Source organism: Maritimimonas sp. 2304DJ26-3 (assembly GCF_056591635.1).
Window position 1 is genome coordinate 288,357 of the sequence record NZ_JBWQOK010000001.1, and the last position, 57,671, is coordinate 346,027.

The 57,671-nt window shown below is 32.6% G+C and carries 53 protein-coding genes and 1 tRNA gene (2 of these 54 cut by a window edge); 33 read left to right on the forward strand and 21 right to left on the reverse strand.

Annotation, left to right across the window (positions count from 1 at the left end):
- From AC1EUV_RS01340 to AC1EUV_RS01400, 13 genes are all read left to right on the forward strand, one after another.
- On the forward strand, window positions 1–240 hold the end of the coding sequence (locus tag AC1EUV_RS01340) for a hypothetical protein (RefSeq protein WP_480196855.1). It extends 426 nt beyond the left edge of the window; 240 of the gene's 666 nt are visible here — the last part of the coding sequence; its start codon lies beyond the left edge, outside the window; the stop codon is at window positions 238–240.
- A 62-nt stretch (window positions 241–302) separates the two neighbouring features.
- On the forward strand, window positions 303–782 hold the full coding sequence (locus AC1EUV_RS01345) for a hypothetical protein (RefSeq protein ID WP_480196856.1): 480 nt from the start codon (window positions 303–305) through the stop codon (window positions 780–782).
- Between the two features lie 297 nt (window positions 783–1,079).
- Window positions 1,080–2,003, forward strand: a complete 924-nt coding sequence (queG, locus tag AC1EUV_RS01350) for a tRNA epoxyqueuosine(34) reductase QueG (RefSeq protein ID WP_480196857.1) — start codon at window positions 1,080–1,082, stop codon at window positions 2,001–2,003.
- Window positions 2,004–2,058: 55 nt separating this feature from the next.
- Complete coding sequence (locus tag AC1EUV_RS01355) at window positions 2,059–4,332, forward strand: NADP-dependent malic enzyme (RefSeq protein WP_480196858.1); 2,274 nt, start codon at window positions 2,059–2,061, stop codon at window positions 4,330–4,332.
- 107 nt (window positions 4,333–4,439) lie between these two features.
- Entirely contained in the window at window positions 4,440–5,021 is a 582-nt protein-coding gene (gene ruvA / locus AC1EUV_RS01360) for a Holliday junction branch migration protein RuvA (RefSeq protein ID WP_480196859.1), read from the forward strand.
- A 4-nt stretch (window positions 5,022–5,025) separates the two neighbouring features.
- Entirely contained in the window at window positions 5,026–12,273 is a 7,248-nt protein-coding gene (gene sov, locus AC1EUV_RS01365; RefSeq protein WP_480196860.1) for a T9SS outer membrane translocon Sov/SprA, read from the forward strand.
- 40 nt (window positions 12,274–12,313) lie between these two features.
- Window positions 12,314–12,694, forward strand: a complete 381-nt coding sequence (gene gcvH, locus AC1EUV_RS01370) for a glycine cleavage system protein GcvH (RefSeq protein ID WP_480196861.1) — start codon at window positions 12,314–12,316, stop codon at window positions 12,692–12,694.
- Window positions 12,660–13,061 carry a VanZ family protein gene (locus AC1EUV_RS01375; protein ID WP_480196862.1) on the forward strand — a complete coding sequence of 134 codons (402 nt, stop codon included), beginning with the start codon at window positions 12,660–12,662 and terminating at the stop codon, window positions 13,059–13,061. The genes gcvH and AC1EUV_RS01375 overlap by 35 nt, the downstream gene beginning before the upstream one ends.
- A gap of 54 nt (window positions 13,062–13,115) precedes the next feature.
- Window positions 13,116–13,835 carry an energy transducer TonB gene (locus AC1EUV_RS01380; protein WP_480196863.1) on the forward strand — a complete coding sequence of 240 codons (720 nt, stop codon included), beginning with the start codon at window positions 13,116–13,118 and terminating at the stop codon, window positions 13,833–13,835.
- Window positions 13,836–13,940: 105 nt separating this feature from the next.
- Window positions 13,941–14,690 (forward strand): energy transducer TonB, encoded by a 750-nt coding sequence (locus AC1EUV_RS01385; RefSeq protein WP_480196864.1) that lies wholly within the window; start codon window positions 13,941–13,943, stop codon window positions 14,688–14,690.
- A 73-nt stretch (window positions 14,691–14,763) separates the two neighbouring features.
- Window positions 14,764–15,507: a deoxyribose-phosphate aldolase gene (deoC, locus tag AC1EUV_RS01390; RefSeq protein ID WP_480196865.1), complete on the forward strand. Its 744-nt coding sequence runs from the start codon at window positions 14,764–14,766 to the stop codon at window positions 15,505–15,507.
- Window positions 15,508–15,511: 4 nt separating this feature from the next.
- Complete coding sequence (locus tag AC1EUV_RS01395; RefSeq protein WP_480196866.1) at window positions 15,512–16,087, forward strand: acyltransferase; 576 nt, start codon at window positions 15,512–15,514, stop codon at window positions 16,085–16,087.
- Between the two features lie 35 nt (window positions 16,088–16,122).
- Window positions 16,123–18,210 carry an energy transducer TonB gene (locus tag AC1EUV_RS01400; RefSeq protein ID WP_480196867.1) on the forward strand — a complete coding sequence of 696 codons (2,088 nt, stop codon included), beginning with the start codon at window positions 16,123–16,125 and terminating at the stop codon, window positions 18,208–18,210.
- On the opposite strand, the gene AC1EUV_RS01405 is transcribed toward AC1EUV_RS01400, so the two are convergent.
- Window positions 18,207–20,744, reverse strand: coding sequence for a DUF5686 and carboxypeptidase-like regulatory domain-containing protein (locus AC1EUV_RS01405; RefSeq protein WP_480196868.1), 2,538 nt, complete (start codon window positions 20,742–20,744; stop codon window positions 18,207–18,209). The two genes, AC1EUV_RS01400 and AC1EUV_RS01405, sit on opposite strands and share 4 nt — an antisense overlap.
- A gap of 41 nt (window positions 20,745–20,785) precedes the next feature.
- On the reverse strand, window positions 20,786–21,766 hold the full coding sequence (locus AC1EUV_RS01410; RefSeq protein ID WP_480196869.1) for a pyruvate dehydrogenase complex E1 component subunit beta: 981 nt from the start codon (window positions 21,764–21,766) through the stop codon (window positions 20,786–20,788).
- A 162-nt stretch (window positions 21,767–21,928) separates the two neighbouring features.
- On the opposite strand from AC1EUV_RS01410, the gene AC1EUV_RS01415 reads away from it, so the two are divergent.
- From AC1EUV_RS01415 to AC1EUV_RS01455, 9 genes are all read left to right on the forward strand, one after another.
- Window positions 21,929–22,669, forward strand: coding sequence for an electron transfer flavoprotein subunit beta/FixA family protein (locus tag AC1EUV_RS01415; protein WP_480196870.1), 741 nt, complete (start codon window positions 21,929–21,931; stop codon window positions 22,667–22,669).
- 23 nt (window positions 22,670–22,692) lie between these two features.
- Entirely contained in the window at window positions 22,693–23,655 is a 963-nt protein-coding gene (locus AC1EUV_RS01420) for an electron transfer flavoprotein subunit alpha/FixB family protein (RefSeq protein WP_480196871.1), read from the forward strand.
- 84 nt (window positions 23,656–23,739) lie between these two features.
- Window positions 23,740–24,351, forward strand: coding sequence for a bifunctional nuclease family protein (locus AC1EUV_RS01425; protein ID WP_480196872.1), 612 nt, complete (start codon window positions 23,740–23,742; stop codon window positions 24,349–24,351).
- A 10-nt stretch (window positions 24,352–24,361) separates the two neighbouring features.
- A complete protein-coding gene (locus AC1EUV_RS01430) occupies window positions 24,362–26,074 on the forward strand; it encodes a NupC/NupG family nucleoside CNT transporter (RefSeq protein WP_480196873.1) in 1,713 nt (570 codons plus the stop codon).
- A gap of 89 nt (window positions 26,075–26,163) precedes the next feature.
- Window positions 26,164–26,988 carry a thymidylate synthase gene (locus AC1EUV_RS01435; protein WP_480196874.1) on the forward strand — a complete coding sequence of 275 codons (825 nt, stop codon included), beginning with the start codon at window positions 26,164–26,166 and terminating at the stop codon, window positions 26,986–26,988.
- A gap of 1 nt (window position 26,989) precedes the next feature.
- Complete coding sequence (locus AC1EUV_RS01440; protein WP_480196875.1) at window positions 26,990–27,442, forward strand: DinB family protein; 453 nt, start codon at window positions 26,990–26,992, stop codon at window positions 27,440–27,442.
- Between the two features lie 92 nt (window positions 27,443–27,534).
- Entirely contained in the window at window positions 27,535–27,726 is a 192-nt protein-coding gene (locus AC1EUV_RS01445; RefSeq protein WP_480196876.1) for a hypothetical protein, read from the forward strand.
- 67 nt (window positions 27,727–27,793) lie between these two features.
- On the forward strand, window positions 27,794–28,180 hold the full coding sequence (locus AC1EUV_RS01450; protein WP_480196877.1) for a 2TM domain-containing protein: 387 nt from the start codon (window positions 27,794–27,796) through the stop codon (window positions 28,178–28,180).
- Window positions 28,177–28,659 carry a dihydrofolate reductase gene (locus AC1EUV_RS01455; protein ID WP_480196878.1) on the forward strand — a complete coding sequence of 161 codons (483 nt, stop codon included), beginning with the start codon at window positions 28,177–28,179 and terminating at the stop codon, window positions 28,657–28,659. The genes AC1EUV_RS01450 and AC1EUV_RS01455 overlap by 4 nt, the downstream gene beginning before the upstream one ends.
- Before the next feature lie 4 nt (window positions 28,660–28,663).
- Here AC1EUV_RS01455 and sppA read toward each other — a convergent pair whose 3' ends face one another.
- Complete coding sequence (gene sppA, locus AC1EUV_RS01460; protein ID WP_480196879.1) at window positions 28,664–30,424, reverse strand: signal peptide peptidase SppA; 1,761 nt, start codon at window positions 30,422–30,424, stop codon at window positions 28,664–28,666.
- Between the two features lie 216 nt (window positions 30,425–30,640).
- Here sppA and folK point away from each other — a divergent pair, with 216 nt between their 5' ends.
- Entirely contained in the window at window positions 30,641–31,774 is a 1,134-nt protein-coding gene (folK, locus tag AC1EUV_RS01465; protein ID WP_480196880.1) for a 2-amino-4-hydroxy-6-hydroxymethyldihydropteridine diphosphokinase, read from the forward strand.
- Here folK and AC1EUV_RS01470 read toward each other — a convergent pair.
- The 3 genes from AC1EUV_RS01470 to gldB are packed head-to-tail and all read right to left on the reverse strand — an operon-like array spanning window position 31,752 to window position 33,485.
- Window positions 31,752–32,189, reverse strand: coding sequence for a DUF3995 domain-containing protein (locus AC1EUV_RS01470; RefSeq protein ID WP_480196881.1), 438 nt, complete (start codon window positions 32,187–32,189; stop codon window positions 31,752–31,754). The genes folK and AC1EUV_RS01470 overlap by 23 nt on opposite strands.
- A gap of 1 nt (window position 32,190) precedes the next feature.
- Window positions 32,191–32,526 carry a gliding motility protein GldC gene (gene gldC, locus AC1EUV_RS01475; protein WP_480196882.1) on the reverse strand — a complete coding sequence of 112 codons (336 nt, stop codon included), beginning with the start codon at window positions 32,524–32,526 and terminating at the stop codon, window positions 32,191–32,193.
- Complete coding sequence (gene gldB / locus AC1EUV_RS01480; protein ID WP_480196883.1) at window positions 32,526–33,485, reverse strand: gliding motility lipoprotein GldB; 960 nt, start codon at window positions 33,483–33,485, stop codon at window positions 32,526–32,528. The genes gldC and gldB overlap by 1 nt, the downstream gene beginning before the upstream one ends.
- 68 nt (window positions 33,486–33,553) lie before the next feature.
- On the opposite strand from gldB, the gene nadE reads away from it, so the two are divergent.
- Window positions 33,554–34,351 carry an NAD(+) synthase gene (nadE, locus tag AC1EUV_RS01485; RefSeq protein ID WP_480196884.1) on the forward strand — a complete coding sequence of 266 codons (798 nt, stop codon included), beginning with the start codon at window positions 33,554–33,556 and terminating at the stop codon, window positions 34,349–34,351.
- Between the two features lie 33 nt (window positions 34,352–34,384).
- On the opposite strand, the gene AC1EUV_RS01490 is transcribed toward nadE, so the two are convergent.
- The 10 genes from AC1EUV_RS01490 to AC1EUV_RS01535 form a co-directional block, all read right to left on the reverse strand.
- A complete protein-coding gene (locus AC1EUV_RS01490) occupies window positions 34,385–34,687 on the reverse strand; it encodes a hypothetical protein (protein ID WP_480196885.1) in 303 nt (100 codons plus the stop codon).
- Between the two features lie 24 nt (window positions 34,688–34,711).
- Entirely contained in the window at window positions 34,712–36,409 is a 1,698-nt protein-coding gene (locus AC1EUV_RS01495) for a hypothetical protein (protein WP_480196886.1), read from the reverse strand.
- A 189-nt stretch (window positions 36,410–36,598) separates the two neighbouring features.
- Window positions 36,599–37,396 (reverse strand): hypothetical protein, encoded by a 798-nt coding sequence (locus AC1EUV_RS01500; protein ID WP_480196887.1) that lies wholly within the window; start codon window positions 37,394–37,396, stop codon window positions 36,599–36,601.
- Window positions 37,397–37,435: 39 nt separating this feature from the next.
- Window positions 37,436–39,400 carry a DNA primase gene (dnaG, locus tag AC1EUV_RS01505; protein WP_480196888.1) on the reverse strand — a complete coding sequence of 655 codons (1,965 nt, stop codon included), beginning with the start codon at window positions 39,398–39,400 and terminating at the stop codon, window positions 37,436–37,438.
- Window positions 39,401–39,407: 7 nt separating this feature from the next.
- Complete coding sequence (clpX, locus tag AC1EUV_RS01510) at window positions 39,408–40,649, reverse strand: ATP-dependent Clp protease ATP-binding subunit ClpX (protein ID WP_480196889.1); 1,242 nt, start codon at window positions 40,647–40,649, stop codon at window positions 39,408–39,410.
- A 60-nt stretch (window positions 40,650–40,709) separates the two neighbouring features.
- A complete protein-coding gene (gene clpP, locus AC1EUV_RS01515) occupies window positions 40,710–41,384 on the reverse strand; it encodes an ATP-dependent Clp endopeptidase proteolytic subunit ClpP (RefSeq protein WP_480196890.1) in 675 nt (224 codons plus the stop codon).
- A 138-nt stretch (window positions 41,385–41,522) separates the two neighbouring features.
- Window positions 41,523–42,848, reverse strand: a complete 1,326-nt coding sequence (gene tig, locus AC1EUV_RS01520) for a trigger factor (protein ID WP_480196891.1) — start codon at window positions 42,846–42,848, stop codon at window positions 41,523–41,525.
- 79 nt (window positions 42,849–42,927) lie between these two features.
- The gene (locus tag AC1EUV_RS01525) at window positions 42,928–43,284 is read right to left on the reverse strand and encodes a phage holin family protein (protein WP_480196892.1); all 357 of its coding nucleotides are present in this window, start codon (window positions 43,282–43,284) and stop codon (window positions 42,928–42,930) included.
- 46 nt (window positions 43,285–43,330) lie between these two features.
- A complete protein-coding gene (locus AC1EUV_RS01530) occupies window positions 43,331–44,098 on the reverse strand; it encodes an alpha/beta fold hydrolase (protein ID WP_480196893.1) in 768 nt (255 codons plus the stop codon).
- Window positions 44,098–44,811, reverse strand: a complete 714-nt coding sequence (locus AC1EUV_RS01535; RefSeq protein WP_480196894.1) for a pyridoxine 5'-phosphate synthase — start codon at window positions 44,809–44,811, stop codon at window positions 44,098–44,100. The genes AC1EUV_RS01530 and AC1EUV_RS01535 overlap by 1 nt, the downstream gene beginning before the upstream one ends.
- Window positions 44,812–44,889: 78 nt before the next feature.
- On the opposite strand from AC1EUV_RS01535, the gene AC1EUV_RS01540 reads away from it, so the two are divergent.
- The 8 genes from AC1EUV_RS01540 to murI all read left to right on the forward strand — a co-directional run bounded on the left by AC1EUV_RS01540 (window position 44,890) and on the right by murI (window position 53,043).
- Window positions 44,890–45,549, forward strand: a complete 660-nt coding sequence (locus tag AC1EUV_RS01540; RefSeq protein ID WP_480196895.1) for a CBS domain-containing protein — start codon at window positions 44,890–44,892, stop codon at window positions 45,547–45,549.
- Window positions 45,550–45,552: 3 nt separating this feature from the next.
- On the forward strand, window positions 45,553–46,425 hold the full coding sequence (locus tag AC1EUV_RS01545) for an NAD kinase (RefSeq protein ID WP_480196896.1): 873 nt from the start codon (window positions 45,553–45,555) through the stop codon (window positions 46,423–46,425).
- 115 nt (window positions 46,426–46,540) lie between these two features.
- On the forward strand, window positions 46,541–47,206 hold the full coding sequence (gene porG, locus AC1EUV_RS01550; RefSeq protein WP_480196897.1) for a type IX secretion system protein PorG: 666 nt from the start codon (window positions 46,541–46,543) through the stop codon (window positions 47,204–47,206).
- Window positions 47,207–47,212: 6 nt separating this feature from the next.
- Window positions 47,213–47,971, forward strand: a complete 759-nt coding sequence (locus tag AC1EUV_RS01555; RefSeq protein WP_480196898.1) for an isoprenyl transferase — start codon at window positions 47,213–47,215, stop codon at window positions 47,969–47,971.
- Window positions 47,958–50,552, forward strand: a complete 2,595-nt coding sequence (bamA, locus tag AC1EUV_RS01560) for an outer membrane protein assembly factor BamA (protein ID WP_480196899.1) — start codon at window positions 47,958–47,960, stop codon at window positions 50,550–50,552. The genes AC1EUV_RS01555 and bamA overlap by 14 nt, the downstream gene beginning before the upstream one ends.
- Before the next feature lie 61 nt (window positions 50,553–50,613).
- Entirely contained in the window at window positions 50,614–51,648 is a 1,035-nt protein-coding gene (locus tag AC1EUV_RS01565; protein WP_480196900.1) for an OmpH family outer membrane protein, read from the forward strand.
- A 24-nt stretch (window positions 51,649–51,672) separates the two neighbouring features.
- A complete protein-coding gene (locus AC1EUV_RS01570; protein WP_480196901.1) occupies window positions 51,673–52,182 on the forward strand; it encodes an OmpH/Skp family outer membrane protein in 510 nt (169 codons plus the stop codon).
- Window positions 52,183–52,251: 69 nt separating this feature from the next.
- Entirely contained in the window at window positions 52,252–53,043 is a 792-nt protein-coding gene (gene murI / locus AC1EUV_RS01575) for a glutamate racemase (protein WP_480196902.1), read from the forward strand.
- Between the two features lie 130 nt (window positions 53,044–53,173).
- On the opposite strand, the gene AC1EUV_RS01580 is transcribed toward murI, so the two are convergent.
- From AC1EUV_RS01580 to trxA, 3 genes are all read right to left on the reverse strand, one after another.
- A tRNA-Asp gene (locus AC1EUV_RS01580) sits at window positions 53,174–53,247 on the reverse strand.
- 67 nt (window positions 53,248–53,314) lie between these two features.
- Window positions 53,315–54,241: a DUF58 domain-containing protein gene (locus tag AC1EUV_RS01585; RefSeq protein WP_480196903.1), complete on the reverse strand. Its 927-nt coding sequence runs from the start codon at window positions 54,239–54,241 to the stop codon at window positions 53,315–53,317.
- 69 nt (window positions 54,242–54,310) lie between these two features.
- Window positions 54,311–54,628: a thioredoxin gene (gene trxA / locus AC1EUV_RS01590; RefSeq protein WP_480196904.1), complete on the reverse strand. Its 318-nt coding sequence runs from the start codon at window positions 54,626–54,628 to the stop codon at window positions 54,311–54,313.
- Window positions 54,629–54,918: 290 nt separating this feature from the next.
- Between trxA and metK the strand changes: the two genes are divergently transcribed.
- On the forward strand, window positions 54,919–56,172 hold the full coding sequence (gene metK, locus AC1EUV_RS01595) for a methionine adenosyltransferase (RefSeq protein ID WP_480196905.1): 1,254 nt from the start codon (window positions 54,919–54,921) through the stop codon (window positions 56,170–56,172).
- Between the two features lie 29 nt (window positions 56,173–56,201).
- On the opposite strand, the gene AC1EUV_RS01600 is transcribed toward metK, so the two are convergent.
- Both AC1EUV_RS01600 and AC1EUV_RS01605 read right to left on the reverse strand, forming a co-directional pair.
- On the reverse strand, window positions 56,202–57,278 hold the full coding sequence (locus AC1EUV_RS01600; protein WP_480196906.1) for a 2Fe-2S iron-sulfur cluster-binding protein: 1,077 nt from the start codon (window positions 57,276–57,278) through the stop codon (window positions 56,202–56,204).
- A 36-nt stretch (window positions 57,279–57,314) separates the two neighbouring features.
- On the reverse strand, window positions 57,315–57,671 hold the 3' portion of the coding sequence (locus AC1EUV_RS01605; RefSeq protein WP_480196907.1) for a cation diffusion facilitator family transporter. 561 nt of this gene lie beyond the right edge of the window; 357 of the gene's 918 nt are visible here — the last part of the coding sequence; its start codon lies beyond the right edge, outside the window — the gene reads right to left on this strand; the stop codon is at window positions 57,315–57,317.

Sequence of the window (57,671 nt, forward strand, 5' to 3'; positions counted from 1 at the left end):
GTTTTTGGTCTCCCAAGCGCTGGAGGTCTATTGAAGGGGAATACTTTTGACGCAGAAATTCATGCAGTATTACGAGACCACGGCCCTGCAATTCCAGGTATTATTAATGAACAAATCAATACTTATCTTGGTGGTTGTACACCAGGTTCACCGGCAATACCTCCTTTTAGTGGTGACTTTGAATCTGTGGGAGATTGTGTAGATTTTGAAGCTGCATTACATCGTGTTCCTTTAAGTTAGATAATTTTAATACAGAGAATTCTTCTATGGGTTCTCTGTATTATTAAAGCAAAATAAATGTTATGAAAATTCTCATATTATCCATTATACTTCTTATAGGCATCACAAGCTATGCCCAAGAACAAAATAATCTTTTTTTAAGAGTTTATGATTTTCAAGGTAAAAAAATAGCAAAAGGAAAAATAATATCTCTTTCAGACAGTATTTTAACACTTAAAAAAGGTAAAAATTTATTAGAGATTAGGGTAAACGACATAAACTATGTAAAGACTAAGCATTCAGCTGGAAACAATGTTCTTATTGGTTCAACTGTAGGAGCATCTATCGGTGTAGTTTATGGGATTGCTTTAGAAAGTTCAGGTGATGGGCTTTTTGGTGCTGCCGATGGAGAATCTACTGCTATTTTAGGAATTTTTGGTAGTACTATTGGAGCAGCCGTTGGCGGAATAAGTTCTCTCTTTAAGAAATCAAATCATTATTCTATTAATGGGGAAATTGATAGATGGAATGAATTTAGAAAAACTATCAATTATGAAAAATAGTACATATGGAATTATTTTTTACCTAATTATATGTTTTGGATGCACAAAAGACTCAGACATTCCTTGTGGAACTATAACCGACATTTCTATAAGCTACAGTCTAATTAGTACTGTAATTTCTTATCACTTAACAGTAGAGCTTAATGATGGTTCAATTAGATATGACACTATCACCAGTGATAGTTATGAAGTCGGGGATGAATATTGTAATGCTACAAGAACTATCCAATAAACAACAATAAAAACTTCTTAAAATCATTAGAGACTTAAAAAATTAAATAGTCGTAAATTTATACCGTGAATAAGAAGCAGCAACATGCAGACATTATAAAATCCGAAGCTAAACGCCTCGGATTTTTATCATGTGGTATTTCTAAAGCTGAATTTCTGGAAGAAGAAGCCCCTCGATTAGAAAAATGGTTGAACCAAAATATGCATGGCGAAATGCAGTATATGGAGAATCATTTTGATAAACGTCTTGATCCAACAAAACTAGTTGAAGGCTCAAAATCTGTAATCTCACTATTGTACAATTATTACCCCAGCGAACAACAAACTGATAATAGTTATAAACTATCTAAATATGCTTACGGCTTCGATTATCATTTTGTCATTAAAGATAAACTCAAAGAATTACTAAATAATATTCAAGAAGAAATTGGTGAAGTCCACGGCAGAGCATTTGTTGATTCTGCACCAGTTTTAGACAAAGCTTGGGCAGCAAAATCTGGTTTAGGTTGGATTGGTAAACACAGTAATCTACTCACCCAACAAGTGGGTTCTTTTTATTTTATTGCCGAGCTAATTATTGACTTAGAGTTGGAGTACGATACCCCTACCACAGATCATTGCGGCACTTGTACTGCTTGTATAGACGCTTGCCCAACACAAGCTATTGTTGAACCTTATGTAGTTGATGGTAGTAAATGTATATCCTATTTTACTATTGAATTAAAAGATGAACTTCCAACGTCATACAAAGGAAAATTTGACAATTGGATGTTCGGTTGCGATGTTTGCCAAGACGTATGCCCATGGAATCGGTTTTCAAAACCTCACAACGAACCATTATTTAATCCTCATCCTGAATTACTTTCAATGACAAAAAAAGACTGGGAAGAAATAACAGAAGATGTGTTTAAAAAAGTTTTCAAAAAATCCGCAGTAAAGCGCACTAAATTTTCTGGTTTAAAACGAAACATTCAATTTTTAAAAGAATAATTTTCACTTTAAATCAAACCTTTTACCTTTGTATTACTAACTCTAATACTTTTCAATGAGCGGCAGCAAGCAGAAACGCGAGGCTTTAGAATATCATGCAAAGCCAAAACCAGGAAAAATTCAGGTATTACCAACAAAAAAATATGCTACTCAGCGTGATCTATCTTTAGCATATTCTCCCGGAGTTGCTGAACCTTGCCTAGCAATAGCAGACAATAAAAAAGATGTATATAAATACACATCTAAAGGTAATTTAGTAGCGGTAATTTCTAACGGTACTGCGGTTTTAGGACTCGGAAATATCGGGCCTGAAGCTTCAAAACCCGTAATGGAAGGCAAGGGCTTACTTTTTAAAATTTTTGCTGATATTGATGTTTTTGATATAGAAGTTGACGCTACCGATGTTGATAAATTCGTTGAAACGGTAAAGGCGATTGCTCCTACTTTTGGTGGTATAAATTTAGAAGATATTAAAGCGCCTGAAGCCTTCGAAATTGAACGTCGTCTAAAGGAAGAATTAGACATTCCGGTAATGCATGATGATCAACATGGCACAGCCATTATTTCGGCCGCTGCCTTAAGAAATGCTTGTGAAATAGCCAAAAAAGACATTTCTAAAGTACAAATTGTAGTGAGTGGTGCAGGAGCTGCCGCTGTTTCATGCACTAAACTATATATAAAATTAGGTGCTAATCCTAAGAATATTGTGATGCTCGACAGCAAAGGAGTTATAAGGTCTGATAGAGAAAATTTAATGCCTTCTAAAGCTGAATTTGCCACAAATAAAAACGTAAGCACTTTAGAAGAAGCTATGAAAGATGCTGATGTTTTTATAGGATTATCACAAGGGAATATTGTAAGTCAAGAAATGATAAAATCTATGGGTAAAAATCCCATTGTATTCGCCATGGCAAATCCAGATCCAGAAATTGCTTATGATTTAGCTATTAAAACTCGCGATGATATTATTATGGCAACTGGCCGTTCAGATCACCCAAATCAAGTAAATAATGTCTTAGGGTTCCCATTTATATTTCGAGGAGCTTTAGATGTGCGTGCTACTGCTATTAATGAAGAAATGAAGATGGCGGCAGTTCTTGCTTTAGCTGATTTAGCAAAAACTCCTGTCCCTGAACAAGTAAATATTGTTTATGATGAAGTGAGTTTGGCGTTTGGTAAAGAATATATTATTCCCAAACCATTTGACCCAAGATTGATCTATGAAATTCCACCCGCTATTGCCAAAGCTGCTATGGATTCTGGAGTCGCAACCGAACCAATTTCAGATTGGCAGGCTTATCGTGATGAGCTGATGGAACGTCTTGGCACGGGTAGTAAAGTTGTTCGCCTATTACACAATAGAGCAAAAGCTGATCCTAAAAGAGTGGTTTTCGCTGAAGCGGATCATTTAGATGTATTAAAAGCTGCACAAATAGTGCATGATGAAGGCATTGGCAAACCAATCTTGCTTGGCGATCATGAAACAATTTTAGAGCTTAAAGATGAAATTGGTTTTACTGGTGAAGTAGAGATTATTGATCCTAAAACACCTGAAGAAAAAGATCGAAGAAATCGTTTTGCAGAAAAGTACTGGAAGTCACGTCAACGAAAAGGTATTAAATTATTAGATGCTCAAAAATGGATGCGTGAGCGTAATTATTTTGCTGCGATGATGGTTAATGAGGGAGAAGCTGACGCATTAATTACTGGATACACGCGTAATTATGCAACTGTTGTAAAACCCATTTTAGAGTTGATAGGAATGACAAAAGGTGTAAATCGTGTTGCGGCTTCGAACCTCATGTTAACAAAACGCGGCCCAATATTTTTAGCAGATACAACTATTAATATTAATCCGAATGCTAAACAACTCGCAAAAATTTCACAATTAACAGCGGCACTTGCAAAAATATTTGGAATTAAACCAAATATTGCAATGTTATCCTATTCTAACTTCGGAGCTTCTCAAACCGAAAACTCAGAAAAAATAGCAGATGCGATTAAATATATTCATCGTAATCACCCAAACGTGGTTATAGATGGTGAAATTCAAGCAGATTTTGCTTTAAATCCAGAATTACTGAAGAAAGAATTTCCTTTCTCAAAATTGGTAGATAAAAAAGCGAATGTATTGATATTTCCTAATTTAGATTCGGCGAATATCACTTACAAAATGATGAAAGAATTGTACGAAGCCGAATCTATCGGGCCGATTATGTTAGGCTTAAAAAAGCCCGCTCATATCTTGCAACTAGGCGCCAGTGTTGATGAAATGGTAAACATGACAGCAGTTGCTGTAATTGATGCTCAAGAAAAGGCTAAACTTTAATTAAAATTTGTTTTATTTGTAGTTGATAAATTACTGAACATTCATATATGGCGTAAAACTACTTTTGTAATTAACTAATTTTTTTAGTTACTAAATTTTACTGATTAATGATCACTCATTTAAGAGGAAAGCTAGTTGAAAAGAATCCTACGTACGCAATTGTTGAATGTAATGGTGTTGGATATTTTCTAAATATTTCGCTAAATACTTTTTCAAAAATTCCTGACAGTGAAGCTGTAATGCTTTATACACACTTATCTATACGCGAAGATGCACATACCTTATTTGGCTTTGCAGATAAAACTGAACGTGAAATTTTTAAACTATTAGTTTCTGTTTCTGGTGTAGGTCCAAGTACTGCAAGAACCATGTTATCTTCGATGACATCTGAGCAAATTCAACAAGCCATTGCTTCAGAAGATGTTGGTGTTATTCAATCTGTAAAAGGCATTGGTGCTAAAACTGCGCAACGTGTAATTGTTGATCTTAAAGATAAGATTTTAAAAACCTACGAAATCTCTGAAGATACTGTTAAATCTAACAATACTATTAAAGAAGAAGCGTTATCTGCTTTAGAGGTTCTTGGCTTCTCTAGAAAACAGGTAGATAAACTGGTTCAAAAGATTATCCAAGAGTCACCAAGTATAAGTCTTGAAAACATCATTAAGCAAGCACTTAAAAACTTGTAACTAATTGAAATTCAATTTATATAAAACATATTGCTCCCTTTTAGTAATTGTATTGTTTTCTATTTTAGCAATGCAAGCACAAACACCTCCAAGAGTTCCCCAAAAAACTGATTCAACTAAGGTTGTTCAACCTAAATTAGATTCCGTTAGAGCAGATACCGTAAAACCTACTTTGCGATACCCTTTTAATCCTAAACAGAATGGGAGTCTGTTTTTAAATGAACTTAAAAATTTGGAGGTTGTATATGATCCAGATAGAAAGCAATATATATTCCTTGAAAAAGTAGGTAATTATTATATAGAGCATCCTTTTTATATGACGCAAGAACAATATAAAAAGTATCGTCTACAAAAGGATATGGCTGAATATTTTAAAGAAAAATCGAGCGCATTCAGCTTACAAAAAAACAAAGATGCAGCACAAAAGAATTTACTGCCAAAATATTATGTAAAGTCTGAATTCTTTGAGAATATTTTTGGCGGAAATGAAATTGAGGTAAATCCTCAAGGATCGGTATTGGTTAAAATGGGTATTCTATATCAAAAGGTTGAAAATCCTCAACTTTCTGAACGTAATAGAGCGAACACTACTTTTGATTTTGACCAAGAAATTACTGCAAGTTTAAATGCAAAAGTCGGTAAACGTTTACGTGTTTCTGCCGCATTTGATACGCAGTCTACTTTTAACTTTCAGAATCAAATAAAATTAGAGTATACCCCTACCGAAGATGATATTATTCGAAAGATAGAAGTTGGTAATGTGAGTATGCCTGTACAAAGTTCATTGATCTCTGGAGCACAAAACCTATTTGGAGTAAAAACACAATTGCAATTTGGTAAAACTACTATAACAGGTGTTTTCTCTCAACAAAATTCTCAAACAAGATCTGTCGCCGCTCAGGGTGGTGCAACTATTAATGAATTTGATTTACGTGCTAGCAATTATGATGATAATAGACACTTCTTTTTATCACAACAATTTAGAGATGATTATAATCAAGCATTAGATCAATTACCATTAATTGCTAGTTCCAAATTTGTAACCCGCGTAGAAGTTTGGATTACAAACAGAAACTCTACTACCGAAGATGTTAGAAATATAGTTGCTTTAGCAGATTTAGGTGAAACTGATGCCGCTAAATATACGTTGGGTCCATCTGGTCTTGTAACCTCAAATGGAGGACCTGGACCTAGAAACGGAGCTAATAATTTAGCTGATCAATTAACTGATACTAGTCCTATTCGTAATATTTCTGGTGTTGACGGGTTATTAAAACCTACTTACAATTTAGATCAAGGTTCTGGATATTCTATTTTAGAAAATGCTCGTAAATTAACCTTGGGAATTGATTTTACCTTAAACCCACAATTGGGTTATATTACCTTAAATAGACGTTTGGCTGATAGTGATATTTTAGCGGTTGCTTTTGAGTATACAGACACTAATAATACAAATCCTGATAATCCTGATAATCCTTCTGTATTTAGGGTTGGTGAACTAAGTGGAGACGGTATTACTGCGCCTGATAATTTAGTCGTAAAGTTATTACGCAGTGAAATTCTAAACCCATCAATCCCCATATGGGATTTAATGATGAAAAATGTCTATGCTCTACCAGGAGCTTTTCAATTACAACAAGATGGGTTTCGACTAGAAGTATTATATCAAGACGATCAAACTGGTGTACCAATAAACTTCTTACAAAATGCAGAAACTGTTATAGGCAATGATTCAGTTAGTAAAATACCTTTATTAAATTTATTACGTCTAGATATTTTAGATGGTACTAATACCAATTTAGCAGGAGGTGATGGTTATTTTGATTTTATTGAAGGTATTACGGTAGATTCACAAAATGGATATATTATATTTCCTACAATTGAACCTTTTGGTGGAAAAGATACACCTTCAGATCCTGATCCTTTAAACTCTGGAGAGTTAGGCGAAATACTTACTAATCCATCAGATAACAGATTTGTATTTGAAGAACTATATGACAATACCAAAGCAGTTGCTCAAAATGATTTTCAAAATAAAGATAAATATTTCTTAAAAGGTTATTTCAAATCTGAATCAGCAAACGGAATTCCGTTAGGTGCTTTTAATGTTCCTAGAGGCTCAGTAACGGTTACTTCTGGTGGTAGAGAATTGTTAGAAGGTGTAGATTATGTAGTAGATTACCAAATTGGTAATGTTCAAATTATTAACCCTAATCTGTTAGCTTCTAATGTGCCAATCAATGTTTCTGTAGAAAATAATAATGGGTTTAATCAGCAACGTCGTCGTTTTATGGGTTTAGATATTCAGCACATATTTAACGAGAACTTTGCAGTTGGAGGAACGGTAGTAAACTTAAATGAGCGGCCTTTTACCCAAAAACCACAGTTTGGTGCAGAACCAGTAAATAATACCATTGTTGGGTTTAATCTAAACTACCAAACCGAAGTACCAAAATTTACCAAATGGGTTAATAAATTACCAAGTATAGATACCGATGTGGAATCGAATTTCTCAATCCGTGCAGAAGCTGCTTATTTATTTCCTGGATCGCCTAAAGGCATTAACTTAAATGGAGAAGCTGCTTCTTATATCGATGATTTCGAAGGTTCGCAAATACCATTAGATATTAGCTCACCTAGACAATGGTTTTTAGCTAGTGTGCCAAAAAATCAAATTGAGCCAGAACTTGATTTTACAAATGGAACTGTACCTAATGATATAGGGAAAGATTCAAATGAAAGAGCTCAATTAAGTATTGGTGCTGAAAGATCTCAGCTTTCATGGTATACAATAGATCGTTTATTTTACGGCTCTACTTTAAAGCCTAGCAATATTGACGACAATGAGGTGTCTAGAGCAGAAGTACGTCGTGTTGGTTTTGAAGAATTATTTCCACAATTACAATTAGACATTACGCAAAATAATATTATTAACACGTTTGATTTAGCTTATTACCCTCAAGAAAGAGGTCCTTATAATTTCAATTCTACTGCGACAACAGCTTCGAACACATATGACAATAATCCAGAAGATAAATGGGGTGGTATTATGCGTTCGTTAACTACAACCGATTTTCAACAGGCAAATATAGAATACATCCAATTTTGGTTAATGGATCCTTATGAAAACTATTCTATTACCTCTAATGAGGGCGCTAATAATGTAAGCCCAGCAGACTTTGGTGGTGAGTTGTATTTTAACTTAGGAAACATCTCAGAAGATATTTTAGATGATAATCGTAGAATGTTTGAAAATGGTCTTCCTGGTAACGGAATCAAAGATGCTAATAATACCGAAGATTTAGCGTATTCTATTATTCCTAAAAATCAATCATTAATCTATGCTTTTACCGAAGAAGACGGCGAACGTCCAAATCAAGATGTAGGTCTAGATGGTAGAAATAATACAGAAGAGGCAGATCAATTTACTGATGCTTTTGGTGATGATCCTGCTAACGATGATTATCAGTTTTTTAGAGGAGGAGCACTTGATGCTGCAAACGCAAGTATCCTAGAACGATATAAACGCTTTAATAACACTCAGGGAAATTCACCAACTATTAATAATTCAACAGAATCTTTTCCTACGTCAGCAACCTCATTTCCAGACATAGAAGACATCAATCAAGATCAAACCATGAGTGATGTAGAAAGTTACTATCAATACAAAGTTTCTATAAACCCAGTAGATTTAGTAAAAGGACAAAATAACATTGTAGATCAGAAAAATGTAACTGTAACATTAGACAACGGGCAAACTCAAGATGTAACATGGTACCAGTTTAGAATTCCTATTACAACAGGAACCCCTATTAATAATATTTCAGGTTTTAATGCGATTCGTTTTATGCGCATTTTCTTAACCAAATTTAAAGCACCTGTGGTTTTACGATTTGGTGAATTAGAATTGGTGCGAGGTGACTGGCGTCGTTACCTTTTAACCATAGACGATTCAGATACTGTTACGCCACCGCAACCTTTAACACCTGAAGAAGATCGAGATTTTGAAGTTGGTGTAGTAAATATTCAAGAGAACGAAAACAAATTACCATTTGCATATGTACTACCACCTGGTGTTAGAAGAGAGCGTTTACAAGGTAGTACTTCTGTACAAGAGCAAAACGAGCAATCTCTTTTAGTTAAAGTAAATGATTTAGAACCTGGTCAAACTAGAGCAGTTTTTAAAAATACAACTTTTGATATGCGGATGTTTAATAATATCAAAATGTTTATTCATGCGGCAAGTATACCAGCGCAACCAGTTACAAATAATGGTGAACTAACTGCAGTTTTGCGATTGGGTAGTGATACTAATGATAATTTTTATCAAATAGAATTACCATTAAACATTACGCAAACAGGAGAAACATCTGCTGATAGTATCTGGAAAAACAATTTAGACACAAGCTTAAAACAATTAGGACAATTAAAGTTAGAAAGAGATTCGAATTCTATACTTGCTAATGAGATCTATCCTACTTTATCTGGTAATCCAGCTGCTAGAATTCGTATAAAAGGAACTCCAAATCTTTCAAATATTCGAACCTTAATGATTGGTGTTAGAAATGATGCGTCAACACCAAAAACTGCAGAACTTTGGTTCAATGAATTGCGTGTGACCGATTTTGATAATGAAGGTGGATGGGCAGCAGTTGTTAATGCAGACGCAAATTTTGCAGATTTTGCAGATATTTCTATAGCCGGTAGAGCAAATTCTCAAGGATTTGGTTCTGTTGACCAGCGAGTAAATGAGCGAAGTCAAGAAGATGTGAAGCAATATGATGTTGTTACAAATGTTAATTTAGGGCAATTATTACCTAAAAAAGCTGGCATTAAAATCCCCTTAAACTATAGCTTTTCAGAAGAATTTAGAGACCCTAGATGGGATCCTCAATATCAAGATGTGTTATTTGATGATGCAACTGACTCTAATCCAAATAGTGAAAATGCAAGAGATTATACCAAAAGACGAAGCGTCAATCTTATAAATGTTAGAAAAGAAAGAACAAATCCAGAAAAGAAGCAGAAGTTCTATGATGTAGAAAACCTTTCGGTTTCATATTCTTTTAACGAAACATATCATCGCGATTATAATGTAGAAAAGTTCTTAGATCAAAATGTTCGAGCTGGCGTAACTTATAATTACAGTTTTAAACCTTTCTCTTTAGAACCCTTGAAGAATTGGAAATTTTTGAACAAGGGGCGTTACTTAAAATTTTTAAAAGATTTTAATATTAATCTATTGCCTACATCTATTTCTATTAATTCTAATATTAACAGAAGTTATAATTTTCAAAAATCGCGCTCTCTAGTTTCTACTTTACCAGATTTACCAGAACTAAGGCAACATCGATTTTTCTTTGATTGGGATTATAATCTAGCCTACAATCTCACAAAATCATTACAATTTACGTTTAGAGCATCTAACAATTATATTTATGATGATTTTACCGACGATAGAGATGAATTGTTAAACACTACTTTATATAGTAATTTTTTCAACATTGGTAGACCTAACAATTATCACCAAACTTTAGATGCAAATTATAAGATACCTCTTAATAAGATTCCTATACTTGATTTTATAGATGCAACCTACGGATACACCGCAGATTTCGATTGGCAAGCTCCATCTAAAAGCTATATTGCACAAATTGGTAATACAATACAAAATGCCAATACGCATTCTTTAAATGCTAATTTAAATATGACCAAATTCTACAGAAAAACAGGCATTTTAGACTTAGCCAAAAAGAAAAAGAAGCGAGCAAAAAATACTAAAGGGAAAAAGACAGTTCAAGTTAAAAATACTCCTTCAATTTCTAATAGTGCTGCTACTCAACGCAGAAACAAAAGGAACATGTCTACTGGTCAAAAAGTAGTACAAGGTTTGGTAGATGTGGTCACTTCAGTCAAAAATATTAGAGTCGCTTACGCGGAAAATAACGGAACTATTTTACCTGGATATATACCTGACATTGGTTTTTTAGGTAGAGATCAAACAGATGTTGGCTTGGCACCAACTTTTGGGTTTGTTTTTGGTAGTCAAAGAGATATTAGAGAATTATCTAGGCTTAATAACTGGCTAATCACTAGACGACAAGATAGTGCCAGTTTTAGTAGAACATATTCTAATACTCATTATAAAAAATTAGGAATTAATGCTGACGTAAAACCATTTAAAAATTTAACAATTGAGTTATCTGCAGACCGCGTTTTTTCAAAAAGATTTTCACAATTAGTTGATGTTATTGATGATGACAATAATGATTTAACACCTGGTGTTTTTAATAATTCGCCTATAAACGAAGCTGGTGATTTTAGCATTAGTTATTTTATGTTGCCAACTGCTTTTGATAGCAATGGTGACAGTACTTTTGAAACGTTTAAAGAAAATAGATTGATAATTGCTCAGCGTTTGGCTGGAGTTCCTATTGACCCCAATGGAAGCTTTCCGACTGGTTACGGCGCAAATAGCTCTCAGGTTTTGTTACCAGCATTCTTGTCAGCATATTCTGGTCAAAATGCTGCCAAAGTAAAAACGAGTGCCTTTAGAAATATACCCATACCAAACTGGCGTATTAACTATAAAGGATTCATGCAATTTAAATGGTTTAAAAAACATTTTAGAAGCTTTAATGTAGAGCATCGATATAGATCAACATATTCCATTATCGGTTTCACAAATAATTTACTTTACAGTAATACAAACCCATCAGCCAACCAAGATCTAAACGGAAATTTTCAACCAGAAAAATTATTTACAGGTATCAATTTAATTGAAGAATTCTCTCCATTGATCAAAGTAGATATGAAAATGCGTAACAACTTTTCATTGAGAGCTGAAATAAAAAGAGATAAAGCACTAAACCTCAATATTAATAACAATACAATTACTGAAATTAGAGGTAAAGAATATGTTTTTGGGTTGGGATATCGCTTTAAGGATGTAAAACTAAAAGTAAAAACTGGTAATACTACCACACGCTTTAAAGGTGATATTAATTTAAGAGCAGATATTGCTATAAGAGATAATTCGACAGTGATTCGTTCTATAGATATAGATAATAATCAAGTAACTGGCGGGCAACGATTGTTTTCACTAAAATTTAATGCAGATTGGGCGTTGAACAGTAATCTATTAGCTTCTTTCTTTTACGATCAAAATTCTTCAAGATTCTTAATTTCTAATACATTTCCTAGAAATTCTATTAATGCCGGAATTAGTTTGCGATATACTATTGGAAATTAATCCAAAACAATTAAATTCGCAACACTAAACAAAGTTAAAAATGAATATTCCATCAGAATTAAAATACACTAAAGATCACGAATGGATTAAAATTGATGGTGATACAGCCACAATTGGTATTACAGATTTTGCTCAAAGTGAGTTAGGCGATATTGTTTATGTAGATGTTGATACATTAGATGAAACAGTTGATAAAGATGAAGTATTTGGTTCGGTAGAAGCAGTAAAAACAGTTTCTGATCTTTTTATGCCACTTACTGGTGAAGTAATTGAATTTAATGAAAATCTTGAAGATAGCCCAGAAAGCATTAATCAAGATCCATATGGTGATGGCTGGATGATAAAAATTAGTATAAGTGATACTTCGCAAATAGATTCGCTTTTAGATGCAGCTGCCTATAAAGAACTTGTTGGAGCGTAATGCATACGTAATTGCTATTACTCTAACAGTTTTAATCGTCATTTCTAGTTTGATATCCATTTCTAGCTTGGGTATTCGCCTTATTAAGGTTGAAAATTCAGATAAATACGCACATGTAATCTCTTACTTTATACTGTCGTTGAGTTGGTTTTATGCAAGTCAACATGATTTGAAATCTACCAAACATAAGTTGATTTTGGTTGTTTTATTAGTTGCTTTCGGCATAATTATTGAGGTTTTACAAGAAGGAATGACAACCTATAGACAGGCGGACATATATGATGTATTTGCTAATACTGTAGGTATTTTGCTAGCAGCAATTTTATTTAAACCATTAAATAGTTGGTTTAATTCTATGTTAAAATAGTTGCTCATATTTTTTTATTTATTAAATTAGCGAACAAATAAATCTCTTTTTCAGATGGAAGTTAAAAAAAATCCAAAAGCAAACTTAGAAAACTATAGCAAGTTGTTCTTACAACTAGGCTTGGTTTTAGCTTTATTAATTATCTATTTAGGTATAGAATACAAAACGTTTGATAGAAGTCTTTCTGATCTTGCAGGTATTGCTGGTGAGGAAGAAATCGAAGAAGAAATTCCAATTACAGAGCGTATCGAACAAATTAAACCACCTCCACCACCTCCACCAGCTCCAGAAAAAATTGAAGTTGTAGAAGATGAAAAAGAGGTTGAAGAGACTGTTTTAGAGTCTACAGAAACTGACGAGGACGAAGTAATAGAAATTGAAGAGATTGAAGAAGCCGTTGAAGAAGAAGAAGTAGCAGAAGATGTACCTTTTGCTATTATTGAAGATGCTCCAGTATTTCCTGGTTGTAAAGGAACAAAAGCCCAAAAGAAACAATGTCTTCAAGATAAAATTAAAAAACACGTAAATAGAAAATATAATACAGGTTTAGCAGGTGATCTGGGATTAGACCCTGGTAAAAAGAGAGTTTACGTTCAATTTAAAATTAGTAAAACTGGTTCAATTACAGATGTAAGAGCTCGTGGACCTCATAAACGTTTAGAGAAAGAGGCGATTAGAGTGGTAAACTTATTACCTAAAATGATTCCAGGTAAGCAAAGAGGTAGACCAGTTGGTGTTAAGTATACTTTACCTGTGACTTTATTAGTAGAATAATCTTATTTTAATTATTATAATTCAAAATCCCAGCCTTTCAGCTGGGATTTTTTGGTATGTTTCTTGTGGTTGTTAACATAATTTTAACATCTTAACTTTAATATTATGAACACAAAAAAACATCACCGAAATGACAATTTACAAAAAAGTTCAGTTCTATTTATGCAATTAGGCCTAATTCTAGCCTTGTTGTTCACTTATGGTATTCTCGAATTTCAGTTTGAAAAGAAAACAGCCGACCTATATGATTTTAATAATGATCCAGAGGAACCTCAAGTTTATGCTGAAATACCAACATTTAAAATAAAAAGAAAAACAAAACCCGTAAAAGTTGTAACGCAAAAAAAGAAAACACCAGTAATTGACATTATTAAAAAGGTTGATAATGATAAAGAACTAGCTCAAAAAGTTTTGAAACCTACAGATGAGGGAACAGAAAGTATAACTTCTATTATTGAAAAGTTACCTAATACAACCGAAATTGAAGAGGATGAAAAAATTGAATATTTTAAGGTAGAAATTAAGCCTACTTTTAAGAAATGTCAACATTTAAAATCTATCGAACAAAATCAATGCTTCCAAAGACAAATGCAAAAGTACATTAATAAAAATTTAATTTATCCAGAAAGAGCCATTCAAGCTGGTCATCAAGGAAGAGCTTTAATAGAATTTATAATTGATGAAAATGGAAATGTAGTTAATGTAAAAACCTACCAAGGTAAGAGTTTATATAAATCATTAGATAAAGCAGCCATAAAAGCTGTAGAAAAATTACCTAAAATGATTCCTGGCAAGCAACAAAATAAAAATGTAAAAGTAAGATACGTTGTACCCGTAAATTTTAAATTAAACTAATAATAACTAACCTGCCTAACAGCAGGTTTTTTTATTGTATAATTCATTATTTTAGTTAAAATAAATCTATAATTTGAAAATCAACAACTATTTAGATTCAACCTATTTAAAAACAGCTGAGCAAGCCACTATTTCTGAACAAGAAACACAAAAAAGAGTTGAGTTATTAATTAAGGAAGCTATTGAGTACAAATTCAAATTGGTAATGATTAGACCCCAATATGTTTCATTAGCAAAACAGTTAATATCTAACTCAAATAGTAAAGTTTTAGTTGGAACAGTCATTGGATTTCATACTGGTATTTCAACCATAGAACAAAAATTAATTGAAGCAAAAGAAGCCATTTCAAATGGGGCAGATGAACTTGATTTTGTTATAAATTATAATGAATATATCAATAAGAATATTAATCTTGTAAAAGAGGAATTGATAAAGTGCACAAAATTAGTTCTAGAAAATAAAAAGGTTATAAAATGGATTATAGAGGTAGCTGCACTAACTGATAATCAAATTATAGAAATTACCGAATTAATAAAAAACACTATCCTTGAAAATTTCAATATTGAAGATATGCAAAATATTTTTGTGAAATCATCAACAGGGTTTTATATAACTCAGAATAACAAACCAAATGGAGCTACATTAGAAGTAATGAAACTCATTACAGAACATGCAAAACCTCTAAAAGTGAAAGCTGCAGGTGGTATTAAATCATATGACGATGCAATAAAAATGATTACCTTAGGCGTTTCAAGAATAGGCACTTCTTCAGCTAAAATTATTGCAGAAGGTGGTATAACAAAGAAAGAATATTAAAGCTATGAATACAGATTATTTTGCACACAAAACTGCAGTCATTGATGATGGATGTGTTATAGGCGAAGGTACCAAAATTTGGCATTTTAGCCACATAATGCCTAATTGCACTATTGGCAACAAATGCAATATTGGTCAAAATGTTGTAGTGTCACCAGATGTTGTATTAGGTAATAATGTTAAAGTTCAAAACAATGTTTCTATTTACACTGGCGTAATTTGTGAAGATGATGTATTTCTTGGCCCCTCAATGGTTTTTACCAATGTTATCAACCCAAGAAGCGCTGTCATCCGTAAAGACGAATACAAAAAAACTATAGTTAAGAAAGGAGCAAGTATTGGAGCTAATGCAACAATAATTTGTGGAAATAATATTGGTGAGTTTTCATTAATTGGGGCAGGTTCTGTTGTTACCAAAGAAATACCACCTTACGCTTTGGTTGTAGGCAACCCTTCAAAGCAAATAGGTTGGATTAGTGAATATGGACATCGATTAGATTTTGATGAAAATGGTCAAGCAACATGTCCCGAAAGTAATAAAAAATATAAATTACATAATAATATGGTAACTAAAATTTAGTTCTATTTTTGCTTAATAATTTGTATACAGCTTCAATGAAAAAAAAATTAGTTTTTGTTCTTTTTATCTTCATTTCAATAATTATTAATGCTCAAGAAGATACGTACCCTATTTATAATAGTTGTGAAAATACTTCTGGTGTAGAATTAGAAAATTGTTTTAATCAAAAACTTACTGAAGAAGTACTATCGCAAATAAAACTTCCTGAAAAGGTATTATCAGAGAATTACAAAGGAACTCTAAACGTAGTTTTTTTAGTTACTAAGGAAGGTAACTTCGATGTAATTTATATTCGTTCAGCTTATAAAGAACTAGAGGAAGAAGTAAGGCGTGTATTTTCAAACTTACCTAAAATAGCACCAGCGACTTATAATGGTAGAGCAATAGATATGCGTTTTGGTATGCCAATAAATATCCCTTTAGATTCCAATGCTGTACCAGAAGCTGCCAAAGAAAAAACTAAAATAGTTCAAAGTTCATCAACGATAGCCAATATTAAAGAGCCAACAGAAGATATTTCGGAAGCTGCAACCAAACTTGCTTTTCCTGAGCATCAAAGTCAATTAAATATTCCTTTTGTACATAGCACTTATAACGAATTAGATTATTATTATAATCAAAACAATAATTCACATACTGCCTCTAAACCATATATCTATAGTGAAGCAAATAATTATGTAAACTTAGACAATCTTAAAAAACCTTTATTTAAGAATAAAAGTTCTAAAGCTGGTAAAAAGTTTTGGAATGAGCATTTATTTTCCGTTCAGGAAAAAGATTTTTGGTTTACTGTAAATCCTGTTTTTGACCTTCAGATAGGTAAGGATAATTCTGATAACATTGACTACACATACAATAATACTAGGGGTATTCAAATACAAGGCGGAATAGGAAAAAAATTAAGTTTTAACACTTCATTTTATGAAAGCCAAGGTCGTTTTGCAAACTATGTAAATCGATTTGCTAGTGAAAATAGACCTTTAGGTGCTGCTGGTACTGTACCAGGTAGAGGTAAAGGCAAAGACTTTAAAACCACTGGATTCGATTACCCGATAGCAGAAGCATATTTATCGTATACACCTAATAAAACATTTAACTTTCAATTTGGTAACGGTAAGAATTTTATCGGTGATGGCTATCGATCTTTTATGGTTTCTGACGCTGCAGCACCTTACACTTTCTCAAAAATTAATACAAAATTCTGGAAGATTAAATATACAAATCTTTGGATGTGGGTAGATGATGTTAGACCTCAGGTGAGTGTAAATAACGCTCGCTTACGAAAATATATAGCTGTCCATCACCTAAGTTGGAATGTAAACAAACGATTGAACCTTGGCTTATTTGAAGCAGTAATTACAAATAACGAAGGTGGTAATGGTTTTGACATTAACTTTTTTAATCCAATAATTTTTTACAGAGCAGTAGAATTCACTAGGGGATCTGAAAGTGGTAATGCTTTAATTGGTTTAAACTCTAAGTATAAATTAACCGATAACATATCTCTATACGGGCAATTTATTTTAGATGAATTAACGGTGGGACGTTTCTTTGATGGAGATGGTTATTGGGGTAATAAATTTGCAGTACAGCTTGGTGCTAAATATTATAATGCCTTTAAAGTAGATAATCTGTTTTTACAAGGAGAGTTTAATTTAGCACGTCCATATACATTTAGTCATTTTGGTAATGGAGCTTTAAATTATGGTCACTTCAATCAACCTTTAGGGCATTTATGGGGTAGCAATTTTTGGGAAGCTATTGGTATCGCTCAATATAGAAAAGACCGTTGGTTTGCGAATGCAAAATTAATTTTAGGGCAGAAAGGGTTTGATATAGAAAATCTTTCTACCAGTTATGGTGGTAATATCTACGCTTCGAATGATAATAGAACGGGTAACACAGGTGTTGAGATTGGACAAGGAAACAAAACTGATATTTTTATTGGTGATCTACAGCTAGGTTATACAATAAATCCTACAACTAATTTAAAGGTGTTTGCAGGGCTTACTTTAAGGAATTTTGACCCTTTATTACAAACTAATAATTTCAATAGTCAAAATACCACATGGTTTACGGTAGGGTTAAAAACAGATCTGTTCAACTGGTATTTTGATTTTTAAAAATAAAATCCAAACCCGGCTTTTACAAGAAATTTTTCGGCACCTGGAAGATCGAGATAGTTTCCTCTAAAAATAAAATCAACACGTAAAAGTTTAAAGATATTGTCAACTCCAAAACCATATTCATAGTATGGTTTTGTCGGTGCACCCGCCGGTATGTCTCCATTTTCATCTGGTAAGAAAAAATTACTTGTCTGTAAATTCTCTTGAGACAAACCACCAACAACAGTTCTAAAGCTCACAATTTCTCTTAAATTCAATTTACGAAGTAAAGGTAATCGAGAAAAGATACGACCATTAAAATTATGCTCTAGATGCAAAGCTGCATATTCATCAGTTACAAATTCATAGAAATCTAATAACTCATAGGTTCTATCGGCCAAAAAAGGAGTCTGATTACCTGGTACTATATCTAATAAGACTAATGGGACATTTCCAAAAGTCTTTCCAGCTTCAAGCGTATATTTTAATTTACCAAAACCACCCATTAAAATGCGATGTCTATAAAAGAATTGTAATTTATCATAATCAAAATCACTGTTTAATACATCCTTTAACCCTCTGGTATAACTAAAGTACACCGTTGGATAACGGCCCGCATTACTCACGGCGCGTTCTACACCAAAGCCTGCATTTTTCCTGCCAGGTGTATAGTTAATAGCAAAATCAACTTCGGTCTGCTTGACTTCAGATTGTGTGTTTCCATTCTCATCTATATAAGTGAGATTAAATAGATCGGGCGCAGCTGCTCGTAATGTTTTATAAGTTGCTCCTAAACGGAAATTTAGATTACGTAAAGGCTCAATATCTAAAGCTACATTGGTCAAATTAAGATTTGTCAATCGAAAGTTTTCACCTCGTGTAAAGAATGCTGCGGAAGCAAAACTTCTGTTCAATACATCATTAGCTGTTGTTAAACTTACTCCTGTTTGTTCTACATCTCGACGATTACCTGCAGAAATAATAATTCGATTCTTTTTGTTAACCATCCACTTACCGCCAATACCATATTTTACTTTTTCATCGTCAAAACCATATGCCATAAATCCTTGTATACGCCAAGTATCATTTTGCGTAAAATAAGTTCTACCACCAATACGAACTCGTGTTCCTTCTACATCATTATTACCAAAAGTTGAGAAAATAGGACCATAATCAAAACCTTCAAACATTTCCCAATAACCAGAAGCAAGAATGGTGCCTATATTATAAAGTTGCTTAAACTTTTTTACCGTTTTTAAAGTATCGAGCATTTTATAAATACCTTCTTCATCATCATTAAGTTTTTCCAATCGATTTTGCTTCCAAAACTCATCAGGTTGGTTGTAAATTTCTTCTTTATAAGCATCTACTCTGGCTGCATAGAATTTATCTTCGTGCTTTTTTTCAAACTCATAATTATCAAAAAGTGTTGTTCTTCTTCCATAGACTCCTTTTGATTTATCTTTTTTTCTAAAGGCAAAATCAGACATCATATGATCGCGCTTTAACAGGAAAACAGAATCATTTAACACGTTAAATTCTTGCTCTATATGAATTTCTTTTACCCAGTTAATATTGGCACTCTTGGTAGCATCCATCTCAATCTGTTTTACAGCAAACGTTGAATCATTTACCCAAAAGTCACCTTTGAAAGTAAGTTCGTTCTTACGACGAGGATAAAACAAAATATTGTAGCACCATTTATTATCAATAAATGCGCTATCTGTCAAGACATAATTATATACAGAAACGCCTGTTCGAGAAAGTGGGCTCGTAAAACTCTTATCAAAAAATTTAAGATAATTATCGTATATATTATAATCTACATAAAGTTGTTTTATAAATTCTATTAATTCTTGATTGCTATCAAAACCCGAGTTTTTATTTGCAATTAATTCTTCGCGTAGTTTTTTAGAAGGTTCATTTTTACCATAGGTTTTATATACCGCTTCATTAATAAAAATGGGTAAGTAAGGTTTACCTGTAACGCTTGAAGTATCAACTTTATCGAAGATAAATTCCATACCTCTCCAAAGTTTTCTACTCTTGAATTTTTCATCAATATTATTAAGGTCGAATTCTATCTTTTCATATTTATCATACTCATATTGAGGGTATAAATAGACTCCATTTTGACGTTTCTTAGCCCAAATCTTTCGTAAAATCGCAATAGCTGGGTTTCCTTTTTTCTTCTGTTTACCAGAGTAAACAACTACTTCTTTAAGCGTGGTTCCTTCAGATAAAACTATTCGCAAATCAAAATTTCTCGCTTTGAGCGGAATCGTTTTTGATTCAAACCCCAAAAATGACACAAGTAATTCTTTATAGGTCTTATCAGATTCTAAATAAAACTTTCCGTTTTCATTAGAAACTGTTCCTGTGGTAGAACCCTTAAACACTATATTGGCAAATGGCACGGGGTTATCACCATCGTCAACTACAACTCCACTAACTTTTACTTGAGCTGTCATTATTACTGTAAAGAAGAAAAGTAATAATGAGAATATATTTTTATTAAACATAAATTCTTTTAAAAATAAAATTCCTTTCATATAAAGTATGAAAGGAACCTTTAATACAATATTAGTGCCAATTATTTGACGTACATTACAGATTTTACAGCTTTAATTACATCGTTTGCATTTGGTAGCCATTCTTGTAACAATACTGGCGAATACGGTGCCGGAGTGTCCGCTGTTGTAATACGTTGTATAGGGGCATCTAAATAGTCGAATACCTGTTCTTGTACTTGGTATGTAATTTCAGAAGCCACACTACCGAATGGCCACGCTTCTTCTAATATCACCAATCTATTTGTTTTCTTTACGGAATTCAAAATTGCTTCATGATCCATTGGTCTAACAGTTCTTAGGTCAATTATCTCGCAAGAAATCCCTTCTTTTTCTAATTCATCAGCGGCTTTATAAGCTTCTTTAATTATCTTACCAAAAGATACTATAGTAACATCTTTTCCTTCTCTTTTTATATCTGCAACACCAATTGGCAAAACATATTCGCCATCTGGCACTTCACCTTTGTCGCCATACATTTGCTCAGATTCCATAAAAATTACTGGATCATCATCTCTAATAGCTGCTTTTAGTAAACCCTTTGCGTCATAAGGATTAGATGGAACAATAACTTTTAGACCAGGAGTATTAGCATACCAACTTTCGAATGCTTGTGAGTGTGTCGCTCCTAGTTGACCAGCAGAGGCCGTAGGACCTCTAAAAACAATTGGACAATTAAATTGACCACCGCTCATCTGGCGAATCTTAGCTGCATTGTTTATAATTTGATCAATACCAACCAACGAAAAATTAAATGTCATATATTCAACTATAGGTCTATTTCCATTCATAGCTGAACCTACAGCAATACCTCCAAAACCAAGTTCAGCTATTGGTGTATCAATAACGCGTTTTGCTCCAAATTCATCTAACATTCCTTTAGATGCTTTATAAGCTCCATTATATTCCGCAACTTCTTCACCCATTAAATAAATGCTTTCATCTCTACGCATTTCTTCACTCATGGCTTCACAAATGGCCTCTCTAAATTGAATTGTTCTCATGAATCTTTAATTGAATTGAAAAGCAAAAGTAGAAAAAACACTGCAGTATAAGTAGCAATTAAACTAAATATTTTTATTATGCGTGCATAGTATTTTCAAAAAAAAGTAGTAACTTCGCTCACACTTTTTAAGTGAGTAATTTTTAAAGAAAAACATATTAAAATGAAGATATTAGTTTGTATAAGTCATGTACCAGATACAACTTCAAAAATCAATTTTACTGATAATGATACCAAATTTGACACCAACGGTGTTCAATTTGTAATTAATCCATACGATGAATTCTCTTTAACTCGCGCTATGTGGTTTAAAGAAAAGCAAGGAGCTAATGTAACTGTAGTAAATGTTGGTAGTGCAACAACAGAGCCTACTTTACGTAAAGCATTAGCCATTGGTGCAGATGATGCCATCCGTGTAAATGTAGAACCAACTGATGGATTTTTAGTAGCAAAAGAATTGGCAAAAATTGTAAAAAATGGCGAGTATGATCTTGTACTTGCTGGAAAAGAATCTGCCGATTATAATGGGCAAATGGTGCCAGGTATGTTGGCGTCATTAACAGGATATAATTTTGTAAATGGCTGTGTAGGTATTGAAGTTGATGGAACTACAGCTAATTTAACAAGAGAAATTGATGGTGGTGAAGAAAAAGTAACGTCAAATTTACCGATGGTAGTTGCCGGTCAAAAAGGAATTGTTGAAGAAAAAGATCTGCGTATTCCAAATATGCGTGGTATTATGATGGCACGTAAAAAACCTTTAAATGTAGTAGAAGGTACTGGTGCTGAATCAACAACTTCATCTCAATCATTTGAAAAACCAGCACCAAAGGGAGCGGTAAAATTGGTTGATAATGTTGATGACCTTATCAATTTATTACACAACGAAGCGAAAGCTATTTAATAATTAAATAAGAAAACAAAAATATGTCTGTATTAGTTTTTGCCGACTCATCGGAAGGAAAATTTAAAAAAACAGCTTTTGAAGTTGTTTCATACGGAAAAAAAGTAGCAGAACAATTAGGTACTTCTATGGTGACGCTTACGATAAATGGAGGCGATGCTGCTGAATTAAATGCCTATGGTGCCGAAAAAGTAATTGAAGTTAAAGAAGGAAGTTTATCTTCTTTCAATGCAAAAGCTTATGCCTCGATCATTGAACAAGTAGCAAATGCCCAAGGAGCAGAAGTCGTAGTAATTGATGCTAGTGTAGATGGATTCACAGTTGCTCCATTAGTTGCGGTTGCTTTAGAAGCTGGTTATGCTTCAAATGTAGTTGCATTACCAAGTAGTATAAGTCCTTTTACAGTAAAACGCAAGGCATTCTCAAACAAAGGTTTTAATAATACCGTTATTTCTACAGCCAAGAAAGTGATTGGTGTTGCAAAAAACTCATATGGAGCTCATGAAAACTCTGTTTCTGGCTCAACTGAAAGCTTCACAGCTACTCTGCCTGAAATGGGTGTAAAATCTGAAAGTATAAGTAAAGCTAGCGGTAAAGTTACGATAGCAGATGCGGATGTGGTTGTTTCTGGTGGTCGTGGATTAAAAGGGCCTGAAAATTGGGGAATGATAGAAGAATTAGCTGATGTTTTAGGTGCCGCAACGGCATGTTCAAAACCTGTATCAGATTTAGGGTGGAGACCTCATAGCGAACACGTAGGGCAAACTGGTAAGCCAGTAGCTTCTAATTTATACATTGCTATTGGTATTTCTGGAGCTATTCAGCATTTAGCTGGTGTAAACGCATCAAAAGTAAAAGTGGTTATCAATACTGATCCAGAAGCACCTTTCTTTAAAGCTGCAGATTATGGTATAGTTGGTGATGCTTTTGAAGTAGTACCTCAACTTGTCGAAAAATTAAAAGAGTTTAAAGCTCAAAACGCATAATTTTTTATAAATTGTGCCTCTAAAGGCTGTCTAATTTTGGACATGGAAGTCCTTGGTTAGACAGTTTTTTTATATATTCGATTTATGAGCTTAGTGCGCCTTAATATTAAAGGAATCTCTTATAGTCAAACCCAAAGTGGCGCTTATGCTTTGGTACTAAATGAAGTAGAAGGTGAGCGTACATTACCAATTATTATTGGCGCTTTCGAAGCACAATCTATAGCAATTGCCTTAGAAAAGGAGATTAAGCCGCCTAGACCTTTAACACACGATTTATTTAAAACATTTTCTGACCGTTTTCAAATTAAAGTAAAGCAGGTAATTATTCATAAGTTAGTAGATGGTGTGTTTTATTCTAGTCTTATATGCGAGCGTGACCGCATCGAGGAAATTATTGATGCAAGAACCTCTGACGCCATTGCATTAGCCACACGTTTCAATGCTCCTATTTTTACTTACGAGAACATTTTAGATAAAGCAGGTATTTTCCTTAAATCTAAAGAAGAACCAGATCTTGACCCAGCTAATATTGAGGTAGAAGAATTGGTTGCTGATTTATCTGAAGATACTCCTACAACATCTTATAGTGATTTTACTATAGCAGAACTTAATAATAAGCTTGACGAAGCCGTTAATAATGAAGATTATGAATTAGCGGCAAAATTACGTGACGAAATTTCTAAACGTCAAAAATAACCCCATCAATATGCGAAATTTACTTTGTATTCTATTTGCTTTTATAGCTTTGAGTATTTCTGCTCAAGAAATTGAAAAAAAATGGCAATTTGAAGCCGTTCAAAATGAACAAGGTGAACAACTGCTTGAAATTCAAAATGTAGATTTCTTAAATTTAGAAAAAGGTGAATTTAATTATGAACTATCAGCTAAAAATAGCTTAAAAGCATCGGGCGATTATATTTATCAAAATAACCTATTAGTTTTTTACTATAATACTCCTAAAGACACGATCAGAAAATATAAGATTACACATCTTACAGACTCAACTTTAGTATTTAACGAAAAAGGAGTAGATTATAAATTCACAACAAAAAAGCAAATCAACTCTAATGCTGAAATTACCCCACAAAACGATGAAGATCAGATAATTCCAAGCCATGGATTTTCGATGAATAGTTTATGGCGTGGTGTTCTTGGCATGGCAACTTTATTATTTATTGCATTTCTATTTAGTAGCAATCGTAACGCCATTAACTGGAAAACTGTAGGTATTGGTTTAGCTTTTCAATTGATGATTGCTGTTGGTGTTCTAAAAGTACCGTTTATTCAGAAAGCCTTTGATTTTGTAGGGCAAATTTTTGTGAGTATTCTTGACTTTACAAGAGCTGGTAGTAAATTTTTATTTGAAGGCTTGGTGGTTGATATGGATACATTCGGATTTATTTTCGCCTTTCAAGTACTACCAACAATCGTCTTTTTCGCAGCGTTAACGTCTGTTTTGTTTTATCTAGGTATTATTCAAAAAGTAGTAAAATTAATGGCTTTGTTGCTGACTAAAATTTTAGGTATTTCTGGAGCTGAGAGCTTATCTATAGCTGGTAATGTCTTTTTAGGTCAAACTGAAGCTCCATTATTAATTAAAGCATACTTAGAAAGGATGAATAAGTCTGAGATGCTTTTGGTTATGATTGGAGGTATGGCAACATTGGCTGGAGCAGTTTTGGCAGCCTATATAGGTTTTCTAGGCGGAGATGATCCTGTTTTACGATTGTTTTATGCTAAACATTTATTGGCAGCATCCGTAATGGCAGCTCCAGGTGCAATTGTAATTTCAAAGATATTGTACCCTCAAACTGAAGAAATTAATACAGACGTGAAAGTGTCTCAAGAAAAAATAGGTTCAAACATTCTAGACGCAATTGCCAACGGAACTACTGAAGGTTTAAAATTAGCCGTTAATGTTGGTGCTATGCTATTGGTTTTTATTGCATTTATCGCCATGTTAAACGGAATTTTTGGTTGGATTGGAGATGTAACTACTCTTAATACTTGGATGGCGGGAAATACTCCCTATCCGAAGTTTTCTTTAGAAGCCATATTAGGAACCATTTTTGCACCACTTATGTGGTTAATAGGTGTTGCAAGAGAAGATATGATGCTTATGGGTCAATTACTTGGAATAAAATTAGTTGCGAGCGAATTTATTGGATACACCCAACTTATTGAATTAAAAAATGTTGCAAGCGCGACACATTTAACTTATAATAAGTCAATTATAATGGCAACTTATATGCTATGTGGCTTTGCTAATTTCGCTTCAATCGGAATTCAAATTGGAGGTATTGGCTCATTGGCACCAGGACAACGTAAAACGTTGTCAGAATTCGGAATGAAAGCTTTAATTGGTGGCTCGTTAGCTTCTTTAGTTTCAGCTACTATCGCTGGTATGATCATCGGATAAGCAGTTAATAACTTTTTATACAATTTAGAGCTTCAATCAATATGATTTGAGGCTTTTTTTTACTTTTATTTCCACGAAAATGAATTAAAATGAAGCAGTATTTAGACTTAGTAAAGCACGTTTTAGAAAACGGAAATCAAAAAGGAGATAGAACTGGCACAGGTACCAAAAGTGTATTTGGGCATCAGATGCGTTTTGATCTAAGTGAAGGCTTTCCGATGGTAACAACAAAAAAATTACATTTAAAATCTATTATTTATGAATTGTTGTGGTTTATAAAAGGAGATACTAATGTAAAGTACTTACAAGAGAATGGCGTTCGAATTTGGAATGAATGGGCGGATAAAAATGGAGATCTTGGTCCTGTATATGGTCACCAATGGCGCAATTGGAATAGTGATGATATTGATCAATTAAAAGAAGTAATTAATACTTTAAAGAATAACCCAAATAGTCGTAGAATGTTGGTTTCTGCATGGAATCCTTCGGTATTGCCAGATACTTCTATTTCTTTTGATGAGAATGTTGCAAACGGTAAGGCTGCATTGCCTCCTTGCCATGCTTTTTTTCAGTTTTATGTAGCAGATGGCAAATTATCATGTCAATTATATCAACGTAGTGCAGATATCTTTTTAGGTGTACCATTTAATATTGCAAGCTACGCTTTGTTTACTATGATGATGGCTCAAGTCTGTGGTTATGAGTCTGGTGAATTTATTCATGTTCTAGGTGATGCTCATATATATAGTAATCATATGGAGCAATTAGACTTACAACTATCTCGTGATCCTCGTCCATTACCTAAAATGATGATAAATCCTGAAGTAAAAAATATAGAAGATTTTACATTTGAGGATTTTACATTGGTAGACTACAATCCTCACCCTCATATTAAAGGTGTAGTTGCTGTATAAAATGAGTTTACAAAACAACATACTTGATTTAGAATTTCGTATTAACGAATTTCCTGAAAAAATTGGAAGTATTAATGCAGAGCAATTAGCCTATAAATCCACTCCCCTAAAGTGGAGTAAAAAAGAAATTTTAGGTCATTTAATTGATTCTGCTTTTAATAATTTACAAAGATATATTAGAGTTCAGTACGAAGAAGTACCACATATAACTTATGCTCAAAATGAATGGGTTAAAGCTCAAAACTGGCAAAATTTAGAAGTAGAAGCTATTTTAAATCTCTGGCTAATGATTAATAATCAAATTGTTGCTGTTTGGAAAAACTTTCCTGAAGATAAGTTGCAAAGTAAAATAGATGTTTCTAAAGATAAAAAAGAGGTATATAGTTTTATTTTTCTAGCAGATGATTATATAAAGCATTTCGATCATCATGCTTCTCAAATATTAGCGGTATAATTTTATTTAACGCTCTTTTAACCCAAATAACTTTGATTTTACTTTATAAGGCTGTAATTTAGAGCAATCAAAAAAACAAAATTGGGGAAGTAATGGAAAAAGAGCAATTAAAACTTCTTTTAATAGAAAGAATTGAGCGAATTGATAATGTTAGTACACTTAATGCAATTCAAACAATTTTAAATTCATTAGAGAACGAGCAGATTGATTTTAATGACGTAAATGAAGCCTTAGAAAAGGAAGATTTTAACGGTTATATCAAAGAATGGGTTAAAAACATGTAATTCATTTTATCTTCGCATTCTCTAAAAATATAGTACTTTCGTTATCCTTAGAAAATATACTTAACTAATGGATTCTAAAGAACAGCATCAGGTTTATGAAAAAGCTCGCAAACGCGTACAACAAAAAAAGCGTTTATATTATCATTTTGTACTTTTTCTTTTAGGATCTGTCTTTTTAATTGTATTAAATCTATTCTTTAAAGTAGGGAATCAATTTGGCGAATGGTTTAAATATGCAATTGCTATTTGGTTCTTTTTATGGCTATTACATTTTATTAATGTATTTATCACAAAACGCTTTTTTAATAAGGACTGGGAACGTATTCAAACCGAAAAATTAATAGAAAAGCATAACGATAAGCTTAAAAAATTAGAGAAAGGTTTGGTAAAAAAAGGAATTATTACACCGGACGATAGACTACATGATTCAGAAAAAAAAAATCTAGACCAATGATCACTTTAATTGCTGCTATTGGCAAAAATGGTGAATTGGGTAAAGACAATGATCTTATCTGGCATTTACCAAACGATCTTAAACGCTTTAAAAAAGTAACTTCTGGTCATCATGTAATAATGGGTAGAAAAACCTTTGAATCTTTAGGAAAACCCTTACCAAATCGTACAAATATCATTATTACCAGAAATAAAGATTATACTGCAGAAGGATGCGTTATTGTAAATTCTTTAGAAGCTGCTATTGAAGCTGCTAAGACTGATGACAATCCTTATATTCTAGGTGGAGCTCAAATCTATAAACAATCATTAGAGATTGCTGATGTTCTCGATTTAACCTTAGTAGATGCAGAATTAGATGCCGATGCTTTTTTTCCGGAAATAGATATGTCTATATGGAAAGAATCTTCTCGCCAAGATTTTAAAGCTGACGAGAAGCATCAATACAATTATAGTTTTGTAACCTTTGTTAGAAAGTAATCAATTACTTTATTTCAATTTCAAAAGGCATTCTTGCTTGTATTCCTTTCAATTTAGAAATTCTTTTTACTGATTGATAAACTTTATAATTCTCTAAACCTAGTTCTTCTTTTAAAATACTCTCTTTATTTGCTTTTGCAAATGAAAATGGTTGGAAAGCATCTTCAAAACTCTTCTTATATCTAGGATAATTTGTTGTTTTATAATCTGAAATTTCCGCCAAATCAGCTGCTGCTTTAATAGCATCATCTAATCCTCCTAATTCATCTACCAGTCCATTACCTATAGCTTCTTTACCAGACCACACTCTACCTTGTGCAATACTATCTACCTCAGCAAAAGTCATATTTCTACCATCTGCAACTCTAGTAACAAAAGTTTTATAAATATCTTCGATACCTTCTTTTACAAAACCATGAAACTCTTCGCTCATGGGTTCAAAAACACTATATCCATTTGATTGTCTATTAGTACCAACTTGTTCTGCATTAATACCAATATTATCAGCAAATCCTTTAATGTTTGGTATGGCGCCAAAAACACCAATAGAACCAGTTATTGTTGATGGTTCTGCATAAATTTTATTTGCGTTACAAGCAATATAATAACCACCAGAAGCAGCTAAATTACCCATAGAGACAACCAAAGGTTTTTCTTCTTTAGTCAATTCTAATTCTCTCCAGATCAATTCTGAAGCCAATGCACTACCACCAGGGGAATTTACACGTAAAACAATGGCTTTTACATTCTTATCTTTTCTAACTTTTTTAAGTGCTTTTATGATGGATTCTTGACCAATATATGTTTCATCACCTTCTCCATACATAATTTCTCCTAAAGCATAGATTACTGCAACTTTATTCTTTGATGTAGATTTTATTCGCCCTTTACCAGAAGACACATAATCTTCAAGAGAAATTACATTTAATTTACCGTCTTCTTTAACTCCTATTTCAGACTTTAATTTAGCAACATATTCATCTATGTATAACTGACCATCAATCATATTATTTTCAATTGCTAGTTCAGGGTTTCTTGCTAATAAATCGTCTGCAACAGTATTAATCTCAGCTTCCGTTTTATTTCTACTTGCAGCTATATCAGTAGTCATTTTACTCCAAATAGATTTTAAGAACGATTCCATCTGTTCACGATTGGCATCACTCATCTTATTCGTTAAGAATGGCTCTACAGCGCTTTTATACTTTCCGTGACGGATAACTTCCATCTTTATACCATATTTATCCTCAAAATCTTTGAAGTATAAAACTTCACTTGATAATCCTTTAAAATCGATCATCCCAACAGGATTTAAATACAAAGAATCTGCTACCGAACTTATATAATAATTTTTCTGGGTATAATAATCCGCATAAGCAGTAATAAATTTACCAGACTCTTTAAAATCTAACAACTTATCACGAATGGCTTGTGTTTGGGCTAAGCCTGCATTTACACCAGTGGTTTTAATACTTATACCTTTAATATTATCATCAGTCTTCGCATTTTCTATAGCATTAATAATTTCATGAAGCTCTAATACATCTGAATCTCCTTCGCCAATTAAATCAGCAAAAGGGTCGGTTACACTATAGTCATCTTTTACTCTTTCTGCCAAGTTCAATTCTAAAACTGAATCTTTTTTAACCACTACTTTATCGGCATCTCCAAATACCGAACCAATAATCATAAACATTAGAAACATTAAACCAAAGGCTATAAAAACCCCAAGTATAGCCGCTAAAAGTTCTCTTAAAAATTTCATTTCTTATTTTTGTTAAATGTCAAACAAAACTCACTATTTTACAACTTGTCAATAAATATTGAACACGTTATAGCTCGTTTTCTTTGTAGTTGTTTTTTTGTTATCCTATCAGTCTCAGCATATTGCAAAATGTTACAACTGACGCGCAAAATGTTTATAAATGCGGACGCAAATATAACTTTTTATCTACTGATTTTAGTTTCTTTGTAATCCTTTATGAAGATACAGCGAATTACATATTTATCTTTAGGTAGTAATCAAGGGAATAAGCTTGATCACTTACAAGAAGCCATTAATTTAATTGCCGAAAAGATAGGTCATGTTTTGAAAATTTCATCAGTTTATAAAACAGCTGCCTGGGGATTTGAAGGCGATTCTTTTTTTAATATTTGTATAGAAGTTGCTACTAGTCTAAATCCTGAAAAGCTATTAAATACTGTTCTTAAAATTGAAAAGGATTTAGGTCGAGAACGAAAAAATTCGAAAGAATACCAAACACGAAATATTGATATTGATGTTCTACTTTTTGAAGATGAAATTATTTTTCATAAGAACTTAAAAGTTCCGCATCCTAGAATGTTAGATCGTAAGTTTGTATTAGTTCCTCTAGCCGAAATAGCACCAAATAAACAACACCCAATAGCTAAAAAAACTATTTTGATCTGTTTGCAAGGTTGTGACGATACAACAGAAATTGATAAAACAGATTTAGTCTTAAGCAGACCAACTTCATTGGTTGAAAAATATAATTATATCGCAATTGAAGGAAATATTGGCGCGGGCAAAACAACATTGGCTCATAAAATAGGTGACGATTTTAACGCCAAGTTGGTTTTAGAACGTTTTGCTGACAATCCTTTTTTACCAAAATTCTATGAGGATAATGATCGTTATGCATTTCCATTAGAAATGAGTTTTTTAGCAGATAGATACTCTCAACTTTCTGATGACCTAGCCCAGTTTGACCTGTTTAAAAATTTTATAGTTTCTGATTATTATATTTTTAAGTCACTCATTTTTGCTCAGGTAACATTAGCTAAAGAAGAGTATGTTTTATACAGACGTATGTTCGATATTATGTATAAAGAAATTACCAAACCAGATCTATACATTTATCTATATCAAAATACTGAGCGATTGCTAGAAAATATTAAAAAGCGTGGTCGTGATTATGAGCAGAATATAGAGGCTACTTATCTTGAAAAAATTCATCAAGGCTACTCTGGCTTTATAAAAACTGAACAGGAATTAAATACGTTAATTATTGACGTTTCTGAACTTGACTTTGTAAATAATTCTGAAGATTACAATGCAGTAATTAAGCAAATCAATGATTTTGAATTGAAATAACTTGAATTAAAATTGCGATAATACTCAGTAGCAAACACAAAGGCGAAAAGTATTTTGAATCCGCCTTAGCAAATTTTGTGTTCTTTATTTTTTTAAAAAAACCTATATATTTAAAATCACCAATTGCCCTAAATAAAAGAATTGCTGCAATTATAAAACCACCGTACTGCATAAACCATTGGGGCAAATTTATTGGCGCTATTTCTATTATAATCAAAAAGTAAATCCCATACGCAAGTAGTCCAAAACCAACAATAAGACTATCAATTTTCCTTGGATTTAGAACTTTTTCGCCACTCTCATTAGTTGGTAGAGCATTTTCAAAACCCCATTTACCGCCTGCTGACCAATTAAAATGAATTAATGCCAATATAAAGAAAATAGCACTCTCCAGTATGGCCAAAATCTCAAGCATATTATTTATTTAGCAGCTCTAATTTTTCAGCAAAATAATCACAAAAATCACGCATGGTGGCAGTCATTTTCTCATCATTAGTAGCTCGATAAAAAGTATCAGACATTGATAGTAATGTTTGATGGAAGAAATGTTTCATTTCTTCTAATGGCATATCTTTGGTCCAAAGATCCATTTTTAATGTCTCTTTCTTTTTTTGATCCCAAACCGAGATTAAAAAAGCCTTGGTATCTTCGTTAGAAATACCACCATCTTGAGCATCCCAAGATAATTTTTCTGGTATTTTATTTTCGTCTAACTTTACGATAAATTTTATTTCTGAAGTGTGCACTGACATTATTTACTCGGTTTATATTTTGATTTCTTAAAAATTTCTTCGTTGGCTGTCTGTAACATTTTCTGTAAAGGCACATTATTATTTTGCATATAAGCCTTAACAATCTGCCATCCTAACCATACGCCTACTCTACCAGGGGTTTCGTTATCATTTGCTTGATAAAATTTAGAAAATGGTGCATTGTCTATAAAACGTCTATTCAGTTCTTGGTCATTACTAAACAGTAATTTATTCTCTACAAAATACTTCCAAATGCCTTCATCATTAAAATTTGCCCAATCTAGTTGCTCTTGTGTATACCCTATTTTGTGAGCATCTTTTGCTTTGGGTAAGAATGAATCTACCAAATAAAATAACTTACCATGTTGAATCATTTTAGAAATAAATGTTCTACTTTTTGGTCTAGGCAATTCTCTTTCAGCAAATTTTTTAGCAACCTCAACAGCAATGTGGTCTCTAGTAAAATTTTGTTTGATATAATCTGGAAAATCCTGATAAACTTTACTATCCTTACCTAAGAAAACATCTAAAGAAATAAATAATAAGCTATCTACATAAATTACACTATTCTGATAATCTACATTAGACATTACTGTATAAACTTTAGGTTCTTTAAAACCCTTGTAATAATACTTTACATGTTTAAATAGATCTGATAACTGTTTAGATTCCTTATGGAAGTCTACATATCTGGTATTTACTTCTCTAAACAATTCCTGCTCATCTTTGTCTTGCATTTTAGCAATCCAAATACTGTCAGGTGTATTAGCAGGAAATAAAACAGGGTACTTTTGTTTTAACTCTTCTAAGTTTGAACCATCAGATGAATAAAAATCTTGCTCAAAACGTTTTACTAAAACTTCAGCATCTATATTTGATACATCTACTATTTCTTTGTCTTTTTTTACACAATTTAAACTTAGTAATGCAACTATAAAAAGGATAAGGACTCTATACACTTTATTGTAATTTTTGTACTTTCGTTACTCACAAATTCTGAACGACAAAACTACTAAATTGTTTCTCAATGCAAACCGAAAAAGTCACAAAACATATTGTTAAATGGTTAAAAGATTATGCTACAAATGCCAAGGTAAATGGTTTTGTAGTAGGTGTTTCTGGCGGAATTGATTCTGCGGTTACTTCTACGCTTTGCGCGGAAACAGGTTTTGATGTATTATGTTTAGAAATGCCTATTCATCAAGGGATAAACCAGGTGAACAGGGCACAAGAACATATTGCTCAATTAAAAAAACACTATAATAACGTTAGCTCTTTAAATGTTGATTTAACCTCAACATTTGATGAGATGAAATCTGTATTACTTGAAAATGGTGATGCCACACAAGATAAGATTGATCTTTCTTTAGGAAATACTAGAGCACGTTTACGTATGACAACTTTGTATTATTATGCAGGAATACATGGTTATTTGGTTTGTGGTACTGGTAATAAAGTAGAAGATTTTGGTGTAGGTTTTTTTACCAAATATGGTGATGGTGGTGTAGACCTTAGTCCAATAGCTGACCTTTTAAAGTCTGAAGTGTATAAAGTAGGTAAGTATTTAAAAGTGCCAGAATCTATATTGGTGGCAAAACCTACTGATGGATTATTTGGTGATGCCAGAACAGATGAGGACCAGATTGGTGCTTCTTACGATGAATTAGAATGGGCCATGGCACAAGCTGATTTAGGAAAAACTGCAGATGATTTTGAAGGTAGAGAAAAACGTGTACTAGAAATTTATACTTGGCGTCATAATGCCAATAAACATAAAATGGTAGCTATACCAGTATGTGAGATACCTTACAAGTTGAAAAAATAGAGAGCCTAAATATTTAGGCTCTCTATTTTTTGTTTAGGGTTTTTCTTTCCACTTTTTTAAAGCTGAATAATATATCAAACTGTTATCAAAACCTATATTAAAATAAACGATATAAGTAGAATCACTTTCTTTTTTATAGTAGGGTCCTTCTCCCATTTCATTATTAAAATCTATCTCTTCTAACAAATTAGGTAATCTTCCTTTGTTTATTTTAAAATTTTCAACCTTTTCAATTAGTTTTTCTCCTCTCAATTTATATGTTCGGTTTTCATTAAATCTTAAAATAAATATAACCAGAAGAATTAAAGCGATAAAACCAGTTATATATTTGATCATTTTTTTCATACACTTTTTTATATTTTATGGGTTTTCTGAAGTATAAACAGGTGTGGTCGTGTTATTAGTTCGACTTGGATCATTCCTAGAATCTTGTTCAGGTATATTGTCAAAATTAGGTGCATTAGAAGGATTGGTTGCCTCTAGAATATTAACAAAATAGTTCCTTAGCTGTTCGCTAAAGGTTAAACTACTATTCACATCAAAATGATTTACTGCAAATTCTGCTCCAAATTTATCACTTGGTAAATCTTCATAACTATATGCTGAATGACTAGCGAGTACTCTGTCACTTAGTTCTTGATTGAAACCGTCTTGAACTGCTTCACCTATTGGATTTTCCTCTCCATCTAACTTATAATCGTACGCTTTACCTGCATAAAACATAAAATGAGCCATGTCAATCCATCCACCTTTTCTAGTGTAAATATATCTACCAACCTTATTATTAAAAAATCCTGTTTGAGTAGGCAATGGTCTCATTTGTTTAAAATTAAACTTGGTTTCTCCTAAACTTTTTAAATAGTCACTTGCTTCTTGTCCTTTGAACTTACCAACACCTCTAGGGCTATTGTCCAGCAAACTCTTAAAATCTGATATTGTCCCAGTAAAAGCTTTTACTGGCTCTAGGTCACTTATACTGTACTCCTCTGCAGACCTATCATCTTCAACTTTATCATAAATCACGTTGTTATTCATCAAAAAATCTAAAGCATCTCTCCCGATGACTCTTGCATACCTATCCTGGTTCGCGCTTCTAAAAGCTGATAATTGTGATAAAATTACAGCATTTTCTCTTAGTTTTAAAAAATCTTCTTGCTCTTCATTTAGCCCTAAATTTAAAGCATCAATAGTAGCTTGAAGTGCCTCTTCCATTTCTGCAGTATCTTCTAGGTCATTAGCTATAGGCGAAGTATATACTTCTTCATCTTCATTAGTCGAGTCTCCATTTGGGCCGCCTCCACCTCCGCCAGGCAAACCAGTCTCATCACCATTGCCACTACCTGATCCACCACCGTTATTACCACCACCGCCAGAACCACCATCTGTGTCAAAAGGAGAGCCATCTTCTGAATCATTTCCTCCATCACCATCATTACATGGAACTTCAACATAATAACAAATTGGCCATCCAGTAGCTATATCTGTTCCATTTTCAATTACACAACATTTGCCAGGAGGACATACATTTACAGGATCTCCATTTTTAGTATTTATATATAAATCGGTATCAATATCAATTTTTTTAAATGAAATTTTTCCATTCAAATCCAAATTATAAGTTGATTGATTCTTGATTAGCTCCTTTTCTTCATTACTAATGTCATAAGTTACCATATAAGCCTGGTAACTACCATCAGGTTTGCCGCTTAAGACTAAATTTTCTAACTCATCTTTTTTTACTATTCTAAATATTTTAAACGTATAAGAGTTGTAATCTCCATTTTCTATATAGATTGCTTCATCTGTATCAATTATAAAATCATTTTCTATATTATATACAAAATCCGTTTTCTCAAGTGTTGAACTTGTATTATTAGGGGAGTTAAATTTTCCTAATTCTTTTATAATTTCACTATTATCATTTATTTCATCAAAAGTTATTTTTCGTAGCGAAATTTCGGTTTTGGATTGTATAATTTCAGGGCTTTCACTTTGGCAATTTGTAAAAATTATTAAGATTGATAAAAAAGCAATAAACTTTGAAAAGTAATTTTTCATGGTGATTTAAAGGATTTAAAAATTAAAATAGTTTTTATAGGTAAGAAAACAGCGACATGTCTTGATTAAAACTGAACTCCTACCCTCAGTAATTAAACTATGATAAATCTAAGTAAACTTTTAGAAAGAATAAAAGGGGAAAATTCCCCTTTTTTTACAGGAAAAATCCTGTTGTCTATCTTAATAAATTTATTTATGTAAATTGATAGCTTGGTATTCTTTTAACCATTGCTCTTTTACCTTTAAGAATGATTTTAAACTCAATTTTCTTTTTTGAAGATCCAGGAGGCGATTGTTATAAGAAGCATAAAAATTACCATCAGGATGTACTACAATAAATTTATAAGTCGTTAAACCATCAGTAAAAATCTTTGAAAAAATTCTACTAGAATCATGTAGCCAATTAAAGTCATCATTTTTAATTGGATAACCATTATTCACATCAAAAAAATGAAGTAATTCATATTTTTTCTGATTCCCAAAATATTTTTTTTCAATTTTTACCCTCTTCTTGAAACTTTTATAACTCTCCAAATATTTATACAAGTGTCTATTCCATCCTTTTCTTTTATCGCTATGAACATACTCATTCCAAGATAAAATTTCAGTTAGTTCGTTACCTAGCGTATCCAAAATTATATAGCCAGCCTTTTTAGACATCTTAGAGATATCTGGTAATGAATCTTTATAATGTATTAACCAGACCTTTGTTGTATCGACATTGTATCTACTTGAGAATAATTTATTAAGCTGTATTTTCTTTTTGCGTTCTATCTTTCCAAAATACTCGCGATAACGTAGCTTATGAAAAACAGCAGTATCGTTAGAAAAAGTCGCATTTGTAAAAAAATTTGTATTGACTTTACGCTCAAACTCCTCTAAACTTATAGGATTATATAAATCATCTAAATAAATGGTTTTCTTAGATTGGGAATAACCACTCTTCAATAAAAAAATGACGGCTATAAACAGCAGAATCTTTTTCATAAATGTTTAGCAAAATTTATAAATCAAATATAGAGAAAATTAAACCACTCTATATAATTTCTCGTAAAGTAGTTTTTTTAACGAAGTATAATTTACCACCATTTCTAGCATGGCTTGTTTCTCGGTTTCTTCAGCAGATTCGTCTAGCAATTCTTTGATTTTTAATTCGATAAGAATACGACGCAAGTTTAAAATAGCATCCATTACTAATTTGGTAAGGTTTTTATCTTTTTTTCTTACATAGATTTCTTTGCGTATCCAATCACTTAAGACATACTTTTCATCATCCATTAAAATATCGGTTACAGCTTTACCAACTTCCACATCTTCATGATTTACAAAAGCATCTATATTTATTTGTTCATTCTGGTTTAGTTGATGAATAGCTTCGTAATAGATTTTTTTAAATACCTCGTTACTAAATTCTATTTCGTCATCTTGTAGATGTAAATAGATTTCGTTAGAAACAGTATTCTGATATTCTTCTTTTACAATTTTAATATTACCATCTTCACCTTCTTGCTCTATATAATCTACAAAATCAACCGTTTGATTCCCGTATAGCAACAAGATTTCGATCAGTTTCTTCTCTAGTCGATTTAATTGATCTACTTTCTCTAATTGCTGTTGTTGTGGCTTGACTTTTACAACTTCGAAAGAAGAACCTTGTTGCTGAGCGGGTCTTTTAGAAGCATCTCGCAATTCACGCTTTGCTAATTGAGCCAGCTCACTAAACAATACCTTTTCTGAAATATCCATGATCTTAGCACACTCTTGAACATAGACTTCACGTTGAATATTATTGGGTATTTTTGAAATGCTTACTACAATGTCACGAATGAGTCCTGCTTTTTTTACAGGATCATTCTGAGCTTCTTCCATTAACAACGATACCTTAAACTGAATGAAATCTTGTGCATTTCTATCAAGATATTCTTTCAGTTCTTCTTCAGAATGTGCTTTAGCAAAACTATCTGGGTCTTCTCCTTCTGCAAAAGCAACAACCTTTACATTCATACCTTGTTCAAGAATGAGATCAATACCGCGTAATGAGGCTCTAATACCAGCCGCATCACCATCGAATAATACTGTGATATTTTGTGTTAAGCGGCTCACTAAACGAATCTGTTCTGGTGTTAACGCCGTACCCGAAGAAGCCACTACATTTTTGATGCCAGATTGATAAAACTGAATTACATCAGTGTAACCTTCTACTAAATAGCAATTATCTTCTTTAGCAATGGTTTGCTTTGCATGATAAATACCATATAAAATTTTACTTTTATGGTAGATTTCACTTTCTGGTGAATTCAGGTATTTAGCTGCTTTCTTTTCATTGGATAGAATACGTCCACCAAAACCTAAAACACGACCACTCATAGAATGAATAGGAAACAAAACACGGCCTTTAAAACGGTCGAATTGTTTCTCTTCTTTAACTATTGTTAATCCGGTTTTTTCTAAGAATTCAAGTTGATATCCTTTTTTTAGTGCAGTTTCTGTAAAGGCATTCCAATCATCTAAGGCATAGCCTAATTCAAAGGTTTTTATGGTTTCATCTGTAAAGCCACGCTCTTTAAAATAACTTAAGCCAATTGACTTGCCTTTTTCAGTATTCAGTAAAATATCATGAAAGTAATTACGAGCATATTCCGAAACCAAATACATGCTTTCGCGTTCGTTAGCCTGTTCTTTTTGCTCATCAGACTGCTCGGTTTCCTCAATTTCAATATTGTACTTTTTGGCGAGGTACCGAATGGCTTCAGGATACGAGTAGTGTTCGTGTTCCATTAAAAATGAAATGGCATTACCGCCTTTACCCGAACTAAAATCTTTCCATATTTGCTTAACCGGTGACACCATAAAAGAAGGTGTCTTCTCGTCTGCAAACGGGCTTAATCCCTTAAAATTACTGCCTGCTTTTTTAAGTTGAACAAAATCACCAATAACCTCTTCTACACGAGCCGTTTCAAAAACTTTGTCTATGGTGTTTCTGGTAATCATAGATAATTTATGACACCGCTTTTAGCTTACTTAAGGTAGAGTTTGTAAGTTTAGATTCAGCGTATTTTTTAGTAACTTTTAATGATTTCTCATCAGAACCAGGTAATTCGAACATAGCATCTGTAAGAATTGCTTCACATAACGAGCGTAAACCACGTGCGCCTAGCTTATACTCTACAGCTTTGTCAACTATATATTGCAACGCTTTTTCGTCTATACTGAATTCAATGCCATCCATTTCGAACAACTTTTCGTATTGTTTGATGATTGCATTTTTAGGTTCGGTTAATATGGCTCGCAGGGTTCCTGCATCAAGGGGATTCATATATGTCAATACCGGCAAACGACCTATAATCTCTGGAATTAATCCGAAATCTTTTAAATCCTTTGGCACTATATACTGCAGCAAGTTATCCTCATCTACCCTTTGATCACTCTTTGAAGCACTATAACCTACTGCTTGCATGTTTAATCTTTTGCTAATCACACGATCTATACCATCGAAAGCACCACCAGCAATAAATAAAATATTACGCGTATCTACTTCTACAAACTTTTGATCAGGATGTTTACGACCTCCTTTCGGCGGAACATTTACTGTAGTTCCTTCTAATAATTTTAGAAGTGCTTGTTGCACACCCTCACCAGAAACATCACGTGTAATTGATGGATTATCACTTTTACGTGCAATCTTATCTATCTCATCAATAAAAACAATTCCTTTTTCGGCTTTTTGAGTATTGTAATCAGCTGCTTGTAGTAAACGTGTTAAAATCGTTTCAACATCTTCACCAACATAACCAGCTTCTGTTAATACGGTAGCGTCAACAATTGCAAAAGGGACATTCAACATCTTTGCAATTGTACGTGCTAATAATGTTTTACCAGTACCCGTTTCACCAACCAACATGATATTTGATTTTTCAATCTCTATATCGTCATCTTTCTTGCTTGGTTTCTGTAATAATCTTTTATAATGATTATACACGGCAACGGCCATTACTTTTTTTGCTTGATGCTGGCCAATAATATATTCATCTAAAAAATTCTTGATCTCAAGTGGCTTCTTTAAAACCAATTCACCTGATAAGCCAGTAGAATCAGTTTCAGAAATCTCTTCTAATACAATACCATGTGCTTGCTCTATACATCTATCACAAATATGTGCATCTAAACCTGCAATCAATAAGTTAGTTTCTGCTTTTTTACGAGCACAAAACGAACATTCTAATTCTTCCTTCTTTGCCATAATCTACTTGTAGGTAATAAGTTACTTTATTGTTAACTCAAAATACCATGCTATATTTTATTAACTTCTAGTTAAAATTTCATCCACCATTCCGTATGCTTTCGCTTCGTCAGCTTTCATCCAGTAATCTCTATCAGAATCATCGTGTACTTTTTTAACGGTTTGCCCGGAATGCTTTGCTATGATTTGATATAATTCATCTTTTAACTTTAAGATCTCTCTAGCTGTAATTTCTATATCTGAAGCTTGTCCTTGAGCGCCACCTAAAGGTTGGTGAATCATAACACGTGAGTGCGGTAATGCAGAACGTTTTCCTTTCTCACCTGCACACATTAGCACTGCTCCCATTGAAGCTGCCATACCTGTACATATTGTTGCTACATCTGGCTTAATGAATTGCATAGTGTCATAAATACCTAAGCCAGCATACACACCTCCTCCAGGAGAATTAATATATATAGAAATGTCTTTTGAATTATCTACACTTTCTAAAAATAGCAACTGTGCTTGAACGATATTAGCTACATAATCATCTATACCTGTACCTAAAAAGATAATGCGATCCATCATTAAACGAGAAAAAACATCAAAAACAGCAATGTTCATCTGGCGTTCTTCGATAATATTAGGCGTTAATCCAACAGGATACATAGCACTGATCATTTTATCATAATACATGCTATTAATACCTTGGTGCTTGGTTGCGTATTTTTTAAATTCTTCTCCGTAATTCATTGGTAGTTTTTAATATATGTTTAAGCAGTAAATATACTAACATTATTCTAATGTTGTATTTGTACAATTTGCCAACTATTTGCTAATAAAAAACCCGAAATTTAACTTTCGGGTTTTAACTATTTAGTTTGTTCATTATTATTTATAAACCTCTTTTACAAAATCATCAAAAGAAATTTCTTTCTCTTTTAATTTTACATTCTCTTTAAAGAAGTCTAATAATTTCTGACTCATTAATTGTTCTGATAGACGCTTTACTTCATCTTGATTACCTAAGATTCTACCTGCAATTTCGTCTAATTCTTTTTCCTCAGGATTTGCATTACCAAATTGCGCCATTTGACCTTTAATAAACCCTTTAGCGAATTCTTTTAGTTCATCAAATGTTACTTGAAGATTATTCTCTTTTGCAATCTTACCCTCTATTAATTGATAACGCAATCCTTTTTCAGATCGATTGTATTCTTCTGTAGCTTCTTCGGTAGATAATTGCTTTTCTCCAGCAACAGCTAGCCATTTTTGTAAGAATTCTGCCGGTAACTCAAACTTTGTGTTTTCAATCAAGCCTTCAGTAACCGCATTAAGTAATTGTTGATCAGATTGTTGTTCGAATTGCTTTTCTGCATCTTCTTTCAACTTAGCTTCAAATTCTTCTTTATTCTTTACAGCTCCTTCACCAAATAATTTATCAAATAATTCTTGATTTAATTCTGCTGGTTCAGTTTCAGTAACTTCTTCTAGTGTAAACTTAACTTTAACATCTAATCCATGAGCATCATCATGTGATACACCTAGAAGGCTCTGTGATAAATGATCATCCGTAAACAATCCTTTTGTTTTTAACTCAACTACATCACCAACTTTAGCACCTATAAACTTTTTTAAGTTTGGTTTTCCTTTTACTTTATCAAGTTTAAAAGTCGATTTCTTTTCGATTTCTTTTTCTTCGTTTACAAAAGTTCCAGTAACATTAGAATTTTCAGCAACTTCTACCTGCGTGATCATTTTCCCATAACGATCTTGAATATTCTTAATCTGATCGTCAATCATCTTTTTATCAGCAACGATCTTGTAACGCGTAATTGCTTTTTTTGGCTTTAAGTTTACCTCAAATTCTGGCGCTAAGCCTAATTCGAACTCGAAAGAAAATTTATCAGCATCCCAAGAAAAATCATCAGATTGTGCTTTAGGTAATGGGTTACCTAAAATATCTAACTTTTCTTCTACTAAAAATTTACTTAAAGAATCTTGCAACAATTTATTTACCTCATCAATCATTACAGGCTTGCCATATTGCTTTTTTACCAAGCTCATTGGCACATGTCCTTTTCTAAAACCTGGTATGTTTGCTTTTTTACGGTAATCTTGTAAAATCTCAGTTACTTTATCTTGATAATCATCTTGTGTTATATCAATTTTTACAACTGCATTTAAATCGTCAATCTTTTCTTTTGTAATATTCATTTTCTAAACTATTATTTCTTTCTTAAACTCTGTTGACTTTTGAGGGCGCAAAATTAGTAAATTTCTGTCACAAAACAATTTAACTACGCTTTTGTTTTTTCTCTTTTAAAAAAGAATACAATATTGATTGAAAAAAGGATAGCAGTAAACTAAATAATAATGCATACCAAAATCCGGAAACGGCAAAACCATCTATCAATTTATCTGCTAATAGTATAATACCTGCATTAATAACAAAAAGGAACAAGCCTAATGTTAGGATAGTTATTGGTAAAGTAAAAAGGATTAAAATTGGTCTAACAAAAATTCTTAATAAACCTAATACAATAGCTACAATAATGGCTGATGAATATCCGTCTACTTGAACTCCTGGTAATATTTGCGCTAAAATAACCACAACAATCGCGGTTAATAGCATTTTTAAAATTAATTTCATAATAACTTGTAGTTTCTAAAGAGCTATCCACAAGTATGCCAAATAGTTATTTGGCTAAAAAGCTGACAACATAGTTATAAAAATCGGTAGGATTTTCTGCATGGAGCCAATGTCCTGCATTTTTGACAGTTACAATTTTTGAATTTGGAAAATGAGCTTCTATTAAATTACGATCATTATCATCTATATAACCAGAATTGCCACCGCGTAAAAACAAAGTTTCGCCGTTAAATTGAGTTAAGGGAGGCAACGCAACCCCTACTTCATCATAATTCTCGGTAAGTACTTTTAAATTGAAACGAAATCCAAATTCTTCTTTTGAAACTCGATATACATTTTTTAACAGAAATTGACGAACATCAACTTCAGAAACGTAATTACTCAATTGATTTTCAATTTCTTTTCTAGAATTGACTGTAGAAAAATCTATAGCATTCAATCCATTCAAAATATCTTCATGGTGCGCAGAATAGTAACGAGGGCCTATATCTGCAACCATTAATTTATTTACCTTTTCGGGATGAGAAATAGCAAAAAACATCACAGTTTTACCACCCATTGAATGCCCAATAAGATTGACTTTTTCTAATTGATGATGCTCAATATAGTTAGACAAATCTTCAGCTAAAACTTCATAACCATAGTCTTCTGAATGAAAACTACGTCCATGATTTCTTTGATCTATAAGGTGAACTTCATAATCTTCTGCAAATTTATTACCTAGAGTTTTCCAATTATCACTCATTCCTAAAAAACCGTGAAGTATCAATAAAGGTTCACCTACACCTAATATTTTGGAATGTAATATTTGCATCAACTTAATTTATGGAGATACATATTCACTACATTTTGCATACCTAAATACAAAGATTCTGAAATCAATGCATGACCAATTGAAACCTCCAAAAGATTTGGAATATTCTCTGCAAAGAACTTAATATTATCTAAACTTAAATCATGACCAGCATTAATTCCTAACCCTAATTCGTTAGCTTGCTTTGCAGATTCTATATAAGGTTTGATAGCGTCCTTATTTCCTAAACCATATTGTGTTGCATATTCTTCGGTATATAACTCTATTCTATCTGCTCCTACTTTTTTTGCTCCTTCAATAAATTCGGGAATGCTTTCCATGAAAATAGAAGTTCTAATTCCATTATTCTTAAATTCTGAAATAACTTCGGTCAAAAAGCTCTCGTTAGCAACAGTATCCCATCCTGCATTAGATGTAATTGCATCAACAGCATCTGGCACTAAAGTAACTTGAGTTGGTTTATTCTCTATCACTAAATCAACAAACTTTCGAATCGGATTTCCCTCTATATTATACTCAGTCTTTATAAAAGGTTTCAAATCATAAACATCTTGATATCTAATATGTCGTTCATCTGGTCTAGGGTGTACAGTGATGCCCTGACCACCAAATTCCTGAATATCAATTGCTGTTTGTACTAGATTTGGCGTATTGCCTCCGCGAGCATTTCTCAAGGTTGCAATTTTATTTATATTGACACTTAGTTTAGTCATAAATCAGTTTTATATAACCATCTTTGGTGGCAAAATTAATGTATTTGTATTTGTATTTTAACTATTTTGCAACTTATTATGCAGACATCAGACTACATATCTAAAGATGTAAAAGCTTTATCGCCAAACAATACTGTAAAAGACGCTCAAAAGCTTTTCAAACAACTAACATTCACTCATTTACCAATAGTAGACGATGGAATTTATTTAGGCTCTGTATCTGAATCTGATATTCAAACTATCGAAAACGATCAACAAAAAATTTCAGACTATAAATATCTTTTCGATACTTTCTTTGCGGATGAAAACTCAAACTGGTTTGATCTTTTAAAGGATTTTGCAGCAAACGAAACATGTATTATTCCTGCGCTTAATAAACAAAAAAAATATATTGGTTATTTTGAATTAACTGATATACTTAACGTATTTAATCACACACCTTTTTTAAACGAGACCGGTGCAATTTTGGTGGTGTCTAAAGCTATAAAAGACTACTCTTTTAGTGAAATTTCCCAAATAATTGAATCTAATAATGGTAAATTGCTCGGCGCTTTTGTATCGAATATAGAAAATGAAATTGCCGAAATTACAATAAAGCTAAATGACCCTGATCTAAATAATACGATACAATCGTTTCGCAGGTATGAATATACTATTCTAACAGAAATTCAAGAAGATGAATATCTAAAAGGATTAAAAGAGCGTTCTGATTATCTTCAAAAATACTTAAACATATAACTGATGAAGGTAGCCATTTATGGACAATATTATAAGAGTGAAGCTGCAACTTATGTCGAAACACTATTAGCTGTTTTAGAAGAAAATAATGTTACCATTTATATTGAAGAGCAATTTTTTAAGCTTATTAATTCAAATAAAAGCTATGAAATTTTCACTCATTATAATGATTTGAATTCTTCATTCAATGTGCTATTTACAGTAGGAGGTGATGGTACTTTCTTACGTGCTGTTACTTTTGTAAGAGATCTAAATATTCCAATAGTAGGTATTAATACAGGTAGATTGGGTTTTCTAGCAACTATCCAAAAAGAAAATATAAAGGCTTCGATTAATGATATTATAAATAATAAGTACTCGATTAAAGAGCGTTCATTATTAACTGTTAAAACTTCCACCAAGCATAATGATATTGAAGAGTTGAATTTTGCTTTAAATGAAGTAACGGTTGCAAGAAGAAACACTACTTCTATGATCACCATCGATACACATTTAGATGATGAATATCTTACTTCTTATTGGGCAGATGGTTTAATAATTGCAACACCTACAGGTTCGACAGGATATTCTTTAAGTTGCGACGGCCCAGTAATTACTCCTCAAGCAAAAAGCTTGGTTTTAACTCCAATTGCTCCACATAATCTAAATGCACGTCCTTTGGTTATACCAGACGATATGGTTATAAAACTAAAGGTAATAAGTAGAGAAAAACAAGCACTTATATCTCTAGATTCTAGAATATTCACAATTGACAATGAAACTGAAATTCTTATTAAGAAGGCCACATACACAATTAAAACTATTCAGTTAGAAAATCAAACTTTTTTAAAGACTTTGAGAGAAAAACTACTTTGGGGAGAAGACAAAAGAAATTAATAAGTTAAGCTGCTTCTCAACAATATTTTATAATAAAAACTGTTTATCAAAAAAGACCTTTACTTCAACTTCCCAAACAAATAGATTTAGTTATATTTGCAAACCCTTTTTTAAAATGAAAAAACAGTTTTTAGTTTACATATTTGTACTGACAACTAGTACTTTGTCTGCTCAGTTGTATGAAATCGGCATTTTTGCTGGTGGAAGTAACTATATTGGTGATATAGGTTCTACAAACTATATTAACCCTAATAGAATTGCCATAGGAGGTGTTGCCAAGTTTAATTGGACACCACAAATATCTGTTAGAGGTACTATGACATATACTTCTTTAAGAGGAGATGACAGTAAATCAAATAATTCATTTAGAGAAAGTAGAGGTTTACAATTCACCAATAATATAGTGGACGCAGCATTAGGGATCGAATTCAACTTTTTTAAATACAATCTTGCAAAAACTGGTTTTACTCAAACACCTTACATTATTGCTCAATTTGGATTAAGCTCTTATGTAACCATTAATGATGATGGAGAGTCAAAAAGAAAGATTTCACCTGTCTTACCCTTTGGCTTAGGGTATAAAATGAAATTGGCTGAAAATTTAGGTATTGCTTTTGAAACATCAGTTCGTTATACTTTTAAAGACGAAATTGATTATAATAATCATGAAATCCCTAGCCTGTCTTTTGGTAATGCTAATAGTGATGATTGGTATGTCTTTACTGGATTTTCAATTGTGTATGCTTTTGGCAGACCTGGCTGTTATACCGGTGTTTTTTAAATATTTATGGCTTTAAAAACTCAAATAAACCCCTTAAAGACCCCTAAACATGTAGCTGTAATCATGGATGGCAATGGTCGATGGGCTAAGAAAAAAGGATTAGCAAGAGTTTTTGGTCATAGAAATGGTGTAAAGGCCGTTCGAGAAACTGTTGAGTCAGCAGCTGAAGTAAGTATTAAAGTACTTACATTATATGCTTTCTCTACCGAGAATTGGAATCGCCCAAAAAAAGAAGTCGACACATTAATGAGTTTATTAGTTAGCTCATTAAAAGATGAGTTAAAAACGCTACAAAAAAACAACATCAAGCTACAATGTATTGGTAATATTGAAAATCTGCCTTCAAAGGCTCAAAAAGAGCTCAAAGAAGTCATCCAAAAAACCGAAAATAATGATCATATGATTCTAAATCTAGCATTAAGCTATGGTTCTAGAGAAGAAATTGTTAATGCATTTAAAAAAATTTCTAAAAAAGTTGTTAATAAGCAGCTTTTAACAGAAGAAATTAATGAAAAAATTATAAATAATCATTTATATACATTTACTTTGCCCGACGTTGATTTTTTGATACGTACTAGTGGCGAAAAACGTATAAGTAACTTCCTATTATGGCAGATTGCTTATGCCGAATTGTACTTTACTGAAGTACTATGGCCCGATTTTAGAAAAGAACATTTTTTCGAAGCTTTATTAGATTATCAGGATAGAGAACGCCGCTTCGGAAAAACAAGTGAACAATTAGAAGATAAGAATGAACAAACTTAAAATCTGTCTATTACTCTTTAGCTATGTTTTTATAGCTAAAGTTGAAGCTCAAGAAACTAAAATACCTAAAGATTCAGTTAATACAGTATTAACGGATACACTCCCTAAAAAACCTCAGCCTCTTACAAGAGAAATGTTTAATACACCTAAAACTTATATTTTAGGAGGTGTTAGTGTTAAAGGAAATCAGCAATTTAGTGATCAGTCTATTACAACTTTTTCTGAATTACAAGTTGGGCAGCCTATTAAAATTCCTGGTGATAAATTAACTTCGGCAATAAAAAAACTATGGAACTCTAAACTATTTAGTGATGTAGAGTACTTTGTAACAAAAATAGATGGGGAAGCTATTTATATCGAATTTGAAGTTAAAGAACTTTCTAAACTTACTGAAGTAGAATGGAGAGGTATTAAAAAGAATAAGGCTAGTGATCTTCAAAAAGAGACTGAGTTCACTAAAGGCGCTATGCTGACTGAAAACCTACAAACTACCACAAAGAATTATATTGAAAAGAAATATATTGATAAAGGTTTTTTAAAGGCAAAAGCCAATATTACAACAAAAATTGACACCACTAGTAACAATGCGGAAAAGGCGTTAGTAATTGTTGATAAAGGAAATAAAATTAAGATTAAAAATTTACGCTTTCACGGAAACGAAGCCTTTAAAACTAAACGACTTAAAAAGCTTTTAAAGAAAACGAAGCAAAAAAACCCTTTACATCTTTTTACCCCATCTAAATATATTGAAGAAAAATATACTGAAGATCTAGAGCGCCTTGTAGAAAAATATAGAGAGAAAGGTTATCGTGATGCTCAAATTCTTAAAGATTCAATTTCTTGGAACGATGACAACACCATTAATTTAGATATTACTTTAAATGAGGGTAGTAGATATTATTTTGGTGATATTCGCTTTTTAGGAAATACTGTTTATACAGATGACGAACTTACTAGGTTTTTAGGCTTAGTAAAAGGTGATGTATACAATGGTAAATTATTAAATGAGCAAGTAAAAGGTGACGGCACACCTGATTCACAAGATATCACAAACACATACTTAAACAATGGTTATTTATTTAGCTCGGTAATTCCAGTTGAAACAAAAGTAGAAAATGACACTATAGATATAGAAATTAGAATACGAGAAGATGATCCTGCTACTATTAGAAAAATAGGTTTAGTTGGTAACGAAGTAACTAACGACCATGTATTATATCGTGAAATAAGAACTCGGCCTGGACAATTATTTAGTAGACAGAATATCATTAGAACTATTCGTGAGCTAGGGCAATTACCATATATAGATGCTGAAAACATTGTACCTGACGTACAACCAAATTATAATGACAAAACTGTAGATATAGAATATAGTATTGCGGAAAAAGGTTCTAGTCAGATAGAGCTACAAGGTGGTTTTGGTGGCGGCACCTTCGTAGGTACATTAGGCTTATCTTTCAATAATTTTTCTATTAAGAATATTTTTAATGGTAGTGAATATAAGCCTGTGCCTAGAGGAGATGGGCAAAGTGTATCTCTACGAGCTCAAGCAAGTCGTTTTTCGAGTACTTACAGTTTGTCATTTACTGAACCATGGCTAGGTGGTAAGAAACCAAGGGGGTTTTCGTTCTCCATTTTTAACTCAAGTCAGTTTAGCTTTAACCCTGTAACAAGAGATGTTGATCGTGATAGAAAGCTAAATATTTTAGGTGCAACTGTTGGTTTGAGCCAGCGATTGAAATGGCCCGATGATTTCTTCACCCTTTCTACAGTACTGAGTTATCAGAGATATGATATTAAAAATTTTTTTCTAGCATCTTTAGGAGGTAGTAATGGTGTATCTAACAACTTGTCACTTGCGGTAAATTTTGGAAGAAACAACGCTGGACCTAACCCTATTTTCCCAATCTCAGGATCACAATTCAACTTAGGTGTTAAATTAACACCACCATATTCTTTGTTTAGTGGAAAAGATTTCAGTGATCCATCAATTGAAGACATTGAAAAAGTAGAACTTTTAGAATTCTATAAGGTTAATTTTTCTGGTAAATGGTACAATACAATTACAGGAAGTCCAGGTCATCAATTAGTATTATTATCAAGCGCTGAGTTTGGTTTTCTAGGCGCTTATAACCAAGATAAAGGTTTATCACCATTTGAGCGTTTCTTTTTAGGTGGTGATGGTTTAGGTCAAGGGCAATTTGATGGTAGACAAACTATTGGTCTTAGAGGATATCCAAACTCAAGTTTATCGGTTGAAACTGAAGGCCCTAATGCTGGAACTGCCGTTGGTAGTGCTATCTATAATAAATTTTCGTTCGAACTAAGATATCCATTAACATTAAAACCCTCTGCTTCTATTTACGCTCTAGGTTTCGTAGAAGGAGGTAATACAGCTAACAGTTTTAGTAATTTTGAACCATTTAAATTAAAAAGATCTGCTGGCTTGGGTATTAGAATCTTTATGCCTGCTTTTGGATTATTAGGTATAGATTTTGGACATGGATTTGATGATGTTCCTGGTCAGCCTGGTATAAAATCTGGTTGGCAAACGCATTTTATTATTGGTCAACAATTCTAACTAAATTAGTACATTTGCAGACAATCAGCACTTTGGCATGGTTTTTTCTAAATTCAATATCATGATGCGAGGCATTTTAATTATTTCAGTCTTTTTTATGGGCTTTTTCGTTTCGGCTCAAAAGCCACAACGAATCGCTTATATAGATATGGAATACATATTAGAAAATATTCCTGAATATGCAGATGCTCAAGCAAGATTAAATCTTAGAGTTCAAGATTGGCAAAAAAAATTAAATGATATTAAACGGGAGATTGAAGTTTTAAAAACAGATCTCACTAATGAGAAAGCCTTATTGACTGACGACCTAGTTAAAGAACGTGAAGAGGATATTGAAATAAAAGAATTAGATCTAAAAAATTTACAAGCCGCATATTTTGGCCCAACTGGTGATATGTATCTATTAAGAAAACAATTGGTAAAACCAGTTCAAGATCAAATATACAATGCTGTTCAAGAAATAGCTGTTAGAAGGAAGTATGATATGATTTTAGACAAATCAAGTGATCTAATTATGCTTTATACTAATAATAAATTTGATGTTAGTGAACAGGTCTTAAATAGAATAGTAAAAGGTAGAAAAGCAAAAGCTTTAGAAGAAAAGAGAAATGAACGTCTTCAAACACAAGCTAAATCAAATACTGAAGAAGTTTTAGAAACTAAAGCTGAGCAAAAACAAGCAAAAAATGATGCTTTACAAGCTCGTATAAAGCAGCAACAAGACGCTAGGATACAAAAAAGAGAAGAGCTAAAAAAAGCAGCCGAACAAAGACGTCAGAAACGTTTAGAAGAAATTGAAAAACGTAGAAAAGAAAGAGAGAATAAAATTAAAGGAGCAACTGAAAAGGCAACTGATACTCTTCAATCAAAAAAAATTGACTCAACCTCTATAAAAGCTATTGATTCAATTGCAGCTAAAAAGTTAGATGAAAAGGCAACTAAAAGAGCGGCTTTAAAAGAACGAGCAAGATTAGCACAAGAGGCAAGAGATAAGAAAAGGAAAGAAATCTCAAAAGCAAGAGAAGAAAAACGTAAAAAAAGACTCGAAGAGCTCGAAAAGCGTAAGAATAAAGAAGAAAACAACAACGAAAATTAATATTAATAAATTTACTTTAAACAAATGAAATCATTAAAAACCCTATTATTAGCAGGTGTATTATTTTTAGGATTTAATGCAGTAAGCGCACAGTCTAAAATAGCACATATTAATACTGAAGCTTTAGTTGCGGCTATGCCAGAAACAAAGCAAATGCAAGAGGAACTTAAAAAAATTGCTCAAACGTACGATACAGAATACAAGTCTCAAGGTAGTGCTTTGCAAGCTAAATTACAGAAGTATGATGCTGAAGCGGCAACTCAGACTGATACTGAAAATGCAAAAAGAGGTAAAGAAGTTCAAGATTTACAAAAAAAATTACAAGTATATGCTCAAACTGCTCAACAAGAGTTACAGAAAAAAGAGTTTGACTTGTACAAACCTATAGCCGAAAAAGCTCAAAAGGCAATAGCCGATGTAGCTGCTGCAAAAGGTGTGCAATATGTATTTGATGCATCTCCGGGTAAAGGGTTAATCGTATATCAAGGTGAGGATTTAATGGCTGCTGTAAAAGCAAAATTAGGTATCAACTAAGATCGATTTTAAAAACTAATTTTATAAATCCCACTTTTACCAAAGTGGGATTTTTTATTTTTGTGATATATGAACAATCAACCTATTGGTATTTTTGATTCAGGTGTTGGAGGTATCACTATATGGAAAGAGATTACCTCCCTTTTACCACAAGAAAACACTATTTATTTAGCGGATAGTAAAAATGCACCTTATGGACAAAAAACGAAACAAGAGATTATTGATTTATGTATAAAGAATACTGAATTTCTTTTACAGAAGGGCTGCAAAATTGTTGTGGTAGCGTGTAATACTGCTACTACCAACGCTATTTCTTATTTACGTAACAATTACGATGTTCATTTTATAGGAATAGAACCCGCTATCAAACCAGCCGCACTTCAAACCAAAACTAATGCTGTTGGCATTCTAGCTACAAAAGGTACATTAACAAGCGAACTTTTTAATCAAACATCAAATAAGTTCGCATCAAATATTACTGTAATTGAGCAAGTTGGTGAAGGGTTAGTTCCCTTGATAGAACAAGGAAAAATCAATAGTACAGAAATGAACAAACTGCTGTTTAAATATCTTCAGCCAATGCTTGGTGCTTCTATTGATTATCTAGTACTAGGATGTAGTCATTATCCCCTTTTGATGCCACAAATCCGAGAAATTATAGGTGATAATGTAACAATTATAGATTCTGGTTCGGCAGTTGCAAAACAAACAAGAGCCATCTTAAAAGAAAAAGAAATGCTAATTGGCAAACATTCTAATTTAAATAATCATAGATTGTATACCAATCTTAATCTCGAAGTTTTAAACCTTTTTGTAGCTAGTAATAATACAAATATAAGTGCTCAAAAGTTTGATTTTTAAGTCATCCTGCTCTTCTCTTATCATCTAAAACAAAAAAAGCATCCCAATTTTGGGAAGCTTTCCATTGACTAACTTTAACAGTTAGAGCAGTTTATAAAAAACTACTAAAAACAACACAACTTTCTTTTTGCGGTCTGGACGGGACTCGAACCCGCGACCCCCTGCGTGACAGGCAGGTATTCTAACCAGCTGAACTACCAAACCGTTGCTTAATTAGCGGTTGCAAATATAAGCTCGTTTTTTCTAATCTGCAACACATATTTTCACTTTTTTACAAAAATCGTTTTCTACTCACCAAATACGCCGTTAAAACCTGATTGAATCCTTTATTAATGTCTACTGGCACATAGTCAATTTTATATTGTGTACATCTCAATTTTAACTTTGAAAAGTAAGTATCAACAGCTTCTTTATACGTTTCTTTAATAGTATCTGCATATAAATTAATATGTTCACCTGTTTCAACATCTACAAATCGTTTAGGTCGATTATCAAAATCGAAATCCATTTCATGTTTACCATCATAGGTGTGAAATAAAATAACTTCGTGTTTGTTGTACTTTAAATGACGTAATGCTTCAAATAATTCATCTTCTTTTTTATCTGCTTGAAACATATCAGTAAACAAAAACATCATTGATCTTCTATGTACCTTATCAGCAATTTCATGTAAAACATCATAAGTAGAAGTTTTCTTTTGAGAATCTTCTTTCTTTAATAAATCTTCTAAAGCATTTAACAACATGTATCGGTGACGTTCACTTCCTTTTGCAGGTGCATAATATTCATTCTGATCAGAATAAATACTCAATCCGAATGCATCGCGTTGACGCTTTAATATCTCAAGCAAAGCCGCCGATGCAATTACTGAAAAACTTATTTTGTTTAACTTATTTATAGAGACATCTTTTATTATGGGATAATGCATTGAAGCCGAATTATCTATTATTAAATGACACCTTAAATTAGTTTCCTCTTCGTAACGTTTTACAAAAAGCTTGTCTGTTTTAGCATATAATTTCCAATCGATATGTTTAGTACTTTCACCTTTGTTATATAAACGATGTTCAGCAAATTCAACAGAAAATCCATGAAACGGACTTTTATGCATCCCAGTTATAAAACCTTCGACAACCTGAGTTGCTAGTAATTCTAAACTACCTATCTCTTTTATATTGCTAACTTTAGATAACTCCATAACTTCTACAAAGTAAAAAAGGTTTGACTAATAGCCAAACCTTTTCAAAATATAATTCTTAAATGCAATTTAAACTAGAGCATCTAATTTTTCAGTGTAAGTTGCTTTAGGCGCAACACCAACTTGTTTGTCTACCACTTCACCATTCTTAAAAATTAATACAGTAGGTATATTTCTAACTCCATATTTTGCAGCAAATTCTTGATTTGCGTCAACATCCAATTTTCCAACTACAGCTTTACCATCAAAATCATTGCTTAATTCTTCAACTGTAGGAGCCAACATTCTACATGGGCCACACCAAGCTGCCCAAAAATCTACTAATACCGGTTTGTCTGATTTTAATACTACCTCATCAAAAGTAGCATCTGTTATTTCTAATGCCATATTTTTTTATTTAATATTCTAAATTCGTGTGTACAAAAATAAACAATTATTTTCCTTTTTAACTAGAGCTTAATTAGTTTTGCTTATAATAGTATGTAAAAAAATTATTTCCTTACAATTGGTTTTCTTATGAGTTTTTTTCTTCCGATTTAATCTGTATTTTTGTAGCCGAATTTTTGAGGAAAAATTTGACTGATTGCAACCTCGTTAAAAATGCTAAAGCAGTAATTTTCTACTTCTTTACACGACCAATCATTCATCTTTTTTAAACTTAACTAAAAGAACAATCTATGTCATACTTATTTACTTCAGAAAGTGTTTCTGAAGGACATCCTGATAAAGTAGCAGATCAAATTTCAGATGCTTTAATTGATAATTTTTTAGCTTTTGATCCTGAGTCAAAAGTAGCTTGCGAAACGTTGGTTACAACTGGTCAGGTGGTTTTAGCTGGTGAAGTTAAATCTAACACTTATCTAGACGTTCAAAAAATAGCTAGAGATACTATTAATAAAATTGGATACACTAAAGGAGAATATATGTTTGATGGCAATTCTTGCGGTGTACTTTCTGCGATACATGAACAGTCTGATGATATTAATAGAGGTGTTGACAGAGATTCTAAAGAAGAGCAAGGAGCTGGTGATCAAGGAATGATGTTTGGCTATGCCACGAAAGAGACAGATAATTACATGCCTCTTGCCTTAGATTTGTCGCATCAAATATTAATTGAATTAGCCTTATTGCGTAGAGAAAATGAACTTATAAAATATTTGCGTCCAGACGCGAAGAGTCAGGTTACTATTGAGTATTCTGATGACAATAAGCCTCAACGTATTGAAGCTATTGTTGTATCTACTCAACATGATGATTTTGCTTCAGATGAGGCTATGCTAGCTCAAATCAGAAAAGATATAGTTGAAATTTTAATCCCTAGACTTAAGGTTAAATTAAAACCAGAAATTCAAGAATTGTTTAATGACGATATAAAATACCATATCAATCCTACTGGAAAATTTGTAATTGGTGGCCCTCATGGAGATACTGGTTTAACAGGAAGAAAAATTATTGTTGACACTTATGGTGGTAAAGGCGCACACGGAGGTGGTGCATTTTCTGGAAAAGATCCAAGTAAAGTAGATAGAAGTGCTGCTTATGCTACTAGACATGTAGCTAAAAACTTAGTAGCTGCGGGCGTTGCAGATGAGATTTTAGTACAAGTATCATACGCTATTGGTGTAGTTGAACCTATGGGTATTTTTGTTGATACCTATGGTACTTCTAAAGTCGATTTATCAGATGGAGAAATCGCTGAGAAAGTTGCTAATATCTTTGATATGCGTCCTGCTTCAATTGAAGAACGATTAAAACTACGTCAACCCATGTATAGCGAAACTGCCGCCTACGGACATATGGGACGTAAAAATGAAACAGTATCTAAAACATTCTATACACCTAATGGAGAAGCCAAAACTCTAGAAGTTGAATTATTTACTTGGGAAAAATTAGACTATCTAGATAAAGTTAAAGAAGCTTTTAATTTATAAAATAAAAAATCCGCTATAAAGCGGATTTTTTATTCATCGTAATCAACTTCAACTAAATCAGAAGTTGGTACACTCTGGCAACTTAATATATAACCATCTTTGACTTCTTCATCAGTCAAAACCACATTGTTCCGCATTTGTACTGACCCTTGTGTTACTTTACAAATACATGTAGAACAAACACCTCCTTCACAAGAATATGGCGGATCAAAACCACTATCTAATAACGTTCTTAAAATAGTTTTTCCTTTAGGAATCGTTAATTCTACTTTTTCATCATCTAAATTCGCAATTAGCTTAGCATCAGAAACTCCAACTTCTGCATTACTTTTAATTTCTACTCCATCTCCAAAGCTTTCAATAAAAATACGCTCTTCTGGTACGTCAATATTTTGCAGAGCATTCTTAGTATTGTCAATCATAGTACCAGGACCACAGATATAATATTCTACATCTTGCGCATAAAGAGGGTATTCATTTATAAACCATTCAACACATTGAGTATCAACTCGTCCTTTTCTAAATTCCATTTTTGGCTTTTTAGATAGCCAACCACTTTTTGATCTACTTAAAGCATGAACTAAAATAAGTCTGTCTTTATATTCTTCTTGTAGTTTATCCAGCTCATCCTTAAACATAATAGAATCTTGTGTTCTATTGCCGTAAATCATATGCACATAACTCTTTTCTTCAGTGTGTAAAACTGTTCTTAAAATGGAAAGAATAGGTGTAATACCACTACCCGCTGCAAACAGATAATATGTTTTATAATTATCCTTTTTAACATCGGCAAAAAAGCGGCCATCAGGAGGCATTACTTCTACTACACTACCAGCTTTTACATTATCATTAATATGATTAGACACTAAACCATCTTTCACACGTTTCACACCAACTCGCAAAGGTTCTTCTAATACAGGTGAACTACATAAAGAATATGAACGCCTCTCTTCTTTGCCATTTAAATTAAACTTTAATGTAAGATATTGACCTGGTTTGTAGTTAAAAATATTTTCCATTCCGTTAGGAATTGTAAATGCTAATGAGACCGAATCACTTGTTTCATTTTTCACTTCTACAACTTCTAATTGAAAAAATCTGTTCATAATAGTATTTTGAATGGTAAAAATACGGAAGAGTTTTCAATCACAATCTTCTTCTGTACAATGATCTTTGTTTGTTTCAAATTCCAACGTTACGTGTTGAATATTTTCATGCTCTAGATCATGCTTAATGTCTTTCTTCAATTTTGAAATTTTATCTATTGTATAATCTTTATCTAGTATTACATGTGCTGTCATGGCATTTGTATTTGTACTCAATGCCCAAATATGAGTATGATGCACTCTTTGAACAGCTTCATTTTTCAAGATTATTTTTTGAATCTTTTCGACATCAATATCTTTAGGAACTCCATCCAGCGTAAGTTTTATACTTTCTTTTAGTAAACCCCAAGTAGTAACTAAAATTACAATTGCAATAATTATACTAACTATCAA

Excerpts from the sequence above, each read along its gene's own strand:
- AC1EUV_RS01345 (WP_480196856.1), top strand. The coding sequence starts at position 303 with ATGAAAATTCTCATATTATCCATTATACTTCTTATAGGCATCACAAGC.
- AC1EUV_RS01355 (WP_480196858.1), top strand. The coding sequence starts at position 2,059 with ATGAGCGGCAGCAAGCAGAAACGCGAGGCTTTAGAATATCATGCAAAG.
- ruvA (WP_480196859.1), top strand. The coding sequence starts at position 4,440 with ATGATCACTCATTTAAGAGGAAAGCTAGTTGAAAAGAATCCTACGTAC.
- gcvH (WP_480196861.1), top strand. The coding sequence starts at position 12,314 with ATGAATATTCCATCAGAATTAAAATACACTAAAGATCACGAATGGATT.
- AC1EUV_RS01375 (WP_480196862.1), top strand. The coding sequence starts at position 12,660 with ATGCAGCTGCCTATAAAGAACTTGTTGGAGCGTAATGCATACGTAATT.
- AC1EUV_RS01380 (WP_480196863.1), top strand. The coding sequence starts at position 13,116 with ATGGAAGTTAAAAAAAATCCAAAAGCAAACTTAGAAAACTATAGCAAG.
- AC1EUV_RS01385 (WP_480196864.1), top strand. The coding sequence starts at position 13,941 with ATGAACACAAAAAAACATCACCGAAATGACAATTTACAAAAAAGTTCA.
- AC1EUV_RS01395 (WP_480196866.1), top strand. The coding sequence starts at position 15,512 with ATGAATACAGATTATTTTGCACACAAAACTGCAGTCATTGATGATGGA.
- AC1EUV_RS01400 (WP_480196867.1), top strand. The coding sequence starts at position 16,123 with ATGAAAAAAAAATTAGTTTTTGTTCTTTTTATCTTCATTTCAATAATT.
- AC1EUV_RS01405 (WP_480196868.1), bottom strand. The coding sequence starts at position 20,744 with ATGAAAGGAATTTTATTTTTAAAAGAATTTATGTTTAATAAAAATATA.
- AC1EUV_RS01410 (WP_480196869.1), bottom strand. The coding sequence starts at position 21,766 with ATGAGAACAATTCAATTTAGAGAGGCCATTTGTGAAGCCATGAGTGAA.
- AC1EUV_RS01415 (WP_480196870.1), top strand. The coding sequence starts at position 21,929 with ATGAAGATATTAGTTTGTATAAGTCATGTACCAGATACAACTTCAAAA.
- AC1EUV_RS01420 (WP_480196871.1), top strand. The coding sequence starts at position 22,693 with ATGTCTGTATTAGTTTTTGCCGACTCATCGGAAGGAAAATTTAAAAAA.
- AC1EUV_RS01425 (WP_480196872.1), top strand. The coding sequence starts at position 23,740 with ATGAGCTTAGTGCGCCTTAATATTAAAGGAATCTCTTATAGTCAAACC.
- AC1EUV_RS01430 (WP_480196873.1), top strand. The coding sequence starts at position 24,362 with ATGCGAAATTTACTTTGTATTCTATTTGCTTTTATAGCTTTGAGTATT.
- AC1EUV_RS01435 (WP_480196874.1), top strand. The coding sequence starts at position 26,164 with ATGAAGCAGTATTTAGACTTAGTAAAGCACGTTTTAGAAAACGGAAAT.
- AC1EUV_RS01440 (WP_480196875.1), top strand. The coding sequence starts at position 26,990 with ATGAGTTTACAAAACAACATACTTGATTTAGAATTTCGTATTAACGAA.
- AC1EUV_RS01445 (WP_480196876.1), top strand. The coding sequence starts at position 27,535 with ATGGAAAAAGAGCAATTAAAACTTCTTTTAATAGAAAGAATTGAGCGA.
- AC1EUV_RS01450 (WP_480196877.1), top strand. The coding sequence starts at position 27,794 with ATGGATTCTAAAGAACAGCATCAGGTTTATGAAAAAGCTCGCAAACGC.
- AC1EUV_RS01455 (WP_480196878.1), top strand. The coding sequence starts at position 28,177 with ATGATCACTTTAATTGCTGCTATTGGCAAAAATGGTGAATTGGGTAAA.
- sppA (WP_480196879.1), bottom strand. The coding sequence starts at position 30,424 with ATGAAATTTTTAAGAGAACTTTTAGCGGCTATACTTGGGGTTTTTATA.
- folK (WP_480196880.1), top strand. The coding sequence starts at position 30,641 with ATGAAGATACAGCGAATTACATATTTATCTTTAGGTAGTAATCAAGGG.
- AC1EUV_RS01470 (WP_480196881.1), bottom strand. The coding sequence starts at position 32,189 with ATGCTTGAGATTTTGGCCATACTGGAGAGTGCTATTTTCTTTATATTG.
- gldC (WP_480196882.1), bottom strand. The coding sequence starts at position 32,526 with ATGTCAGTGCACACTTCAGAAATAAAATTTATCGTAAAGTTAGACGAA.
- nadE (WP_480196884.1), top strand. The coding sequence starts at position 33,554 with ATGCAAACCGAAAAAGTCACAAAACATATTGTTAAATGGTTAAAAGAT.
- AC1EUV_RS01490 (WP_480196885.1), bottom strand. The coding sequence starts at position 34,687 with ATGATCAAATATATAACTGGTTTTATCGCTTTAATTCTTCTGGTTATA.
- AC1EUV_RS01495 (WP_480196886.1), bottom strand. The coding sequence starts at position 36,409 with ATGAAAAATTACTTTTCAAAGTTTATTGCTTTTTTATCAATCTTAATA.
- AC1EUV_RS01500 (WP_480196887.1), bottom strand. The coding sequence starts at position 37,396 with ATGAAAAAGATTCTGCTGTTTATAGCCGTCATTTTTTTATTGAAGAGT.
- dnaG (WP_480196888.1), bottom strand. The coding sequence starts at position 39,400 with ATGATTACCAGAAACACCATAGACAAAGTTTTTGAAACGGCTCGTGTA.
- clpX (WP_480196889.1), bottom strand. The coding sequence starts at position 40,649 with ATGGCAAAGAAGGAAGAATTAGAATGTTCGTTTTGTGCTCGTAAAAAA.
- clpP (WP_480196890.1), bottom strand. The coding sequence starts at position 41,384 with ATGAATTACGGAGAAGAATTTAAAAAATACGCAACCAAGCACCAAGGT.
- tig (WP_480196891.1), bottom strand. The coding sequence starts at position 42,848 with ATGAATATTACAAAAGAAAAGATTGACGATTTAAATGCAGTTGTAAAA.
- AC1EUV_RS01525 (WP_480196892.1), bottom strand. The coding sequence starts at position 43,284 with ATGAAATTAATTTTAAAAATGCTATTAACCGCGATTGTTGTGGTTATT.
- AC1EUV_RS01530 (WP_480196893.1), bottom strand. The coding sequence starts at position 44,098 with ATGCAAATATTACATTCCAAAATATTAGGTGTAGGTGAACCTTTATTG.
- AC1EUV_RS01535 (WP_480196894.1), bottom strand. The coding sequence starts at position 44,811 with ATGACTAAACTAAGTGTCAATATAAATAAAATTGCAACCTTGAGAAAT.
- AC1EUV_RS01540 (WP_480196895.1), top strand. The coding sequence starts at position 44,890 with ATGCAGACATCAGACTACATATCTAAAGATGTAAAAGCTTTATCGCCA.
- AC1EUV_RS01545 (WP_480196896.1), top strand. The coding sequence starts at position 45,553 with ATGAAGGTAGCCATTTATGGACAATATTATAAGAGTGAAGCTGCAACT.
- porG (WP_480196897.1), top strand. The coding sequence starts at position 46,541 with ATGAAAAAACAGTTTTTAGTTTACATATTTGTACTGACAACTAGTACT.
- AC1EUV_RS01555 (WP_480196898.1), top strand. The coding sequence starts at position 47,213 with ATGGCTTTAAAAACTCAAATAAACCCCTTAAAGACCCCTAAACATGTA.
- bamA (WP_480196899.1), top strand. The coding sequence starts at position 47,958 with ATGAACAAACTTAAAATCTGTCTATTACTCTTTAGCTATGTTTTTATA.
- AC1EUV_RS01565 (WP_480196900.1), top strand. The coding sequence starts at position 50,614 with ATGATGCGAGGCATTTTAATTATTTCAGTCTTTTTTATGGGCTTTTTC.
- AC1EUV_RS01570 (WP_480196901.1), top strand. The coding sequence starts at position 51,673 with ATGAAATCATTAAAAACCCTATTATTAGCAGGTGTATTATTTTTAGGA.
- murI (WP_480196902.1), top strand. The coding sequence starts at position 52,252 with ATGAACAATCAACCTATTGGTATTTTTGATTCAGGTGTTGGAGGTATC.
- AC1EUV_RS01585 (WP_480196903.1), bottom strand. The coding sequence starts at position 54,241 with ATGGAGTTATCTAAAGTTAGCAATATAAAAGAGATAGGTAGTTTAGAA.
- trxA (WP_480196904.1), bottom strand. The coding sequence starts at position 54,628 with ATGGCATTAGAAATAACAGATGCTACTTTTGATGAGGTAGTATTAAAA.
- metK (WP_480196905.1), top strand. The coding sequence starts at position 54,919 with ATGTCATACTTATTTACTTCAGAAAGTGTTTCTGAAGGACATCCTGAT.
- AC1EUV_RS01600 (WP_480196906.1), bottom strand. The coding sequence starts at position 57,278 with ATGAACAGATTTTTTCAATTAGAAGTTGTAGAAGTGAAAAATGAAACA.